Source organism: Prevotella sp. C0026C3 (assembly GCF_056590795.1).
On sequence record NZ_JBWPWW010000019.1, the window covers coordinates 1 to 42,995 of the forward strand.

Here is a 42,995-nt window from a genome sequence, read left to right on the forward strand (position 1 = left end):
TCAAACTCTACATTGTAAAATTTTGATTTGCTTCTAAAATAGAAGCTTTATATCCTTTGCTCGTACGATAAACTTATTAATGTCTAAAGAACACCTATTTCGAATCTTATTTCGACGGTTCGTTTCTTTTACCCAACTCTATTACCTGTATAAAACAAGCAAAGAGTCGACTCTTGTACTACTTATCTGTTTATGTAAATCTTTTCAAAGAACGATTTCTTATGTACTCTCAAGAACTTGCCGTAAGCGTTGTTCTCGTAAGCGGATGCAAAAGTAATAAGATTTAGAATACCAACCAAATGTTTTGAAGAAAAAGTTTAGAAATTAATATCATTTTTCTAGCTTTTTGACAAAACCAACAAAGTGACTTTATTTTCACCTTATTATATATATAACATTTCTATTTCTCTTGCTTATCAAGTATCAATTTCATACCTCACTACAGCAAACTACGTTTTACTTCACATGGATTTCCTACAGCCAACGAGTCGTCCGGAATATCGTGCACAACTACCGAACCGGCTCCGATAATACATCTTTTACCTATCTTCACACCGGGTAGAACTATCACTCCACCCCCTAACCAAGTATCTTCACCTATTACAATGGGATGAGATGTCTCTTGCGACTTCCTACGAGCCACATAATCCATCGGGTGTTGCGGCGTGTAGAACTGGCAAGCAGGCCCAACTTTCACATGGTCTTCAAATGTCACAGTGGCTCCATCGAGTACCACACAATTGTAATTAACAAACACATGATGCCCCATCCGTATGCCGTTGCCATGGTCACAGTGGAATGGCGGGCATACGGTAGAGTCATTCGGAATTCCGGGAATCAGGTCTTGAATCAGATCACGATACTCTTCACTATCAAGAGTCAGCGTCTGCAATCGAGCGCATATCTCTTTCGCATGCGTCAAACTAGCCAATATCTCTGTATCGGAAAAGTCGTATAACTGCTCCGACCGCATCTTCTGGAATTCCGTCATATTTACATTATTTTGTTTCCCCAGCCTTCAGATAGCCTACTTTCAGATTGGTTATCACACTCTTGAACTGTCCGGCTTTCTGTAATGGGAATACAAGCGTACGCAGATAGTACATATCTCCACGCTTACCGAAGTTGACTTTCTTCACATCCAAGCTACTTACTTTCTTGCCATTCAGGTAGAGTACTGTATTTTCAGACGTACCTTCGATGGCTACATGAGCTTTCTCACCGGGATAAAGGTTCACACCAAAGTTATACAGATAACCGTCGCGACTGAATCCAAGGAACCCACTAGCAGGATCAGCCAGATAGAATTTTGCCTCAGGAGACTCAAACAATACTGTTCCGGGAGCCTCCGGACAAGCATCTATATCGAATTCCACACGGTAATTCCATCCCATTTGCTCAACACCTGTTTCCTGTCCGGGTGTCACTTGAGCCAACTGCAATGCGAAATCTGCACCATGCTTACCAAGCACATTCTGCCCCACTGCCTCACTCAATCCTTGGCATTTATCCTTAAACTCGGCATAAGAGAATGTCGGTTTCGCCCCCGTCCACATTTTGGTAGCTAGTGCTTGCATAGAAGGCAATACACGATGATAAACATCTTGCAATCCTACACCATTGCCAACAATATCATTCCATACGGCAAACATACCACCTTTAATCTGCGGATAGCGTTCCGGGAACACCGCTCCATTGATATTGGCCGGCGTCCATTCTTTATAGAGTCGCTCATTCTCTAGGTAATCATAATAGTAACCAGCCTTCGGAACTATGTAAACATCTCTATCAGGAATACTGATAATATCATAACCTAACTTCATCATCTCGTCAGGTTTTGCATAATCATTAGACCACGACTGCATCATCACATCTTTTACCTTGATTGGAGTCTTCCCATAAGCGTGGGTTTGTTGTCCCCAAACCATAGCCTTCTTACCGAAACTCTCTACATAACGGATATATCTATCGGTGAAATAGCGGAATTTCTCGCGCAGTTCGGCAGTCTTGTTAGAATACTCATCGGTACCGATGTGCACCCATTTGCTGCGAAACACAGGATTTGGCCCCTCTATATATTCCTTGAACAGAGCATCCAAGAATGTATAAGTATCAGGGTTGAACAAATCAAGATGATCCATACCATACTCTTTGCTAGCCAAATCGGGACGATATTTCGTGATAGCCAATGAGTGAGCCGGCACGTCGATTTCCGGGATTATCTCCACACCTAGACTGTCGGCATACTTCTGCAACTCTATAAACTCTTTCTTAGTATAGAATCCATCACGCGCTGTCAGTCCGGGATATGTATCGCACTCCAATCTGAAAGCAGCCTGTGTCTTCATCCAATCATTATCAAAAAACTGCTTAAAACCACAGTCCGTCAAATGTATATGGAAAGTATTCATCTTATAGTATGACATCAATCGCACATACTGCCGCAACGAACGCATGGGGAAGAACTTACGACCGCAGTCAAGCATAAAGCCACGAACTGCGTAATCAGGACTATCCATCAACGCACCACAAGGCAATGTATGCGCCACACTTTGTTCCGCAATTTGCAGAATCGTACGTGTCGCCCAAAACAATCCTTTATTAGAAGGAGCCACTACCTTAGCCGACTCACCGATAGTCATGGTATAACTCTCCACATTGGCGCCTTTCTTGGCTTTCACCGCGAACGCAATATCGCCTTTCTTGGCTTTCCCTTTCACGATAGGCAAGTGCTGTCCAAACATCGTAGCATAATCATCGGCAAAGCGTTGTAGCGTTTCAAGCATCATGGCATCACCTTTCTCATACGTAATACGTGTAGGAGTAAACACCCCTTCAGTACCTTTCCACGTCTTCAATTCGGGTACGGTAAACGGTTTTTCATTCACAGCCTGCATCAATATTGGCATGCAGAACAACAGACTAAATACAAAAGTCTTTTTCCAAAAGTTCATGATAATAGAAATTTGATATATTTTCTACCGGCAAAGTTAATCAATTTTCTGAAACAACATACATTTGATAACAAAATAAAAACTGGAAAAATGAAAGAAGAATATTTCTCCGGCTAAAAATAACATCCCCTTTCTTTGCAGCTCAAAATAGTACCTTATACGTATGTACGAATTCTATTCGCCTACATAGTACATTACTTTACAAGAAAAAGTGTATCTTTGGCCTATCAACCAAAGTATACTACATGCGAAAAATCGCTTTTATCATACTTCTTTTTGCCACAATGCTGCCGGCACTCTGCCAAATTCGTGGCTACAAAACCGACTTTCAACTGTCGAAAAAAGATTTCTGCGACACCATCGATATAGAATATAAGGATGGGCAAGTGTACGTTCCCGTCATGATGAATGGCCAACGTAGATGGTTCAACCTAGACACAGGAAGCGGCCAAGGCATAGTGTATCCTGAATCACCTATAGATTATTGGCGAGAATTAGGAAACGTGGTGTCGCGCGATGCCAACGGTATAGCCGACACAGTCAAAGTGATTCAGCTGCCCGACTTCCGTCTTGGCCAGCTTACAGTGTCGGGTTATGTGGCCTCGATGATTGCCAACCGCCCCGTCAAAGCCAACTACGATACCATACTAGGGTTCGACTTATTCAGCAAAGGCATTTGTGCCAAGATAGACGTGCGGCACAAACAACTTATTATAACCGACAATCGCCATGCCTTCGAGCGCGAGCCGGGATACCGAATGAAGTACAAATTAAAATGGTTTGTGCCCTACGTTCTCATCAGTCCGTTTATACGCCATGTGGACGAAGTGCTATTCGACACTGGCGCTAAACCACTCTACACCATGAACAAAGAAAGTTTCGACCGACATGCTTATAAGAGTAAGAACGTAGAATCACAGGTAGAAGGACGCACACAAGGCCGACAAAGTATCGGAATACATGGTACGGAGAAGTTTGACGAAGTGGCATTTCTGCATCTCGACCGCTTGAAATGGGACGAGTTTGCATTTACCGACGTGCGAGCCATTACCATCCAAGGGGCTTCGCGCATCGGTGGGAGTATCTTGAAATATGGTTCCATCATTATCAATCCGTACAAGTAAAGCCTCATATTCAGCCCTTATAACAAGAAAGATAACGTGCACGTGGGCAACAAACCTATGGGTGTGGCCTTCGTTCCGCTACAGGGGAGAGCCTGTGTGGGACTCATCTTCGAGAAAAGTGCAGCCTATCAAGCCGGTCTGCACGAAGGAGACATCATCTTAAAGATTGACGGTCGTACCATTCCTACCTTCCAAGACTTCTTGAATTACAAGCTTGCGGAAAATCAACGTCACACCTTTACTGTGTTTGGAAAAAATGGAAAAACTCGGGAAGTGATGGTACCAGCCATACAATAGTTCCCAAATCGCCCATCCTCTTTCAACATTTCTATGTCTTTACTCCACTAGAGCAGAAACTATCTTCACGTCCTTTATCAAATATTTTGCAGCATCAGTAGCCTCATCACAGCCATCAAGAGGAGGGCATTTGTCTTGATTGGGGGTATGTCGATTAGGTAGATTACGCCACTTTCCGGTACGTAGGCTGAGTCGCTCGACCGCTTCTACGGCATGAAGATTGGCATATTGCGTCCCACCTATTATATATGTCCCGGTGCCAAGAGCCGATACCGTGACCGAGAAATGCTCCCATGTCTGTGGACGATAGTGCCCAACGACTTCGCCACCCATCCGTATTTCCCCCCGATGGAATGAGAAGCTAACGGCACGATCGCCATGCCTATCGGTCACATCCACCTCAAACGGGTCGTCATTTTCTGCTTGTACCATGTAATCGAAAGCTATCTTGACACGCTTTGTAGCTTCAAACACGCGGATAGCACGTGCATAATCATAGCGGTCGGAATCGACCATACAGAGTTGATGAGCCTCATCTATGTACACATCTGCCCATTTCGGGCGATAAATATTCCAATTCTTGATGGGCGCACTCGGTGCTGTTTGGGCAAAATCATCGCCTACTGGTCCTTGCCAACACGTACGTGCGGGCAACTGAATACGGCTCACCCAAATGTCTTCTTTGTTCACACTGTAGGTCAACCACGCACAACTATCATTGGGATTTTGCTCACCCTCGGTGATTCCTCGCACATAACAAGGCCCGAAATCCTTGTTCTCGGCGTCGGCCCTACTCCCGAAGGACTTATCCAACCCGAAGCTGTAGAACGATTGCACAAGATTGGCAACTGGATGCGTGCCAACGGAAAAGCTATCTACAACACCGTCACCACGCCCAACTACCACGATGGCAACGTATGGTTTACCGCCAATAAGGACGGGCGCACGCTTTATGCAATCTATACGTTGGCCGATGGTGAGACGCTTCCGTCTCAAATCCACTGGAAAGGTAACTTACCGAAAGGCAAAGTCGTACTGCTTTCCAACGGCAAAACATTGAAAACAAAGGTCAAAAATGGCGAAGTAACCGTAACATTACCCACCAGTATGAAGTCGGAATCATTTGCTATGGCATTCGTTCTTCAAAAGAAGAGCGTTTGATGAAGAATAAGGGCTACGAGATTATGGCTTATCGGCATAATTCCCATTAACTCCCCCTAACTTCCTTTTAACACCTTCATCCCCTTCTCTCGGTACAAACGAGGGAAGGGGATGAACTGTTTTACTTCGGTAATGTCACCGGATAATCCTCACTATCCACGTGCTCGGAGAGGATAATACGCTTCATCTGATCCACAATATCGGGATGCTCTGCTGCCACATCATGGTCTTCGTGAATATCGGCAGACAAGTTATAAAGATGAGGAACACCCTTGATAACTACCATTTTCCACTCTCCCATGCGCAGAGCCATTTGGTTGGTCTCCGAAAACTCCCAATATAAATAGGAGTGTCTTAGCTTCTGTTCGCCACCCAAGAGCGTAGGCAAGAACGAGATACCATCAAAGTAATCCGTCTTCTTTGCACGATTGGCATATCGACGCTTATAATCTTTTACGCCGGCCAAGTCGCAAAACGTAGGCATCAAGTCGTAGAACGCTATCATTGCATCGCTCACTTCCCCGGCTTTTACATGTCCCGGCCATCGCACGATAAACGGAATCCGAATGCCACCCTCGTAACATTGCCGTTTCAGTCCGCGCAATTTGCCATCCCGACCAAAGAATGTTGGGTCGGCACCACCCTCTTCATGAGGGCCGTTATCAGAAGTAAAGATAACGATGGTATTATCTTCGAGTCCTTTCTCCTTCAACTTTGCCAATACTTCTCCCACATATTTGTCGAGTCGACTAATCATGGCTGCAAACTGAGCATGCGTGTGTTCGGTAGCATTATAGCGCGAACCGCGATTCCCGCCCCATGTCTTATCTGTGAAAAACTTCTTCTCATAACGCTCTAAAAGCGAATCGTCGGGTTGTACCAACTCGGCATGAGGCAGTGTGTAAGTCAATATACCACAGAAAGGACGCCCTTTCTGCTGCTTATCGAGCCACGCCATAGCCTCTTGATGTATCAAGTCGGCCGAGTATTGTGGGCGTTTCCGATAGTCGCGACCATACATCGGATACTGTATATTATCCTCTAATACCACACGCGACACAGCCGTATCGCCCGCCTCCCTGCTATACTTATTCAGGAAATTGGGGAAATACAGATGTGCTTGGAACTGGCAGATATAGCCGAAAAACTCGTCCACACCGCGCTTATCGGGCGTAGAAACCGATCCTTCATAGCCTCCGGCCCATTTTCCAAACATTCCCGTGGTATAACCGTTGGCTCGAAGTATCTCCGGAATAATCACATGGTCGGGATCGTAAGGTTGCTGCCCCACGACACTGTAATCCTCATTTTGCCCATACATCACCCTTGCACTCTCCGCCCAATACTCCTTATTGCCACGTACAAGGGTATGTCCGGCATGCTGTCCGGTCATAAAACAGGCCCTCGAAGGTGCGCTCACCGGCGCCCCGGCATACGCTTGTGTGAATCGCATACCGTCGCGTGCCATACCATCTATGTTCGGTGTGGCGATGTAAGGTTGTCCATAACATCCCAAATCACCATACCCCATATCATCGCACATGATGTAGATAATATTCGGTTTCTGTACCTTCCGAGCATAAGAAGGAACCACAGCTGCCAGCGACAAAGTCCCGACGGCCAGCGTCATTTTATTCATTTCCATCATTTTATATATTTTCATGCTTCTGCAAAAATACTGTTTTTTATTGAATTGAGTCCCAAAACCTCCCCATACCTATCTATCAGGCGAATGCAATTCTCCCCTACAAACAGACATAAGTACTTATGGTAGGCACGAAGAGACGGTGTATATACACCGTCTCCCTATGCTTGTCTCGTTTACAAACAATACTGTTTGCCCTTAATTCCCCCATCCTTCGTTCTGCTTCAAGTTTGGATTGAGCACGATTTCCGTGGTTGGAATCTGGTACAGATAGTACTTTTCGAGCCATCCCTTACCCTCTTTCACTGGGTCATTGAATAGGAATACATTACCCTCAGTCATACTTCCGTTAGTTCCATCCGACAATCCTGTCGTGGGATTATACAACGTCAGGTGAGCAGCAGCGGCCTCTTTCTTCGTCGCCCATACACCCAGCGTCGGACGATTGAGGAACCATGGAGCCATACGCCAGCGACGAACATCGTAGAATCCGAATCCTTCGCCCATCAATTCAACGATACGTTCACGGCGAATCTCCCACAATACGGGATCTACCAATACACCTGTTGCATTGCCTTTCGGATAATAGCGGCCGCGATTAGGGTCGAAGCTGTCATTGATATCAGCTACGGTCATAGCTGCAACACCCGCTCTCTTCCTCAACAGATTGACGGTTTTGTCGGCTACCTCTTGGGTGAATGTTCCCAATTCAAACTTCGCCTCAGCCTCGTTCAGCAACACTTCTTCTATCTTGAAGATTGGTTTATCGGCCACATTGAGACTTCCTTGGTTGAAGTTCTGTTCCCAGTTATCGGTGTTCTTCCACACATAATAACCCGAACGACAGGTTACAAACGAGCCGGTACCAAGTCGTGGAATCTGCGGAACAAGGCTTGCACTCCAGTTTTGGTCGGGCAATCGCTTCATACCTGTGCCCGGATTGCTACACGTTGCATTGATTCCCATGATGTCGATATACTCCCTATCGGCCGCATTACCGGTGAAATGCCAAGTACGATAACCTTCCGTTCCCTTGCCGGCAGCTACCTTATAAGGTGGAATCACAGTATGATACAAGCGCGGATCGCGGTCGCGGAACTCGGCATACATCGTCTTATTGCCATGGAAACCGGATGTCGCATTGGCTATAGGTTTGCCATTCTTCATCAGATAGAGTCCCACCGTGTTGGCATTCATCTCCACATAGTGAGATGATGTACGCTCGATGTAACACATATTATGAGGATTCATGTCCGGCATATACGACTTGTAGAAGATGATTCCGGGCACTCCTTTCAGGTCGTCAGTGGTCCACATCTCACCATAACCGGCTGCCGGCTGTCCATCGACACCCGTATATAGCGTGGGATAATCTTTCATCAAGAGTTCGGAAGCACGAACACTCTCTTTCAGGTAAGATTCGTACTCGCCCAGTTCATGGTATTTTCGCCATGTTCCTTCACGTAAACCGAAACGCGAGATAGCCGCACGAACACAATTCTGATCAATGGTATTATCACCGTCACGCCCTTTGAAGGAGCCTATATGCTGCTCCGCCCACTTCAAACGGTTCATCACCGAGTCGGCCACCGCCTTTCTATTCATACGCTCACCCATCACTTCGGAGTCGCCGGAAGATAACACTTTCGTCACCCAAGGCACATCACCGAAACGGTCTATCAACTCCATATACCAGAAAGAATGGAAAAAATAGCCCACAGCACGCCAATGGTCTTTCTCTGCTTGCGTCATCTTTGTATCGCCAAGATGTGACAACATGATATTGATACGGCGTATATAGGAACTGAAATCCCAGCCATTTCCCGAAGCCACAGAGGCTATATTCTGGAACGCATAGCTATTGAATCCGCTCTCATACTTACGCTCCATGTAGCCGGCATTCATGTCACTGCGGTATTGACCGTTCTCTCCCCACACGGCAAGCGACGTTCCTATCGTATTATCGGTGAACATATTGTAGCACGGCCACATAAATGCTTTGAAGTTATCGTACGACTGTAGTGCATTCTCCTCTGTCAAATCGGTCTTCGGCGTCTTCTCTAAAAAGTCGTCGTTGCAACTTGTACAGAGCAATGCTGCGCACAAACTGGTATATAATAGAATATTTTTCATGATTTAATCTTTTTATCGTTAAATACTATAAGGTAACGTTCACACCGAAAGATATGGTACGGAAAGCTGGATAATTCCACGAGAGTGTCTCCGGATCGATACCTTTTACAAGACCGGTAAACGTGGCTAGATTCTCTATACTCACAAAAGCTTTGAGCTGAGAGAGGGCCAATTGCTGTACCAGCGTACGTGGGAAAGTGTACGAAAGCGTCACGTTCTTGATACGTAAATAAGCCGCATTGGAGAGGAACTTATCTTGTATGCGGTAGTTAGAGCTTTGATTGCCGTAGTTACCATATATTCTTGCAAACTTAGCATTGGCATTTACAGGTGTATAATCGCCTCCGGCAGCATCTGTCGGCTTCCAATAATCGGCCAAACCTTCGTATAATGGTACGAATTTATAGTCGGCATACAATGGAATATTCAGCGTATTGGCCAACCAAGCATCGCGCTTAGCCGTACCCTGCAAGAACACACTGAGGTCGAATCCCTTGTAATTGGCACCCAGACTCATACCGAATACATAGCGTGGAGTGTCGTTTCCGATGACCTTTCTATCGCCGGGATTGGCGTAAGTCTGCTCACCCGATGTTATCACATTGGTGGTTTGATTGTCGTCCATCAGGTTTTTAAACTTGAAATCTCCCGGTCGTGGGTTGTATCCATCTATCTTAGTAACGCCCTCTTTCAATGCAAACGTCTTAGTATCTACGAAATCATCGGCAGTATAGAAGCCATCGTTCACATATCCCCAAATCTCTCCGAGCTGTTGACCTTCATAATAACTCGACAGCAACTTGGCCTCATTGGAGTTATACTTCACGATGACAGAGTTGTAATCAGACAGACTGAAGCCCACACGATAGCCGAATTGGCCAATCTTGTCGCGCCAATTGAGCGACAAATCCCAACCACGTGTACGCATATCAGCGGTATTTTCGTAAGGAGCTTTGGCTCCAACAACGGCGGGCAATTGCATTCCCGGCGCAAGCATACCGTCGGTATTGCGCTGATACCAGTCGAAAGTAGCAGTCAGACGGTTGTTCAACATCGTAACATCCACACCGAAATCGAGCGTCTTAGCTTTCTCCCAAGTGAAGTTAGCACTTACCAATGAGGGAATATCCGTGATGGCACTGGTGTAGTTTCCGCCCACCAACCATCCGTTATATTTATTATTCATCGGCATGGTAGGAATGAACGCGTAGGTAGAAATATTCTGATTACCAATCATACCATATGATGCACGGAGCTTCAAACCGTCTAGCCAACTGCGCGTAGGAGCCATAAACTCCTCTTCAGCAACATTCCATCCGGCAGAGACAGAGGGGAAGAAGCTGAATCTAGAAGACTTCGGGAACTTGGAAGAACCATCGTATCGACCATTAGCCTCGAAGAGATAACGATTCTTATAGTCGTAGTTCGCACGGAAGAAACCGCCTCGTACCGAGTATTCATCGTATCCGTCCTTCATCTTCAAAGTCGATGTTCCACCACCAAGTGAGGGAACTTCGGGCACAGCCTGACCATACGAGTGAGATGTCATATAGTTATAACTACTCGATTCCTGATTGAATCCGGCCATGAACTTGAAATGATGGTCGGTCAACTTCAACGTGTATGTACCGTAAATATTCAACGCATTATAGCTCGTCGTACTCTTCTGCTTCTCCAAATAGTCGTTGGTAGGTGTCGTGTCTACCCCACCTTGTATGGTCGTATAGCTATTCTTACCGGTGTAATAGTAATAATCATAGTCTCTACGATCGTAGGTATACTCTACATTAACTTCAAAGTTCTTCAACGGACGGAGTATCGAATGCAAGAATATTCGGGGATTACTGTTCTCCGTATTCGACGCATTAGACCAACGAATTTGGTTAGCCGGTGTGAAGAAAGGTGCTCCTGCGCTGATATCTTCTATCTCTGCGGGCATATTACCTTCTGGATAAAACGACGACAGACGGGTAGAATAAATAGCTCCTAATGCCGATTGAGGCAAAGAATTATTGCTGCGTGCATAGCTGAAATTAGCCTCTTGAGTGAACCATTTGGTCACATCTGCCGACACAAAAGCACTGATATTCTTACGCACGAACTTATCCTTGTTGGTTATCAACACACCATCTTGAGAAGTAAAGCCCGATGACAAGCGATAGCGCACGGCCTTTGTACCACCCGATACCGACAGATTATGCGTGTGTTGGAAGCTTGTCTCCAGCATATTCTTCACCAAATCTTTCTCGTTCAAGAAATAGATAGCACCGTTTTCGTCCTTATACATGCCGTCTCCATAGGTTTGTAGAGAAGACGGATTGGCCTTATACTGCTTCAAAAGTTCCTGCCAACGACTCACACTGGGGGCTCCCAACGACCAATATTGGTCGCCGGCTGCATCGGCATAGGTCTGCAAATAGTCGGCCAAAGGGGCTTGCCGAGGTAGGTTGATGGCGTTGCTGAAAGCCACATTGTTATTATAGTTCACTTGGAAACGAGTGTCAGACTTTGGACGTTTGGTCGTTACGAGGATAACACCACCGGCTGCACGAGCACCATAGATGGCTGCCGAAGCGGCATCCTTAAGTACTGTCACCGACTCAATATCTTCGGGATTGAGCATATCGATAGAACCTTCCACGTTGTCTATCAGCACCAATGGGGCAATGGTAGAGCCGGAACCGATGGAGTAAGCACCACGAATTTGGAACGAACGGCTCTTTCCCGGAGCATTACCGGCACTCGAAGCCATCAGTCCGGGCACCGCTCCTACAAGCGCATCAGAGGCTTTTGTCAACGGCCTACTGCCCAAGGCGTCGTCCATTTTAACCGTTGCCACAGCACCGGTAAGGTCTTTCTTGGTAGCCGTACCGTAACCTACGACCACCACTTCATCTAGTACTTTGTGGTCTTCCTGCAATGTAACACTGTAAGTGTTTTTCGTTCCCACACGAACGGTGGCCGGTGAAAAACCTACATAAGAATATTTCAAAGTGGCATTGGCCGGCACCTCCAATTGATAGTGCCCGTCTATATCGGTTATCGTGGCCTGTGTTGTACCATCGACTGCCACGGTTACGCCAATCAGCGGTTCGCCTTTGCTATCGACCACCGTACCCGTTATTTTCTTACCTCTACTAGGTTGCGTGCTTGGATGGGCACGTCTAGTCAACACAATTTGTTTGCTCGACTCCATACGATACACGATGTCCGTGCCTTTCAAAAGTCGGTTGAGTACGGTTTCAATCTTGTCGTTACTCGCCGAAACCGATACTGTCTTGTTTAAATCGGGCATCTGCTCACTATAGAAGATGTTGTAGCCCGATTCACGCTCTAACTGCTGAAGCACTTGCTGGATAGTCTTATCCTGCGCTTTGAATGTAATTTGGGCATGGCCTAACTGTACTGACAGTGCCAACAAGCCCATCGCACTCATTCGGATTAGGTTATTAATTCTTTGATTCATATCACTAAGGTTAAAAAATGATTCAAGTTTTCATGTATATATTGCCGATTTGCCTGTGGGGCGAACAATTATCCGGACGTTATTCTCTTCTTTCTTCTCATGGTATTCCTACGTTTTAGACATTTAGACTATATAGCTTCATCTCTTCGTTTACTCAACACGACCGTATTTCCTTGCCGTTCATAGTTCAAAGGATAAGTGGCAGCGATGACATGGAGTACACTGTCGAGACCGTTATTACTGATGCTTCCGGCAAACGTAACACTCCGAAGACTATTCGATTTGAACACCACTTTCACACCATATTGCCGTTCCAATGTTTTCGCGAGTTCTGCCAAAGTCACCGAACGGAAGTATAGATTATCGCCACGACGGAAGTCTACGTTGCGCACATCGTCTATCTGCTGTTTCAGGAATGCGTGTGTGCGATGATTGTAGCTTACTTGTTGGTTGGGCATCAATATCAAAGAGGCACTCTTGTCAGACACTTTCACCTTACCTTCTACCAACGATGCCGTTACGGTAGAGTCGCCATGATAGCCCTTCACGTTGAAGATAGTACCCAAGGCCTCCACATTCACACCGTTACAAGATACCACAAAACGTTTGGCAGCATTCTTTGCCACTTCAAAATAGGCCTCACCATTGAGCTTCACGATTCGTTCGGCCACATTGTAATCGGCATTGTACGTGAGTCGTGAACCCGAATTGAGCCACACCTTCGTACCATCGGGCAGCACCATCCGAGCCTTTTGTCCGTTGTCGACCACCATCTCGGCCACCTCACCATGCCTGTCGGGCGTAGCCGAACGTACACCATATATATATGTTGCCAATCCAACGCCCACCAGAAGCAGTATTGATGCCGCTATCTTACCTAGCGTAAAGAGGATGTTACGGCGCGGTTTGTCAACCTCATCCATATCGTTTTGGATGGCAGCCCACACATCCCGACTGCATTGCTCGTCCATATCGTGCGATACAGAAGCCCACAATCGGCGGTCAGCCTCATCGGTTTCCTCCTGCCTTTCATCATTATCGAGCCATTCTTCCAGCCTGTCTCGTTCTTCCTGTGAGGCTTCATGCCTCACTAGTTTTTCTAATAATATATTGTATATGTGTCTATTTGCCATACGTATAGGGTGTCAATACATCTATATATAGTACCGACATGAAGAAAAGGATTACAAAAAATAGAAAAAAAATCACTTGAGTTTTGATTGCAAAAAGTGCAATACCCGACGCACCTGCGTGGCCACCGTCTTCTCCGAGATAGACAGAAGTGCAGCTATCTCTCGATAAGTCATGTCCGATTTCCAATAGAGCATGAAGACTTGTCTGCGTGCTTCGGGCAATTCAGTAGTTAACTTTAATATCTGTTCCTCCACAAGATGACGGTCTATGTCGCGCTCTATATAGGCCGCATGCCCTTGCCGTTCTAGCTTCAGACGATTCATAATATTCTGTCGAAGCAGCTCCCGATGCAGATAATGGTACACCGCATGCCGGGCAACACTGAAGAGATAGCCCTCAAAATTCCCGTCGACATCTATGTTCATACGCTTGTTCCATATATGCAGAAACACATCGTGCGTAATATCCTGAGCCGTAGACGAGTCTTTGACAAGTGAGAATACGAAGTTATACACCCATCCGTTATACGCATCGTACACGGTTTTAAGGGCATACATCTTGCCTTTTCGAAGATTTTCCAGAACAGCTTGGTCTATGGTTTCCATCCTATCTCACCCTCTTCTAACTCTATGTTTTCCAGTCTGATTATAATCTTTGATACTGCAAAGATATAAAAATTGAAGCGGAATCCAATTATCTTGCTTGAGAAACAATACTATGATACCACATCACATGAGTCTGCTTGTCAACTCGAAAAAACCTCTCTTCCTTTGGAAGGGAAGAGCTTATCACCTCAAAGACTTACAAACTTAAATTCTTGCAGAGCCTTGGCAATGTTACTGCATAGTCGCTTCAGCACTGCTGAAAAAGCGCGGCAGCAAGGTTGCTTAGCCGTTGCAGCAACTTAAGTTTGTAAGTCTTTAGGTTGATAAGTTGCTGAGTGAGTTCTTAAATTCATAAGTTTTACCTAGCAAATAAGACACCAACAAGACCACAAAGACCACTTACAAACTACCAGTTTGGTATATAACACTTATAAAAAAGACTATTATTAAAATAGGTATACAATTATTTAAGATAAATTTGGAAGTAATATAAAAAAGTATTACTTTTGCCACCAACAACCAAAACAAAATACAAGTAAAACATAATTATTTACAAAAATTACTTTAAAAAGTAAATTTTCTATAACATCTATATCTAATATCTTTTATTATGGCATTAAAAACAAAGCGAAATCTTTCGCATTTCGGGAAAGGATGTTTTGCAGTTAATCTCGCTGTAGGACTATTCACACTCACTCCCATCAACGTGTTTGCCACAACAAATGCTGCCACTGTGACCAGTGTACAGCAACAGAAGCACCAAATCTCAGGTACAATTACCGATGTAGCTGGTGAACCTATTGTTGGAGCATCAATCACTCAACTGAATGGTGGAGGCATCGGAACGGTTACCGACATCGACGGTAAGTTCACAATCAACGCTGCCCCCGGTACCGTTTTGAAGATTACGTACGTGGGATTCTCACAACAGGCCATCACGGTAAAGGACGGTGTGAAGACTTACAACATCCAGCTGCGTGAAGACCAGCAGTCACTCAACGAAGTGGTTGTCGTGGGTTACGGCGTACAGAAGAAGGCCAACCTGACCGGTTCGGTTACTTCTATCAACTCAGAGGCCTTGGCCAGCCGCCCGGTAACAAGCGTATCGTCGGCCTTGGCAGGTACGATGTCGGGTGTAACGGCCATCCAACGTTCCGGAGAACCGGGATCGCAGAACGGAAGTATCACCATTCGAGGAAAGAACTCCATCAATGCTGCCAGCCCATTGGTTATCGTCGATGGTGTTCCGGGGTCTATGGACAACATCGATCCGCAGGATATCGAGTCGGTATCTGTATTGAAAGACGCCGCATCGGCTGCCATCTATGGTGTGCAAGCTGCCAACGGTGTCATCGTGATTACAACCAAAAAGGGACAGAACGGACAAAAAACTCGCGTGGATTACTCTGGTATGGTGTCGTTCACATCGCCTACAGACCACTTCAAGTTCTTGGGGGCGGCCGACTATGCCATGCTGTATAACGAGGCTACACTCAACGAAAATCCGGGAGCTACAATTCCATTCTCCAAAGAAGATATACAGAAGTTCCGCGACGGAAGCGACCCTATCGGGCATCCAAACACCGACTGGTACAAGGAAACCTTCAAGAGTAGTGCCATGGAGACACAACATAATATGGCAATCTCCGGTGGAACTCAGAACACCACATATATGGGTTCGCTGGGCTACACCTACCAGAACGGTATGACACACAGCCGCAGCTACAACCGTTACAACGGTCGTATGAACATCAATTCTAAGCTGAACAACTGGCTGTCTATCGGTTTGAACGCATCGGCTTACCGCGGAATCACGAAAGACGCATACAAGAGTGCGGCTTCACTGGTTCAGAACGTAAACCGTATACCGCCCACCTTCCCCATTTACAACGAAGACGGTACGTACCACTATGCCGGAATGGACAACCCAGTAGCCCTCAACGGCGACCAGACGGGCTCGATGAAGAGCTACAACTCACAGTTCTTCGGAACCGCTTACGTGGAAATCACCCCCATAACAGGGCTTAGCCTCAAGGCATTGTACAACATCCGCCACGACAACCAAGACTATCGTAACTTCAAGAAGTATTATGAATATGGCCAGCCGGGCAAGATGGAGAAGTCCGGAGTGCGCGAAGGCGAGCATAATTACTACAACTGGAACTGGTATACCACACAGTTGTTGGCCAACTACATGAAGACTTTTGCAAAGCATCACACCGTGAATACATTGCTCGGCTACGAGCAGGTAGACTACAACTATCGCTATACAAAGGCTAGCCGACAAGGCGGTGGCAGCAACGACCTGCACGAATCGTTGAACACACTCGACTCCGACGGACAGAAGAACAGCGACGGTGGATACGACACCGGCCGTCGTTCATACTTCGGTCGTGTACAGTACGACTACGACAGCAAGTACCTGTTCGAGTTCAATATGCGTGCAGACGGTTCTTCTATCTTTGCTAAAGAAAACCGCTGGGGCTACTTCCCCGCTGTATCTGCAGCTTGGAGACTCTCCGAGGAGCAGTTCGTCAAGAACAGCGCACCTTGGATTAGCAACTTGAAAGTGCGCCTCGGATGGGGTAAGACCGGTAACGAGGAGTTGAAAGCTGGAGACGTTTACCCGGCTATCCCGACTTACTCTTACGGCACAACCGTATTGGGTAGCGCCTTGACAACCACAACCTACGAGTCACGCTATGTAAACAAAAATTTGAAATGGGCTACTGTAACCAACTACGAGTTGGGTATCGAAGCTGGATTCTTGGACAACAAGTTCGGATTTGAGCTCGACCTCTATAAGAAGAAGACCAACGACATGTTGCTGAAACTCCCGATTCAAGGTGTCATCGGTATGGATGCTCCTTATCAGAATGCCGGTAGTGTGGAGAATACCGGTTTTGATCTGAACCTCTTCCACAACAACCGTATCGGCAAAGACTTCCGTTACTCTGTCAATATGAACATCTCTTATGTTCGAAACAAGATTGTCGACATGAGCGGAACAGAAGGTCCTTCAAGCAATGACAAGATATGGTATCTCGAAGGACAGCCCATCGGAGCTTTCTACGGATACGTAGCTGACGGGTTCTTCAATACGGAAGAAGAGCTGAAAGCAGGTCCGAAACGTACCGGACGAGAGAAACTTGGCGACATTAGATACAAAGATTTCAACGGCGATGGTAAGATTACGGCTGCCGACCGCAAGGTTATCGGTAAGAACTTTCCAAGCTGGACAGGCGGTTTGAACCTCAATCTGTACTACAAGGACTTCGACTTGATGATGTTATGGCAGGGTGCTTTCGACGTAGATGCATACTTCACGGGTGAGGCAGCCTATGCTTTCTTTAACAGCGGAAAGGTATTGAAGCGTCATCTCGACCGTTGGACACCGGATCATCACAATGCTTCTTACCCACGTATTACACGTAACGATCAAACCAACTTCGCCGTTTCATCATTCTGGCTGCAAGATGCATCTTACGTAAGATTGAAGAATATCACGCTCGGTTACAGTCTTCCAAAGAACCTTATCAACAAGTTGGGCATAAGCAATGCCAAGGTATTCGTATCAGGCGAGAACCTTTTGACATTCGATCATCTTGAGGGTATCGACCCAGAGGCTCCTTACGATGGCCGCGGTGCATTCTATTCTAACGTGAAGAAGATTTCTTTTGGACTGAAAGTTTCATTCTAACATAAAACATGATACACATGAAGACGAAAAAAATATATATTGTAGGTGCGCTCCTTGTGCTTGGTTTAGCTTCGTGCACAGACTTGGATAGATCACCTATTGAACAGCTTTCAGATGCCAGCTACTGGAAATCAAACGACGATGCAGTCAAAGCTGTTAACGATTTATACAATTGCGCTCCTGAATGGAACGGAGATGCCATCATCGGTTTGACCGATGCAGCTATCAATTCAGACGATGCCGTACACGGAATCAAATGGTCTGAGGGTAACATATCAAAAGGTATATACGATCCACAAGACTTCGATTGGGCCGGAAACTATGGTACTATTCGCCAGACAAACATCATCTTGAAGTACGTTCCTACTGTAGCAAGCATGTCGGATACAGAAAAAGCACAGGCTATGGCGCAAGCTAGATTCTTCCGTGCTTATCAATATTTCCAGTTGATTCGCCAGTTTGGTGACGTTCCTTACACAGAATCGCCCCTCACTTTGGAAGAACAAAAAGACGTAAAGCGTGCACCAAAGGCTGAAGTTTACAAGCATATCCTTGAAGATTTCGACTATGCTGCAACCAATCTTCCCAAAACATGGGACGGAGCTGACGATGCTCGTATCACCAAGGGTGGTGCTTTGGCCATGAAAGCTCGTGCAGCTTTGAGCCAAAACGACTGGAAAATAGCTCGCGATGCAGCCAAGGCCGTAATGGATTTGGGCGTATACGAACTCTACGATCAGGGCAATACTGGTAAATATAAGGAATTGTTCTGGACCGCAACTGATAATGGTTGTAAAGAAACTGTCATTAAAAAGCAATTCATTGCATACAAAAACGACTGGTATCTCATTGGTTGGGAAGCATTCCCAACGATCGGTTGGGGTGGTTTGAACCCCACACAGAGCTTGGTTGACGCTTTCGAAGACAAAGACGGAGCTCCGATTGCGAAGTCAAGCACTTACGATCCGACCAAACCTTTCGAGAATCGTGACCCTCGTTTAGAGACTGTTGTATTGCATGATGGCGAATCCATGTACGGTGCTACGGTGAAAGTTGCTCCTTTAAAGTCTTGCGCTCCTACCGGCATCGGTACACATGGCGACGCAACTGCGACCGGCTATAACCAGCAGAAGTGGCTTGATCCGACCGTAGATCCTAAGACCGACGGTTGGCATATGGACATGGACTACAAGATTTTGCGCTATGCTGAGGTGCTATTGACCTATGCCGAGGCTCAGAACGAGCTGCAACCGCTCGACCAGTCAGCCTTCGATGCAGTCAACAAAGTACGTGCTCGCGTTGGAATGCCGGCTCTCCAGAAGACCGATTCCAGCAAGCCTACCTACTGTGGAACACAAGATGAGCTTCGCAAGCGCATTTGGAATGAGTGGCGTGTAGAGTTTGCTTTGGAGGGTGGACACCGTCAATGGGACATCCGTCGTTGGGGTATTGCCAAGCAAGTATTGAATGCTCCGTTCTATGGATTGACTTATAAGCTTGTCGATTCTAAGGACGCTGATGCTAAAGATGGTGGTAAGATCTGCATACTTTACTCTCAAGACAAGGACGCAAAACGCGTAGAAGTGAGAAAAGGACACTACGAAGACCACAACATCTTGTATCCTATACCACAGAAGGAAATCGATTTGAACCCGAACTTGACACAGAATGCGGGCTATTCTAAATAACGATTCTAACGTATAATATCTATATAAGTGACGGCAGGAAGTCTCCAAAAGGCTCCTACCGTCACTTTCTCATCAAATCATGTTGCTTATGAAACGTCTTCATTATGTAGTGATGCTGATATTGTTCATCATCTTTTATTATGTTTATCAACATACGTTGGCCGACGTACTGTGCTACCATGAGCAACATCATCTATTCCTTTACACGGCCAACTACTTCAACCATGCCCTTGCAAGCCATGGTTTTATCTCTTATCTGACAGACTTTGTCATCCAATTCTTTTATTATCCGTGGCTGGGCACACTGGTTATGGCAACGATCTTAACCGCTATTTATGCCCTCACCGAGCGTATTCTCACACTCATCGCACCACGGTTAACTCTTTTACAGCTATCGGTTATCCCCTCGATACTGCTCCTTATCTATTCCGAAACCACCTCACACAATCTCGATCTCATCATTTTGACCTTCCTAATATTGTGTGCTATCTGTCCCATCTTACAGATAACGCAGTGGATTCGCCCCATTTTCCCCATCTATCGCGCCCCGCTTCCCAGCAAAAGAATATGGTTGTTGTTACCAGTCGGCTGCTTGATGGGCTTTTCAATCATAGCATATACCACCTTTGTACGCCAATATAATCCCAAAGAAGGAATCATGCTCAAGACCGAACACTACGCCCAGAAAGGTGAATGGGAGAAGGTCTTGGACTACAGCAACCGCTATCTACAACAAGGAAAGAACAATCAATTCTTCTCGTACTTCCGCAATATGGCTCTTTATCATCTAGGTTTGCTACCCCAACATCTCTTCGACTATCCCCCGATTGGCGGAGTCAAAGAGCTATATTTGCCTTGGAGCGGCAACGGTAGAGAAAGCGAATACGGCCATTATCTATACGAACAACTCGGATATTTGAACGAAGCACAACGCTGGGAGTTCGAGTCGATGGTGGTATGGGGTGAAACTGCCCCCCATCTTCGCAATCTTGCACGCTATAATATCGCCATAGGCCGACCACGAGTTGCCCAAATGTTTATCAACAAATTGGCTCAATCACTCTTCTATCAGGACGAAGCACGGCAATTAGAAGCACTCCGTGACGGTGGCGTCGTGCCCGGTTTGCACAATGCTTTGAAGCATGTAACCGACCATCCAGCTCGCTTCTCCAACGTATTAAACATAGGTCCGGAACTGGAATATCTGCTCCAACATGATCCCAAGAACCGTATGGCCTTCGAATATCTCATGTGTCAGCTGCTATTAAGCAATCATGTGGTACGTTTTGCCGAAGATTTGAAGTTGATGAAGAACTTCTCTTATCCCGCCATGCCACCTATCTTCGAAGAAGCCTTGATGGTTTACAAGACCGGAGTCGACGATGCAACCTTCGCAAAGGTGGGCTACGACGTATCCATGGAGACTCAACAGCGCTTCGGACGGTTCTACCAACTCGTTCAGCAACGCGACATGGCATCGCTACAAAGCGAGTTCAGTCATACCTATTGGTTCTATTTGCAATTCATCAGTCCTTATGGCAGCTCCGTCATCCAAGACAAAGGGCAGACTACAGAGTTGAAAGGAGTCAAACAATTATAATCATGAAACATCTCACATCCATCATATCGCTGGCCCTGCTATTCTTTTCGGCCTGCACATCTTATCATCAACCCGATGCCGTATCAAACGAAAAGCCAGCCATCTATCCCGATTATACCGACATAACCATGCCGGTAAACATCGCTCCCATGAACTTTGAGATTCAAAAGAAAGGCGATGCTTACCAAACGGAGATTGGCATTGTGGGGCAAGAGGCTGCCATCTTGGTGCAAGACAACAAACCTACAGTCGACATTCCATTAGACGAATGGAAAGAACTTTTGGTACAAGCAGCCGGCAAACAAGTCTATTTCCGCATCAGCATAGAACAACAAGGCAAATGGACTCGCTACCGCGACCTCATCAACACGGTATCTACCGATTCCATCGACAGTTATTTGGTCTACCGACTGCTCTACCCCGGTTACGAACTTTGGAACGAAATGGGTATCTATCAACGCGACTTGACTAGCTTCGAGCAGTCTGCCGTCATGGAAAACTCAAACTTCGACCACCAATGTATCAACTGTCATTCCTTCAGTCAGCATTCATCCGACAATATGATGGTACATATCCGAGGCAAACAGGGAGGCACAATTATCTACCACAACGGCCATATCGAGAAAATAGAACCGAAGCCCGAAGGCTTCAAACGCGGTGCCACCTACCCTGCTTGGCATCCTCATGGCCGATACATAGCATTCTCTTCCAACGAGATACAACAGTTCTTCCACTCGGCAGGAACAAAGCCTATAGAAGTTTCAGACCTTGCTGCCGACCTCATGGTATACGATGTTGAGAAGCATCAGACATTCACCGACTCCATCGTTTACAACGATACCTACTACGAAACATTCCCATTTTGGGCTCCCGATGGCAAGACCTTGTACTTTTGCAGAGCCAAAGCCATGGATCAACACCACCGTCTCGACAGCATTCGCTACGACCTTTGCAGCGTCCGATTCAACGAGCAGACAGGTCATTTAGACTCCTTGAAAATTATTTTCCCAGCTTCCGAGCACGGCAAGTCGGTCTCGTTCCCCGTGGTATCACCCGACGGTCGCTATCTCATGTTCACCCTCTCGGCCTATGGCAACTTCTCCATTTGGCATCCGGAGAGCGACCTTTGGTTACTCGATATGACTACCGGAGCAGTACGTGCACTCTCCGAGGTCAACAGCAACAACGTAGATAGTTGGCATTGTTGGTCGTCTAACGGCCGATGGTTCACCTTCAGTAGCAAGCGCGGCGACGGTTTGTGGACGCGTCCCTACTTCGCTCACTTCGACTCGAAGACTAGTCGGGCAACCAAGCCATTCGTTCTACCGCAGCGCGATCCACACTATTACGCATCGTTCATGTACACCTACAACCGCCCGGAGCTCATTCAAACGAAAATAGACTACGGTAAAATGATGGAGAAAGCAGTAGCTGGCGAAGCCATACAAGCCGAACAACGGTAGTTTTTAGTCCATCAAGTCTGTTTTTTTTAATTTTTAGTTGTTACTTTGCAAAGTAAAATAAAGAGATAGGAGTTTCGCATGGATGCTCTACTCCGGAGTTATCGGGAGTTAAAGGAGTTAGGAGGAGTTATCAGACAAATGTCCGTTATATTCCGTTTACTCCCAGTATCTCCTGTTTACTTCTATCTATACATAGACTTGCAACGTAAAATAAAGAGTTATAAAAGATGACACTAGACGAGGTTTTCCAAAAGAATGTGAAGTTGTTGACACAAGTTTCCGACGACGAACAGCAGATGTTACCTGCCAAAGAAGTACTGTTGCCGTCGGTAGATGCCGTTCGCGAGATAATAACATTGGTCAAGAAGATTGTCTTCCCCGGCTTCTTCGACAAGCGACAGAGCGATGACAATCTCCGCTCATACCACATTGGTGTCAACATGGAACAATTGGTAAAGCTGCTGCGTAAACAGATAGCTCTCGCACTACAGTACGATGACTGTTGCGACGACAACTGCCTGTCCATGCGTTCCAAGCAGTTAGCCTACCACTTCATCGACCATCTGCCCCAAATCAAGCACATGCTCTACACCGATGTCAAAGCTATCTATGCCAACGACCCGGCTGTCAACACCTATAGCGAAGTCATTTTCTGTTACCCAGTCATCGAAGCCATGGTGCATTATCGCGTGGCTCACGACCTATTACGAATGGGCGTACCCGTCATTCCGCGCATCATGGCCGAGCAAGCCCATGCAGCTACCGGCATCGACATCCATCCCGGAGCCCAGATTGGAGAGTATTTCTCCATCGACCACGGTACAGGTGTGGTCATCGGAGCAACTTGTATCATCGGCAACCACGTCATGTTGTATCAAGGTGTAACGCTTGGTTCTAAGAATTTTAAACTCGATGGCAAAGGCTTTTCGCAGCATGTAGACACACCACGCCATCCCATTTTGGAAGACAACGTGACCATTTACTCTAATTCCACCTTATTAGGGCACATCACGATTGGCCACGATACCATCATCGGTGGTAACATTTGGGTGACCAATAGTGTGCCTCCCCACTCCAAACTATTGCAGAGTAAGGCACTCGACGTGTCGTTCTCAGACGGATTGGGAATTTAGAATGCGCGGAGAATAAAATAGGTTCATCCGACAAATCGTATGATATTGCCATTGCTGATAGTCCGGAGGACTACCCTTTTTCATAGCCGTGGCTCTTTAAGCCTACGGTAGTGTGCGAAAGAGAGTATCCAGTCTGAAAGACTGCCCAACAATCTTATAACCGAAAGGGGGAGTCTGTCAGACTCAAATACCTTTGTTCTTGTTTCCGTAGGTTTCCGCTTCGCTCCAACACTACGGCTATTAATAGGGCTGCCCTTCGGGCAGTCATTGCCGGTTCACTCGATTCCTCGGATGAACCATAAAATAACTATTGAGAGAATCAGAGATACGAAAACGAGGGAAACCAATCGGTTTCCCTCGTTTTATTACGGCTTCAATACCTTCTTACCATTGATGATATAGACACCACGCTTCGTGGGTTTTACAACCCTACTGCCGTTGATGTGGTAATACACATCTGCTTTCTTATTACCACCTTGTATCGTTGTAATACTTGTTGCCACTTTTTTGCCAACGAATTTAGTATGTACATCTTTCCCCTGTGAAATCTTTAAGCCCACAGTCAATTCGTCTCCTTTTACCCCATTCGTCTCTCCTTCGAGCGATAAAGTTAGGTTTGCATCAAGTTTCTGTCCTCTTCTTGTAACTGTCGTATAGCAAGGAACTCCTTCCAACTTACCAAAAACGAAACCACTTGCACTTTGAGTAACTGGAACTTTATCAAGTGTAATATCCCCATAGGGACTTCCTCCTACTTCATAGCTCTTGAGTACCAACTTGATAGTACCCTCACTCGCACCCTTAGAAATAACGTAATTCACCTTCTTTGGCAATGGAGAAACGTCTAGTTCTATCTTTCCAGTATACTCTCCAAAAATAGGTGACACATCAATTTGGGCACTGCAAATCAATGAAATGTAGAATGCCAGCGCACAAAGTAAAGTTCTTTTCATACTGAATTTGAGTTAGTTAATAGCGCAAAGATGCAGAAAAAGAAATCAATCAAATATTTTTTAGGACAAAATATTATGACATACAAGTTTAACAACTTATCATTCCTAGCTCATAACTCCTCACTTTTCATTCCTAACTCAAAACTCATAGCCTCAAGAACTCACAAACTCAAATAACTGCAACGAGCATTCAGCATTGCTGCATGGACTTCCCAAGAACGCTGAAAAGGCTAGGCAGCAAGATTGTCAAGCCGCTGCAGCAGTTTTAGTTTATGAGTTTTGAGGTTTATAAGCCTATGAATTGCGTTGCAAATTTGTAAGTTTATAAATTCATGGATTATGAAACCATGGAATAAAAGTATTATATCGGCAATAAACACGGGCTATATGAAGAAGAGAAAAAATCCTCATCGCAAGACGATACGTATGGAAAAATGGCGAGATTACACATTTTTCATATGAATAACGTGGGATTTCGCCACTTTTTGGTACTTATACTTGTTTTTAACATAATTCCATATTGTTTCATATCTTCGCATATCTTACAATAAAATAGATAGACTAGTGAACTATTTCTAGTACGCCAAGCTGCCAAAAAGAGGTGATTCCAGAACTTTTTTGTATCTTTGCGAATATGAAGAAGATACTGTTTATCTGTCTCGGCAACATTTGTCGAAGCCCCGCAGCCGATGGAGTGATGACTCATTTGGTGAAAGAAGCGAAACGTGAGAAAGATATTTTGATTGACTCTGCCGGCATTGGCGACTGGCATATTGGGCAACTGCCCGACGCTCGCATGCGCCAGACCGGTATGAAACGAGGCTATCAATTCGACCACAAAGCACGCCAATTCCAAACATCCGACTTCTCTCGGTTCGACCATATCTATGTGATGGACAACGAGAACTATCGTATCATCACCCAAATGGCACGCACCGATGCTGATAAGAATAAGGTAGAGATGTTGGCCGACTGCCTACGTGAGCATCAATCCGCCACTATTCCCGATCCTTATTATGGGACAATGGACGACTTCGATTATGCACTCGACTTAATAGAAGATGCTTGCTCACATCTACTAGAAGAATTATAAGCAACGATTTGTCTAATAGTTTAAAAACCAGTGCTTTCAGGTTAAAAGAATCTAAAAGCCACCGATGTTTCCCCCACATTGCAAGAGTAAGTAATATATTTGTACACTATAAACAACTAAAACTTAGATAGATTATGAAAAAGAACGGATTAATACTTATGATGTTTGCTGCCGGACTGTTGGTAACTAGCTGTGCCAGCAAAAAGGAATTGCTAAATTGTCAGAACGAGAATCGCGAACTTACAACCAATTATCAGAATACAAAGGAACAATTGGCAGCTGCAAATGCACGCGTCAGTACATTGCAAGACCAACTAAACCAACAACGTAAAGCGAATGCCGACCTGCAATCATCACTCGACAAAAGTTTGACCAATGCCAACTCTAACAATATCAACATCTCAAAATTGGTAGACCAAATCAACGAAAGTAATCAATACATCCGTCACTTGGTAGAGGTGAAGAGCAAGAGCGACTCGTTGAACATGGTGTTGACCAACAATTTGACTCGCTCACTGAGCAAGGAAGAGCTGAAAGAGGTTGACGTACAGGTACTGAAAGGTGTGGTATACATCTCTTTGGCCGACAACATGCTCTACAAGAGTGGTAGCTACGAAATCAACGACCGCGCTGCTGAGACACTCAGTAAGATTGCTAAAATCATCATGGACTACAAGGATTACGACGTATTGATTGAGGGTAACACCGACAATGTGCCTGTAAATACCGATTCTCCACAGATGAAAAACATCCGCAACAACTGGGACTTGAGTGCCTTGCGCGCCTCTTCGGTGGTGCAATATCTGCAAAACCACTACGGAGTTCAGCCTAAGCGTCTCACCGCTGGTGGCCGTGGCGAATACAATCCTGTGGCAAGTAACGATACAGAGTTGGGCAAACAGCGCAATCGTCGCACCCAGATTATCATCACTCCGAAGCTCGATCAATTCATGGACTTGATTGATAAGGCACCGGAGAAAGAGTAACAAGGAGAGTAAAAAAGAGTGCTTGGTAGAAGCAATAACACTAAGAATAATCTAAAATAGCCTAAGAAGCTACCCATTCATAGCCGGAGACTGTCGAGCAAAAGCAAAGATGGTCTCCGGTTTTGCGTATGAATAAAGAGTCATTCCACCAAGTATTTTACGAAATTCCATCACGCCCAAGATTTTTTCTATAACTTTGCGTTCGGTAAGCACAGTGAGGTTTGCCCCTCATTGATTGTACCATACAAGTCGATATACAACTAATATTTTACCGACTATCCATTTGTCAAACACCTATCAATTATAGAACTAACACCTAGTCATGAAAAAACTGTTACTTTCCATCTCACTGTTGCTGGCCTCAGCCGGTACACTATCGGCCTCAACCCAAGTCAACACAGACGTAAAAACGGTCACGCTGCTTAATCCTACGACTGCCGAAATCATCTATACCAGTGGCGAGCGAATGACCGTAGACTTTTATTCCGATAACATTTTCCGCCTGTTTCAAGACAATCACGGTGGGATTCTCCGTGCACCGGAAGCCAACCCACCTGCTCAAATACTCGTGTCGAACGCACGAAAGAATATCAAGCCTCTCAGCATTGCGACCCAAAACGATGCATTCACCATCTCTACCAATCGTGTAAGTGTCCGTGTTGACAAGCAGACCGGCTTACTTAAAGTAACCGACTTGGCTAAAAACAACATTGTTATGGAACAAGCTGCACCCGTAGACTTCAAACATAGCAAGTACATCATGACATTGAAAGGAAAGCCCAACGAATATTTCTACGGCGGTGGTGTGCAGAATGGACGTTTCTCTCATCGTGGGCAGCAGATTGAAATCGTCAATACCAACAGTTGGACAGACGGTGGCGTGGCTTCACCTGCCCCTTTCTATTGGTCGACAGGTGGCTACGGCGTGATGTGCTACACCTTTGCTCCGGGACTATATGATTTCGGTTCAAAAAAGAAAGATGAGGTCTCCATATCGCACGATGCCAATTATCTCGATCTATTCGTGATGGTAGACGACAAACCCACAGCCCTTTTAGACGATTATTACCAACTTACGGGCTACCCGGTGTTGCTCCCTAAGTTCGCATTCTACGAAGGGCACCTCAATGCCTACAATCGCGACTTCTGGAAAGAGACCACCGATAAGAAGAAAGGTATCCTCTTTGAAGATGGGAAATACTATACCGAGAGCCAAAAAGACAATGGAGGCATCAAAGAAAGTCTGAATGGTGAGCTGAACAACTACCAATTCTCGGCTCGCGCAGTGATAGACCGCTACAAGAAATATGATATGCCCTTAGGATGGATTCTACCCAATGACGGGTACGGTGCAGGCTACGGACAGACAGAAACACTTGATGGTAACATCGCCAACTTACGCCAATTTGGAGACTATGCACGCAAAAATGGCGTCGAGATAGGCCTTTGGACACAGTCGCAATTGCATCCCGACCCGAAAGTAAGCGCTCTCTTGCAGCGCGACATCGTCAAAGAGGTGCGCGATGCAGGCGTTCGCGTGCTCAAGACCGATGTTGCTTGGGTGGGCGACGGCTATTCGTTCGGTCTTAACGGTGTCACCGATGTGGGGCAGATTATGCCTTACTATGGCAACAATGCACGTCCGTTCATCATCACACTCGACGGTTGGGCCGGCACACAACGCTATGCCGGAGTGTGGTCGGGCGACCAAACAGGTGGTAAATGGGAGTATATACGCTTCCATATTCCCACTTATATCGGTGCAGGATTGTCGGGTATGCCCAACATTACCTCCGATATGGACGGTATCTTTGGTGGTAAAGACTTAGCCGTCAACGTACGCGATTTCCAATGGAAGACCTTTACACCCATGCAGTTGAACATGGATGGATGGGGCTCTAACCCCAAATATCCGCAAGCATTGGGCGATACAGCCATAGCGCTCAACCGCTATTACCTGAAGTTGAAGTCGGCATTACTCCCCTATACCTACACCATCAGTCATGAAGCAGTAACAGGTAAGCCCATCATGCGTGCCATGTTCCTCGACGACGAAAATGCTTTCACGCTCGGAAGCATGACACAATATCAATATATGTATGGACCATCGCTGCTCGTAGCACCTATCTACCAAGCTACCAAAGCCGACAAAGAGGGCAACGACATGCGCAATGGTATCTATCTTCCAAAGGGTAAATGGATAGATTACTTCACCGGCGATGTGTACGAGGGAGGAAAATTGCTTAACAACTTCGATGCACCACTATGGAAGTTACCTGTGTTTGTGAAGGCAGGAGCCATCATCCCCATGACAATGACAAGCAATAACCCCTCGGAGATAGACAAGCAGTTGCGCATAATAAGCCTCTATCCCGAAGGCAAGACATCGTTTACTCTATACGATGACGACGGAACGACCGAGGCATATAGGCACGGTGAAGGTGCCACCACACTCATAGAATCGCAACTTTCGGGCAAGGGAGAACTAAAAGTAACGGTGAATCCCACCAAAGGAGAGTTCAAAGGGCAACAAAAAGACAAACAAACCATCTTCGTAGTAAATCTGACAGCGGAACCAAAAGCCGTCAAAGCTTTCATCGGCAAGGACGGGAAGCAGACTGTGAAGTTGCAAGCCGTGCATTCAAAAGCCGATTTCGACGCAGCCAAGAATGCTTATTGGATGAACGAGGCTCCCACCTTAGCAGATTTCGGATTGAAAGACGACGCGCTTGCTAAGCACACCAAAGGGCGCAATCCACAGATGTGGGTGAAGATAGAAAGCGTGAATACGGCCGACAATACCGTAGCATTGCTCATGAAAGGCTACACCTATGATCGCCCCAACCTACTCGCTCAAAAGACCGGAGCATTGCAAGCACCGGTCGATGTTGCCGTAACAGAGGCTAACACAACAGCCTATACGCTGACACCGACATGGAAAGCAGTGCCTAATGCCGACTACTATGAAGTGGAATACGATGGTATGATCTACTCTACCATCCGTGAACCGCAATTGCTTTTCAGCGATTTGAAGCCACTCACCCAATATAACTTCAAGGTAAGAGCGGTGAACAAAGACGGTGTATCAGACTGGACTGCCTTCCAAGCAACAACAAAATCCAACCCGTTGGAGTTTGCTATCCATGGACTGACAGGTAAGACATCAAGCGGAACATCGGCTGAAGACCACGAGGTTTCACGTCTTTTCGACTTCTCAGACAAGGGCGATATCTGGTTTGATTACATGGATAAGAACGGCAAACCGTTTGAACTGGTCATCGACCTACATAGCACCAACACCCTCGACAAGCTACAGTATCTGCCTCGCAACGGTGGTATCTCTGGCCGATTCCTCAAGGGAAATGTATCGGTAAGTGCCGATGAGAAGACATGGAGCGAACCAATTGCATTCAATTGGGCTAATGATGAGAAAACCAAAGAAATAGTTTTTGCCAACAATCCGGAAGTACGCTATGTGAAATTCGTCATCAACGAGGCTGTAAACAAATACCTGTCCGGCCGTGAAATCTACGTATTCAAGGTCCCGGGAACCAAAACCTATATCCCCGGAGACTTAAACCAAGATGGCAAGATAGACAGCAACGACCTCACATCTTACCTCAACTACACTGGATTACGCAAGGGAGACTCCGACTTCGAAGGCTACATCAGCAAGGGAGACCTAAACAGTAACGGTCTCATCGATGCGCAAGACATATCCGAAGTAGCTACCAAACTTGACGGCGGAGCCCGCGCAAGCAGTGAAAAGGTGGACGGAAGCGTATCCATAGCGTTCGACAAAGCCACCTATAGTACCGATGATGATGTGAAAATCGTGGTATCGGGTAAGGATTTGAAGGCTGTGAATGCCATCGGGCTGAACTTCCCTTACAACGAAGCCGAGCTGAAGTTTATGAAGATAGAGCCGTTGGCAGTCAAGAATATGATGAACATGACCAATGACAGACTGCATAAGAATGGCGAGAAAGTGCTCTACCCCACCTTCGTCAACATTGGAGACCAAGCCATTTTGAGCGGTAGTCAGGAGCTGTTCGTCATCCACTTCAAGGCTTTACGCAACATAAAACCAATGACAACCAAAGCTGGTGGCATGCTTGTCTCAACATCGTTGGACTGCAAGCCATTTGAAATCAAGAAATAATAGCAACGTCGCAAGTATCATTTGAGGAATACAAAGGAAAGAAAATTGATTTTCCTTTGTATTCCTCTTATTTTCAACTATCTTTGCAACTAGAATAAATCACCTATATATAATATACTGATAGTATGATTCTTTTTTTCAGAACTCCTTCTAAGAGTGTAATCGCCACAGAGATAGACCACCAACCTTCTCAAGGCGAAGTAGATGCACTGTGCTGGCTCTATGGCGATGCCAGTTTGGTAGAAACCCAACATTTGGACGGTTTCTTTGTCGGACCGCGCCGTGAAATGATTACCCCTTGGAGTACGAATGCCGTTGAGATTACCCAGAATATGAGTCTTAACGGCATTTCGCGTATTGAGGAATACTTCCCTGTAGATACAGAAGAGGCCGAACACGACCCTATGTTGCAGCGCATGTACAAGGGAATCGGGCAGGATGTGTTCACTGTGAGCCATCAACCGGAGCCTATCAAGCGAGTAGAAGACCTCGAAGCATTCAACGAAAGCGAAGGTCTGGCGCTCTCAAAAGAGGAGATGGAATATCTACACACGATTGAGAAGCAGAATGGACGTCCTCTTACAGACTCTGAAATATTCGGTTTTGCACAGATAAATTCCGAGCATTGCCGTCATAAGATATTCGGTGGAACTTTCATTATCGACGGGAAAGAGATGGAATCGTCGCTCTTTGCCATGATTAAGAAGACCACGCAGGAAAATCCGAACAAGATTCTATCAGCTTATAAAGATAATGTAGCCTTCTCACAAGGCCCTACCATTGAGCAGTTTGCACCTGCCGACCAGTCTACAAGCGACTATTTCCGCGTATCGGATATAGAGAGTGTCATCTCATTAAAGGCCGAAACACACAACTTCCCCACCACAGTAGAACCTTTCAACGGTGCTGCTACAGGTACCGGAGGAGAAATTCGAGACCGTATGGGAGGCGGTACCGGCTCATGGCCTATTGCAGGAACAGCCGTCTACATGACTGCTTATCCACGCTTGAAGGACGACAATGGACAAGCTGAAGTGCAACGCGACTGGGAAGATATACTTCCTGTTAGACAGTGGTTGTACCAGACTCCGGAGCAAATCTTGATTAAAGCGAGTAACGGAGCAAGCGATTTTGGAAATAAATTCGGTCAACCTTTGATTACCGGATCGCTCTTAACGTTCGAACATCAAGAGAATAATGAGAAGTATGCATACGATAAAGTGATTATGTTGGCAGGCGGTGTGGGCTACGGAAAGAAGCGCGACTGTCTGAAGAGAGAGCCACAACCGGGCAACAAGGTAGTTGTGGTTGGTGGCGATAACTACCGTATCGGGCTCGGTGGAGGCTCGGTATCGTCGGTTGACACCGGCCGTTACAGCAATGGTATTGAGTTGAATGCCGTGCAGCGTGCGAACCCGGAGATGCAGAAACGTGCCTATAATCTAGTGCGTGCATTGGTAGAAGAAGATACCAACCCAGTGGTTAGTATCCACGACCACGGCTCTGCCGGTCACTTAAACTGCTTATCTGAGCTTGTAGAAGAGTGCGGTGGAGAGATTGATATGACCAAACTTCCCATCGGAGACAAGACACTGAGTGCAAAGGAAATCATTGCCAATGAGAGCCAAGAGCGCATGGGATTGCTCATCGACGAGGCTCATTTGGAACACGTACAGAATATTGCTGAGCGCGAACGTGCACCGATGTACGTTGTCGGAGAGACCACCGGCGATGCTCACTTCTCCTTCAAACAGGGCGACGGAGTAAAGCCTTTCGACCTCGATGTGGCTCAAATGTTCGGTCATTCACCCAAGACTATCATGAAAGATAGCACCAAGGAGCGCCACTACAGCAACGTAGAATATGATAAAGCAGACCACATCGACGACTATCTGAACCGTGTACTACAGCTAGAAGCCGTTGCTTGCAAGGACTGGTTGACCAATAAGGTAGACCGTTCGGTCACAGGAAAGATTGCACGACAGCAATGTCAAGGTCAAATACAATTACCTTTGTCCGATTGTGGAGTCGTAGCGCTCGACTATCGTGGCCAAAAAGGTATCGCAACCGCATTGGGACACGCCCCTCAAGCAGGCTTGGCCAATCCCGAAGCAGGCAGTATATTGGCCGTGGCTGAATCGCTTACCAACATTGTTTGGGCACCATTAGCCGATGGAATGGATAGTTTGAGCCTGTCAGCTAACTGGATGTGGCCTTGTCGTTCGCAAGAAGGAGAAGACGCGCGACTCTATTCTGCCGTGAAAGCATTAAGCAATTTCTGCTGCGAACTGCATATTAATGTACCTACCGGGAAGGATTCCCTCTCGCTAACACAGCAATATCCCAACGGCGAAAAGATTATCTCACCGGGTACTGTCATCGTTTCCAGTGGCGGAGAAGTCAGCGATATACGCAAAGTGGTAAGTCCTGTGCTGGTTAACGACAAGAATTCAAGCCTCTATCACGTCGACTTCAGCTTCGACGAACAACGACTTGGTGGTAGCGCCTTTGCTCAAAGCCTCAACAAGATAGGCGATGATGTGCCCACAGTCAAAAACGCTGAGTACTTCACCGACTGCTTCAATGCCATCCAAGAACTCATTCGTCGTGGCTGGATTATGGCAGGTCACGACATCTCTGCAGGTGGTTTGATTACTACTTTGCTTGAAATGACATTCGCAAATACCCATGGTGGTATGCGTATCAACCTCTATAATCTAGGCGGTGACGACGTAGTGAAGAACTTGTTTGCCGAGAATCCCGGTGTCGTGATTCAGGTTTCAGACGAGCATAAAGCCGACTTCATGGCCTTTATGGACGACATGGGCGTGGCATTTGCGAAGATTGGATACCCCACACCCAACGAACGTACACTTGTAGTGAAGAAGAATGAGTGGGAACATACATTCGATATAGATGCCCTACGCGACACTTGGTACAAGACATCTTACCTCCTCGACCGCAAACAAAGCATGAACGGAATGGCTAAGAAACGCTATACCAACTACAAGAAACAGCCTGTTGAGGTGCGATTCCCGGCCAACTTCCAAGGCACATTGGCTCAATACGGCCTCAATGCTGACCGCCGTAAGCCGTCAGGAATCAAAGCAGCTATCATCCGAGAAAAAGGAACGAACGGCGAACGCGAGATGGCTTATTCGATGTACTTGGCCGGTTTTGATGTTAAGGACGTAATGATGACCGACCTCATCAGCGGTCGCGAGACCCTCGAAGACATCAACTTGATAGTCTTCTGTGGCGGTTTCTCCAACTCCGATGTACTCGGTAGCGCCAAGGGATGGGCCGGCGCGTTCCTCTACAACCCCAAAGCTAAAGAGGCACTCGACAAGTTCTATGCTCGCAAAGACACCCTTTCACTAGGTATCTGTAACGGTTGCCAACTCATGGTCGAACTCAATCTTATCAATCCTGAGCACGAACACCGCTCACATCTTTGCCATAATACGTCAAAGAAGTTTGAAAGTTCATTCCTCGGTTTGACCATTCCACAGAACGAGAGTGTCATGTTCGGTTCGCTCAGCGGTTCTAAACTGGGTCTGTGGGTGGCTCACGGAGAAGGTCGTTTCTATCTGCCTGAACCCGAAGACCACTACAATATCATTGCCAAATACAACTATGCAGAGTATCCGGGCAACCCCAATGGCTCCGATTACAACGTAGCTGGTATCTGTAGCAACGATGGTCGCCATCTCGCAATGATGCCTCATTTGGAGCGAGCTATCTTCCCTTGGCAGAACGCTTGGTATCCTGAAGACCGCAAAAACGACGAAGTGACTCCATGGATTGAAGCATTCGTTAATGCGAGAAAATGGATAGAACAAGCCTAACAGCTTCTTCCTGTCCCCCTCCATAGAGGAGAGAGGATGCCAAACATTTACAAATGATCATGAAATAAACAAACCCTTACCTTTCAAAGTTTCCCTCCCCCTCCACAGGGAGGGAAGGGGTGGGGCTTTCATCTGATGTATACAACACTATTCAAGACATTTTTCAAGATTGGACTCGTCACCTTTGGCGGTGGCTATGCCATGATTCCGATGATTGAAGCCGACGTCGTCGACAGACACAAATGGGTGAACAAGGAAGAGTTTCTCGACTTGATAGCCATTGCACAGAGTTGTCCCGGCGTCTTCGCTATCAACATCAGCATCTTCATCGGCTACAAATTGCGCAAGACCAGAGGAGCTATCTGTACCGCATTCGGGACAGCTCTCCCCTCTTTCTTGATTATCTTGCTCATCGCGATGTTCTTCCATCAATTCCAAGATAATCCTGTCATCGCCGCCATGTTTGCCGGAATCCGTCCTGCAGTCGTTGCCTTGATAGCGGTACCCACTTTCAATTTGGCCAAGAGTGCGCATATTACGCTCACCAATTGTTGGATTCCAATTCTCGGCGCATTGGCCATTTGGCTGCTCAACGTGAACCCTATCTACATTATTATAGCCGCCGGACTGGGCGGATATATCTATGGTAAATTCCTTAAAACCACTGAATAAATGATTTTCCTATTCCTTTTCATCACGTTTTTCGAGATAGGTCTCTTCGGATTCGGTGGCGGTTATGCCATGATTTCACTCATCCAAGGACAAGTAGTAACCAAATGGCACTGGATGACGATGGGCGAATTTACCAACGTGATAGCCATCAGTCAGATGACACCGGGACCGGTTGGCATCAACTCGGCTACCTATTGCGGTTACACAGCCGTACATAATGCTGGCTATGGCATGCTTATGTCTAGTCTAGGTTCGGCCACAGCCACCTTCGCCCTCGTACTTCCTTCGTTCATCATCATGCTTCTTATCAGCAAGATGTTCATGAAGTACATGCACACACCGACCGTACAAAGCGTGTTCACGGGGCTGCGTCCGGCTGTCGTAGGACTCCTTGCTGCTGCCACTCTACTGCTCATGACGCCGGAAAACTTCTATACGCCGGCCAATCCTTGGAAGTTTTGGATTTGTGTGATGCTCTTCGTAGCATCGTTTATAGGAACAAAAATCATCAAAATCAATCCCATCCACATGATTGGTTATGCCGCTTTTGCGGGATTGATGCTACTATATTAGGCTTATTAGAACAATAGATCTAATAAGCCTAATTAGTTTAATACCCAGCCTTTATCGAAATGGCATAACCGCCACCCGATACAGCCCGTAGCTTCAACAAACTCTTATGATTCACCTTTACTTTCTTAATGGTATAATCAGTAGGATTTGTTTTCCAATCAGCCTTCTTCCCATCGCAATAGATCGTAGCTTCGTATTGCTTGCCGGGAGTCAGGAAATCCAACTTCAACTTCGATTCATGGGCATGGTTCCCAGCCACACTACCTACAAACCATTCCTCACTTCCCTTCGCCTTTCGGGCCACCGTGATATACTCTCCCGGCTCGGCTTCCAAGTAACGTGAATCGTCCCAGTCCACCGCCACATCTTCTATGAACTTGAATGCATCTAAATGTTTTTCGTAATTCTCCGGTAAATCGGCCGCCATCTGTAGCGGACTGTATAGCGTTACGTACAATGCCAACTGGTTACAGATGGTTGCCATGACCCTCGCATAGTTATCCGGATTCACCTTATTCACATCCATTTCGAAGATACCGGGCGTATAATCCATCGGTCCACCTTGTAAACGAGTGAACGGAAGTATCGTCACATGCTTGAGAGTACACCCTTCCGACGCCTGAAACTCTGTTCCACGAGCCGACTCATTGCCTATCATATTCGGATAAGTACGGCATAATCCCGTCGGCCGGACAGCCTCATGGGCATTCACCATAATATGGTGTCGAGCCGCTTCCTTCACACAATAGAGGTAATGGTCTATCATCCATTGGTCGAAATGATGCCCACCATTCGGGAAGATATTACCTACATAGCCACTCTTCACTACGTCGTAACCATTGTCGTTCATAAATTGATAGGCTGCATCCAACTGCCGTTCGTAGTTCACTACACTCGAAGATGTCTCATGATGCATCATTAATTTCATGCCGCGGGCGTTGGCATAAGCTTGTAACATAGGCACGTCGAAGTCCGGATACGACTTCGTAAAGCTGTAGTTATATTGCTTCTGCCACGTATCTTCCCATCCTTGGTTCCAGCCTTCGACCAGTAATTGCGAGAATCCATGCTTACTGGCAAAGTCGATATACTCCTTCACACGAACATTATTGGGTGCATGCCGCCCCGTAGGCTTTAATTTCGTATAGTCGGTCTCCCCAAGTTTGATAGCTTGATAGTCAGCATAGTTCCACGTACTCTTGCCCGTTATCATCTCCCACCACACTCCCATGTACTTCACAGGGTGAATCCACGACGTATCAGTCAATTTACATGGTTCATTCAAATTCAGTATCAAGTGAGAAGCCAAGATGTTACGTGCATCATCGCTCACCATCACCGTACGCCAAGGCGACGTTGCCGGGCAGCGCAAGTAGCCTTTCCTGCCTTTCGAGTCGGGCGTCAAACACGATTCAAAGGTCATCGTCTTATCGTCCAACACCAAGTGCATGGCCGAATAATCCACCAATGCCGCCTCGTGAATATTGATATATAACTCCTTATCAGTCTTCAATTGCAACGATGTCTGAACCGCTGTCGGACCGATAGGTGTCTGCGTTGCATTCGGTGTAATGGCTTGCTTCATGAGTCCGCGAATCTCCGAAAGCTTAGAAATATGATATTCATATTCGTCGGTATCGTAGTCGCCGGGAATCCAATAAGCCGTATGGTCGCCCGTCATGGCAAACTGCGAGTGTTCTTCTTTCACGATGATATTGTCCATTCCCTCCTGTCTGGGAAATTCATAGCGGAATCCCATGCCATCATCATACACACGGAAGCGTATCACCAGTCGCCGTTTAGTATCGGTCTGTAGCAGCGTTACGGCCATCTCATTATAGTGATTACGAATCTGTGACACCTCTCCCCACACGGGTTTCCATGTCTCATCGAAAGTAGACTGCTCTGTCTTGTCTATCATAAAATGCTCCATCAAACTAGGATAATTGATCAATTCCAAGCCTAGATACGAGGGGCGCACCACCGTTTGTCCTTTATAAGACATCTCATAACAAGGGCGACCGCCGTCTACCCCTACCTTTACCACGATATTCTTATCGGGCGAAGTAATCGTTTGAGCCACAGCCAACAATGGCAGTAGCAGCATTGCTAATACAATCTTCATTTTCATAGAATACAACTTTTTCCTTATGAGCGGATATTAATACCGTCCGCTCTTCTTGATTAACTCTTTCAAATTCTCCATGAAGTCTACATTGGCCGTGAGATCTTCTATATTCACGTGCATTCTGTAGCGCCAATAATGATGCGGATTGGCCGGAATATTAATACGTTCGGCATTGGCATCGGCCAGTCGCAACTTCTCGTCAATAGCCAGCCAGTCTTGTATTGACACCACGCAAAGCATCGACGGGCATACCAAGTGGCACTCTATAATCTCTCGTGCCAACCATCCGGGCAACGGATGCGGTGCACTTCCACCACGATAGAGCATTGTATTGTAATACAGTTGCGTGCGGTCAGCATCCTCATCCCACCACTGTCGCAACGTAGGCATATCGTGACTGGAGATGGTACATACCGAACGGTACGGATTCCGACTTAAATAACTGAACCTAACAAAGGCCTCTTTCGGCATACTCTGTATTTCCAAACTCAATATTTTGAGTTCGTTCATCACCCAAGACACACAATCGGGCACCATACCCAAGTCTTCGGCGCACGTCATCATACGCGTAGCTTGTATCAGCCGGGGCAACTTCTTCATCGCCTCTCGATACCAAAACTGATTGTTCCGACGGTAGAAATAGTCGTCATAAATACGGTTGAATGCCATTTGATCAGCTTCATCCAATGCCTTATAAGTGTAGTCGTGTTGGACAGAGATACGTGGATGAAACAAGTCGGGATTCTTTCTGTCGCGCACAAACAGCACATCGCTGATAAGCGCATAGAGGCCTTCGCGCAATTTCTCGTCGCTCTCACCCGTCCGAGTGGCAAAGATAGCCTCCACTTTTCGCTGTGTATCGTATTCAGAGCGCATCTCGTAGACTCCTTTCTGCAACTCTTTCAAATACATCTGCTTCACTTCCGCACCTCTTTCTCCAAACAGTCGAGTAACCACCTCGTCTGTTATATAAGGTCGTAAGAACCGTTCTTCGCGGAAATGAAGGCCGTATGCCTCAATTTCTTCGCGATTCAAGCCGATGGCCGGAGCAAACTGCCCAAGCAAACCATGCACCGACTCAATGGGAATCTCCCATATTCGGAAGAATCCCAACACATGATCAATGCGATAAGCATCGAAGAATTGCTGCATATTGCTGAACCGGCGTTTCCACCAAGCACATCCGTCTTTCAACATTTCCTCCCAGTTGTAAGTGGGAAATCCCCAATTCTGTCCGTTTACGGAGAAGTCGTCGGGAGGCGCACCGGCCTGTCCGCTGAGATTGAAGTAGCGTGGTTCCATCCACACATCACAACCGTAGCGACTCACCCCGATAGGTATATCGCCCTTCAAGATAACGCCTTTGCTACGTGCATAGCCATGTACGCCAACCATCTGCGTATAGAGGATATACTGTACATAATAATAGAAAGCCACACCGGCAAATGCTTGATTGGCAGGATTGCTCAATTGTTTGCGCTCATGCTCATCCCATACGCGATGGTCGAGCCACTGCGAGAAATCACCAGTGCCATAATCGTCGCGCAATTGGCAATATCGGGCATAGGGCACAAGCCACTGTTCGGCCTCGGTAAAGAACTTCTTGAAATCGGCCGATGCCAATACCTGTGTACCCTCTTGGGCAAACAACTCTTTCAAATAAGCTGTCTTGACCTCGTTTACCTGTTCATAATCCAGCTGTGACAAACTGTTCAACTCTCTCCGTTTCTCTTCAAATGCCTTCCGAAGTTTCACACTCTTGAGCTTTGGCAACCGAGTAAAATCGGCGTATTGCGGATGGAGGGCAAACACACTGATACAGCTATAAGGATAAGAGTCGGTCCACGTGTGCGTAATAGTGGTATCGTTAATGGGCAACACCTGCAGCACACGCTGTCCAGTGGTACTCACCCAGTCTATCATTTTCTTTAAATCTCCGAAATCGCCCACACCAAAACTATCCTTAGAGCGTAGCGAGAACACGGGAACTAAGGTTCCAGCCAATCGTCGGTTGCTGATTTCAAAGAACGACTGGTTGAGCAAATAAACAGCCACATCGCCTTCTTTCATATCCGCCAACTCAATAGTACGGTTATAACCGACCTCCCACAGGGGCTCTTCAGCAACGCCCTCGGCCACGAACTTAAACTCCATGCGATTGCCTACAAGGCTGTCGGCATGCAAATCTATCGTCCACTCGTTGCGTGCATGTTCGTACATGGGCAGAGCTTTTGCCGTATTCCACGAGCCTAAGGCATCCGTCCGCCCTACCAAGGCCAACCGCTCATGGGCACGCAATTGCGGAGCTCGCACCATCACACGCACCGTTTTACTGAATGCTGTAGGCTGTTGTACGACTGTTCGACGACGATTCACACACTCCGTGAAAGCCGAACTATACAGATAAGTGTCTTCCGGCATCTCCAGCCATCGGTCGTAAATAGTGTAATTTGTCCCTTTCACGGCATTCAGTTCTAGCCGGTGAATCTCGGTCGACCACTCCTGTCGTCGACTGGCTCCCTCACAATCCACGCTATAGAAATAACTGATAACCGTGTTCTGTGCACTCTTCGCCTTCGTCATCTGGTACGTCCAATGCTGTCCATCGACCGTCGACATACGATATTGAGATACCTTTTTCTCACCGTCTTTACCTGTTACAACATCGTTGAGCAACAATTCTTCACCGAAAACGGTATGGTACTCGATATTGAATATTAACTTCATACTTCTATGGTTAGTATCTTTTCTGACTGTAAAGATAATCATTTATAAATAGGTGTACACCCTGTTGGATAGAAAAATTGAATCATCGGCATGAAATAAAAGGTACAAAAGTCCCATCTCGGCCTTCCTCGAAGAGCGAAAGAAGCTTTGCTGAGGGAACGTTAGAGACGAATAGCACTCACCCAAATCGTCCCATCTATCCGAAAGATAACCCTTTTCAATAACCATAGACCTTTGGCTAAACGGTAAAAGGCGACGCAACTTGTCCGAAGGAAAATCCTTGCCAAGAGCCGTAACCCCTCGCCCAAATAGTGAAAGACAACACTGCCTTTCAGGCAGGAAACTCATCAATTCCTACTCTTACCCTATCACTATAATAGCAAGCCACAACGTGGCTACCCTCTGTGTTAGCCGCTTGCCGGCGTGAAACAACGGCTGGCGGAGTGATAAAGATATGAGATTTGAGTGCCTTTAGGTACCCCCCGAAACGCAAAACTGCTATTGGGCGAATGCAATTCGCCCCTACTCACCACTCATAATTCATCACTTCTCACTCTAATCTCGTCTACTTATCCACTTAAAACCATCTCCCTCCCCTTTTGGGGAACCATCGGTCATCGACCGAGTAGTCGCTGTCGGCTCAGCCGGTACGACGGTAAACGAGAGAGGTAATGGCTGGGGTGGGCTGTTGCAGCAGCTTCCCAGCATCGCTGCCTCGACTTTTCAGCATTTCTGAATAGGCTATGCAGTAAAACTGCGGAGTCCTTGCAGTCTGATAGTGAACAAGGCTACGAGTGGACAAGTAGCCGAGTTGGGAGATTAGTATTTGAGTTTTGATTGAAAAAAAAGGAGCATAAAGAGAGGCAGTAGAAGCATGGTAAAGATAAAACAACCCATTCCTCATTCCTCACTATTCACCCTATTAGACTCCTTATTCTTAACTTCTCACTCCTAACTTTACCATTGTGTGTCCGCGCACAATCCTTGATTTACATCAAGAAAGATATTAAAAATATGCTAAAGAACATACAAACTCTTGTTCGATTCAAAAAGCCGATGTATCTTTGCAACGTCAAAAAGACAACAGGATTAGTTTTCTAAGGTAAGAAAAAAAAGATTGTTTAGGGATTAAACAAATAGGTTTAGTTAAGGTAAAAAAAGATTGTTATAAAGGAATATACTAAATAGGTTTAGATTAGATTAGAGAAGTTATAAAGACAGTAGGTTTAGTTAAGGTAAGAAAGAAGATTGGTACTCAGGTATAACACTATTTTTAAGGTTTTTAGTTATTTAGGTTTAGGTATTTAGATTGTCAATTTAAGAAGGTTAAATTGAAGAGGTGGAGCCGAAAGGCGGCCCACCGCGTCGGAGGGGAGAAATCCTTTTCCGATTTTTTTATTCTATCTAATACCCTCATCAATCTATTTGAGTTTTTTACCATTCAGTAAAAAAGGCCATAAAGAATTATACAATGAAAAAAAACGCTTTATTAAAGAGATAATTTCTTTCTTTTTTTTAAATCTTTGTACTACGAATTAGAAACCTTAATAATAGAGTTATAACAATCTATAAAGAACAAAAGCATCATGAAATTGAAGAATATAATATTCTAATACAATCTAAATATGGAAAAGCCACACTAATTTGCCCCACGCTGGTAAGTATTTTAGACTCAGTAAGGTTAAAATAATGAGACCCACCTCGCCAAAATAAGAATGACCCTTTGAAACGCTAGTTTTTTAGGGTCATT

The 42,995-nt window shown here is 46.1% G+C and carries 25 protein-coding genes; 14 read left to right on the top strand and 11 right to left on the bottom strand.

Annotated elements, in window-relative coordinates; translation table 11 throughout:
• Positions 1–439: 439 nt before the first annotated feature.
• Together AC1EK4_RS10235 and AC1EK4_RS10240 are read right to left on the bottom strand one after the other, a co-directional pair.
• Positions 440–991 (bottom strand): sugar O-acetyltransferase, encoded by a 552-nt coding sequence (locus AC1EK4_RS10235; RefSeq protein WP_480358168.1) that lies wholly within the window; start codon positions 989–991, stop codon positions 440–442.
• 7 nt (positions 992–998) lie between these two features.
• Positions 999–2,954, bottom strand: a complete 1,956-nt coding sequence (locus tag AC1EK4_RS10240; RefSeq protein ID WP_082721752.1) for a family 20 glycosylhydrolase — start codon at positions 2,952–2,954, stop codon at positions 999–1,001.
• A 245-nt stretch (positions 2,955–3,199) separates the two neighbouring features.
• Here AC1EK4_RS10240 and AC1EK4_RS10245 point away from each other — a divergent pair, with 245 nt between their 5' ends.
• Together AC1EK4_RS10245 and AC1EK4_RS10250 are read left to right on the top strand one after the other, a co-directional pair.
• Complete coding sequence (locus AC1EK4_RS10245; RefSeq protein WP_156431089.1) at positions 3,200–4,078, top strand: retropepsin-like aspartic protease; 879 nt, start codon at positions 3,200–3,202, stop codon at positions 4,076–4,078.
• Positions 4,079–4,120: 42 nt separating this feature from the next.
• Positions 4,121–4,375 carry a PDZ domain-containing protein gene (locus tag AC1EK4_RS10250; protein WP_156431090.1) on the top strand — a complete coding sequence of 85 codons (255 nt, stop codon included), beginning with the start codon at positions 4,121–4,123 and terminating at the stop codon, positions 4,373–4,375.
• 39 nt (positions 4,376–4,414) lie between these two features.
• Here the strand turns inward: AC1EK4_RS10250 and AC1EK4_RS10255 are convergent, their stop codons facing one another.
• Positions 4,415–5,065 carry a Kelch repeat-containing protein gene (locus AC1EK4_RS10255; protein WP_480358170.1) on the bottom strand — a complete coding sequence of 217 codons (651 nt, stop codon included), beginning with the start codon at positions 5,063–5,065 and terminating at the stop codon, positions 4,415–4,417.
• A 36-nt stretch (positions 5,066–5,101) separates the two neighbouring features.
• Here AC1EK4_RS10255 and AC1EK4_RS10260 point away from each other — a divergent pair, with 36 nt between their 5' ends.
• On the top strand, positions 5,102–5,536 hold the full coding sequence (locus AC1EK4_RS10260) for an alpha-L-fucosidase (RefSeq protein ID WP_480358172.1): 435 nt from the start codon (positions 5,102–5,104) through the stop codon (positions 5,534–5,536).
• Positions 5,537–5,657: 121 nt separating this feature from the next.
• Here AC1EK4_RS10260 and AC1EK4_RS10265 read toward each other — a convergent pair whose 3' ends face one another.
• The 5 genes from AC1EK4_RS10265 to AC1EK4_RS10285 form a co-directional block, all read right to left on the bottom strand.
• Positions 5,658–7,175: an arylsulfatase gene (locus AC1EK4_RS10265; RefSeq protein ID WP_062435030.1), complete on the bottom strand. Its 1,518-nt coding sequence runs from the start codon at positions 7,173–7,175 to the stop codon at positions 5,658–5,660.
• A gap of 204 nt (positions 7,176–7,379) precedes the next feature.
• A complete protein-coding gene (locus AC1EK4_RS10270) occupies positions 7,380–9,314 on the bottom strand; it encodes a RagB/SusD family nutrient uptake outer membrane protein (protein ID WP_062434995.1) in 1,935 nt (644 codons plus the stop codon).
• A gap of 25 nt (positions 9,315–9,339) precedes the next feature.
• Positions 9,340–12,780, bottom strand: a complete 3,441-nt coding sequence (locus tag AC1EK4_RS10275) for a TonB-dependent receptor (protein ID WP_480358174.1) — start codon at positions 12,778–12,780, stop codon at positions 9,340–9,342.
• 128 nt (positions 12,781–12,908) lie between these two features.
• Positions 12,909–13,913, bottom strand: coding sequence for a FecR family protein (locus tag AC1EK4_RS10280; protein ID WP_480358176.1), 1,005 nt, complete (start codon positions 13,911–13,913; stop codon positions 12,909–12,911).
• A gap of 72 nt (positions 13,914–13,985) precedes the next feature.
• Positions 13,986–14,519, bottom strand: a complete 534-nt coding sequence (locus AC1EK4_RS10285; RefSeq protein WP_036900388.1) for an RNA polymerase sigma factor — start codon at positions 14,517–14,519, stop codon at positions 13,986–13,988.
• Positions 14,520–15,129: 610 nt separating this feature from the next.
• Here AC1EK4_RS10285 and AC1EK4_RS10290 point away from each other — a divergent pair.
• The 5 genes from AC1EK4_RS10290 to AC1EK4_RS10310 all read left to right on the top strand — a co-directional run bounded on the left by AC1EK4_RS10290 (position 15,130) and on the right by AC1EK4_RS10310 (position 24,103).
• The gene (locus AC1EK4_RS10290) at positions 15,130–18,219 is read left to right on the top strand and encodes a SusC/RagA family TonB-linked outer membrane protein (RefSeq protein WP_480358178.1); all 3,090 of its coding nucleotides are present in this window, start codon (positions 15,130–15,132) and stop codon (positions 18,217–18,219) included.
• A 17-nt stretch (positions 18,220–18,236) separates the two neighbouring features.
• Positions 18,237–19,907 carry a RagB/SusD family nutrient uptake outer membrane protein gene (locus AC1EK4_RS10295; protein ID WP_480358180.1) on the top strand — a complete coding sequence of 557 codons (1,671 nt, stop codon included), beginning with the start codon at positions 18,237–18,239 and terminating at the stop codon, positions 19,905–19,907.
• 88 nt (positions 19,908–19,995) lie between these two features.
• The gene (locus AC1EK4_RS10300) at positions 19,996–21,507 is read left to right on the top strand and encodes a DUF6057 family protein (RefSeq protein ID WP_036900398.1); all 1,512 of its coding nucleotides are present in this window, start codon (positions 19,996–19,998) and stop codon (positions 21,505–21,507) included.
• Between the two features lie 2 nt (positions 21,508–21,509).
• Positions 21,510–22,970 carry a TolB family protein gene (locus AC1EK4_RS10305; protein WP_480358182.1) on the top strand — a complete coding sequence of 487 codons (1,461 nt, stop codon included), beginning with the start codon at positions 21,510–21,512 and terminating at the stop codon, positions 22,968–22,970.
• A gap of 227 nt (positions 22,971–23,197) precedes the next feature.
• A complete protein-coding gene (locus AC1EK4_RS10310) occupies positions 23,198–24,103 on the top strand; it encodes a serine O-acetyltransferase (RefSeq protein ID WP_036900378.1) in 906 nt (301 codons plus the stop codon).
• A 365-nt stretch (positions 24,104–24,468) separates the two neighbouring features.
• On the opposite strand, the gene AC1EK4_RS10315 is transcribed toward AC1EK4_RS10310, so the two are convergent.
• On the bottom strand, positions 24,469–25,056 hold the full coding sequence (locus tag AC1EK4_RS10315) for a calycin-like domain-containing protein (RefSeq protein WP_036896614.1): 588 nt from the start codon (positions 25,054–25,056) through the stop codon (positions 24,469–24,471).
• 634 nt (positions 25,057–25,690) lie between these two features.
• On the opposite strand from AC1EK4_RS10315, the gene AC1EK4_RS10320 reads away from it, so the two are divergent.
• The 6 genes from AC1EK4_RS10320 to AC1EK4_RS10345 all read left to right on the top strand — a co-directional run bounded on the left by AC1EK4_RS10320 (position 25,691) and on the right by AC1EK4_RS10345 (position 36,390).
• Positions 25,691–26,149, top strand: a complete 459-nt coding sequence (locus AC1EK4_RS10320) for a low molecular weight protein-tyrosine-phosphatase (RefSeq protein ID WP_036896615.1) — start codon at positions 25,691–25,693, stop codon at positions 26,147–26,149.
• Positions 26,150–26,283: 134 nt separating this feature from the next.
• On the top strand, positions 26,284–27,135 hold the full coding sequence (locus AC1EK4_RS10325; RefSeq protein ID WP_036896616.1) for an OmpA/MotB family protein: 852 nt from the start codon (positions 26,284–26,286) through the stop codon (positions 27,133–27,135).
• A gap of 322 nt (positions 27,136–27,457) precedes the next feature.
• Positions 27,458–31,297, top strand: coding sequence for a TIM-barrel domain-containing protein (locus AC1EK4_RS10330; protein ID WP_480358185.1), 3,840 nt, complete (start codon positions 27,458–27,460; stop codon positions 31,295–31,297).
• A gap of 125 nt (positions 31,298–31,422) precedes the next feature.
• Positions 31,423–35,145 (top strand): phosphoribosylformylglycinamidine synthase, encoded by a 3,723-nt coding sequence (gene purL, locus AC1EK4_RS10335; RefSeq protein WP_062435013.1) that lies wholly within the window; start codon positions 31,423–31,425, stop codon positions 35,143–35,145.
• Between the two features lie 135 nt (positions 35,146–35,280).
• Complete coding sequence (locus AC1EK4_RS10340) at positions 35,281–35,817, top strand: chromate transporter (protein ID WP_062435017.1); 537 nt, start codon at positions 35,281–35,283, stop codon at positions 35,815–35,817.
• The gene (locus tag AC1EK4_RS10345; RefSeq protein ID WP_036896620.1) at positions 35,818–36,390 is read left to right on the top strand and encodes a chromate transporter; all 573 of its coding nucleotides are present in this window, start codon (positions 35,818–35,820) and stop codon (positions 36,388–36,390) included.
• A gap of 37 nt (positions 36,391–36,427) precedes the next feature.
• Here the strand turns inward: AC1EK4_RS10345 and AC1EK4_RS10350 are convergent, their stop codons facing one another.
• Both AC1EK4_RS10350 and AC1EK4_RS10355 read right to left on the bottom strand, forming a co-directional pair.
• The gene (locus tag AC1EK4_RS10350; RefSeq protein ID WP_480358188.1) at positions 36,428–38,521 is read right to left on the bottom strand and encodes a glycoside hydrolase family 97 protein; all 2,094 of its coding nucleotides are present in this window, start codon (positions 38,519–38,521) and stop codon (positions 36,428–36,430) included.
• Between the two features lie 30 nt (positions 38,522–38,551).
• Positions 38,552–41,245 carry a 4-alpha-glucanotransferase gene (locus AC1EK4_RS10355; protein WP_480358190.1) on the bottom strand — a complete coding sequence of 898 codons (2,694 nt, stop codon included), beginning with the start codon at positions 41,243–41,245 and terminating at the stop codon, positions 38,552–38,554.
• Positions 41,246–42,995 lie beyond the last annotated feature (1,750 nt).

What these genes read in the sequence shown, in the direction of transcription:
- AC1EK4_RS10310 (WP_036900378.1), top strand. Translation starts at nt 23,198, where the DNA reads ATGACACTAGACGAGGTTTTCCAAAAGAATGTGAAGTTGTTGACACAA.
- AC1EK4_RS10290 (WP_480358178.1), top strand. Translation starts at nt 15,130, where the DNA reads ATGGCATTAAAAACAAAGCGAAATCTTTCGCATTTCGGGAAAGGATGT.
- AC1EK4_RS10340 (WP_062435017.1), top strand. Translation starts at nt 35,281, where the DNA reads ATGTATACAACACTATTCAAGACATTTTTCAAGATTGGACTCGTCACC.
- AC1EK4_RS10350 (WP_480358188.1), bottom strand. Translation starts at nt 38,521, where the DNA reads ATGAAAATGAAGATTGTATTAGCAATGCTGCTACTGCCATTGTTGGCT.
- AC1EK4_RS10355 (WP_480358190.1), bottom strand. Translation starts at nt 41,245, where the DNA reads ATGAAGTTAATATTCAATATCGAGTACCATACCGTTTTCGGTGAAGAA.
- AC1EK4_RS10235 (WP_480358168.1), bottom strand. Translation starts at nt 991, where the DNA reads ATGACGGAATTCCAGAAGATGCGGTCGGAGCAGTTATACGACTTTTCC.
- AC1EK4_RS10265 (WP_062435030.1), bottom strand. Translation starts at nt 7,175, where the DNA reads ATGAATAAAATGACGCTGGCCGTCGGGACTTTGTCGCTGGCAGCTGTG.
- AC1EK4_RS10295 (WP_480358180.1), top strand. Translation starts at nt 18,237, where the DNA reads ATGAAGACGAAAAAAATATATATTGTAGGTGCGCTCCTTGTGCTTGGT.
- purL (WP_062435013.1), top strand. Translation starts at nt 31,423, where the DNA reads ATGATTCTTTTTTTCAGAACTCCTTCTAAGAGTGTAATCGCCACAGAG.
- AC1EK4_RS10275 (WP_480358174.1), bottom strand. Translation starts at nt 12,780, where the DNA reads ATGAATCAAAGAATTAATAACCTAATCCGAATGAGTGCGATGGGCTTG.
- AC1EK4_RS10330 (WP_480358185.1), top strand. Translation starts at nt 27,458, where the DNA reads ATGAAAAAACTGTTACTTTCCATCTCACTGTTGCTGGCCTCAGCCGGT.
- AC1EK4_RS10305 (WP_480358182.1), top strand. Translation starts at nt 21,510, where the DNA reads ATGAAACATCTCACATCCATCATATCGCTGGCCCTGCTATTCTTTTCG.
- AC1EK4_RS10315 (WP_036896614.1), bottom strand. Translation starts at nt 25,056, where the DNA reads ATGAAAAGAACTTTACTTTGTGCGCTGGCATTCTACATTTCATTGATT.
- AC1EK4_RS10320 (WP_036896615.1), top strand. Translation starts at nt 25,691, where the DNA reads ATGAAGAAGATACTGTTTATCTGTCTCGGCAACATTTGTCGAAGCCCC.
- AC1EK4_RS10300 (WP_036900398.1), top strand. Translation starts at nt 19,996, where the DNA reads ATGAAACGTCTTCATTATGTAGTGATGCTGATATTGTTCATCATCTTT.
- AC1EK4_RS10245 (WP_156431089.1), top strand. Translation starts at nt 3,200, where the DNA reads ATGCGAAAAATCGCTTTTATCATACTTCTTTTTGCCACAATGCTGCCG.
- AC1EK4_RS10285 (WP_036900388.1), bottom strand. Translation starts at nt 14,519, where the DNA reads ATGGAAACCATAGACCAAGCTGTTCTGGAAAATCTTCGAAAAGGCAAG.
- AC1EK4_RS10270 (WP_062434995.1), bottom strand. Translation starts at nt 9,314, where the DNA reads ATGAAAAATATTCTATTATATACCAGTTTGTGCGCAGCATTGCTCTGT.
- AC1EK4_RS10325 (WP_036896616.1), top strand. Translation starts at nt 26,284, where the DNA reads ATGAAAAAGAACGGATTAATACTTATGATGTTTGCTGCCGGACTGTTG.
- AC1EK4_RS10345 (WP_036896620.1), top strand. Translation starts at nt 35,818, where the DNA reads ATGATTTTCCTATTCCTTTTCATCACGTTTTTCGAGATAGGTCTCTTC.
- AC1EK4_RS10240 (WP_082721752.1), bottom strand. Translation starts at nt 2,954, where the DNA reads ATGAACTTTTGGAAAAAGACTTTTGTATTTAGTCTGTTGTTCTGCATG.
- AC1EK4_RS10280 (WP_480358176.1), bottom strand. Translation starts at nt 13,913, where the DNA reads ATGGCAAATAGACACATATACAATATATTATTAGAAAAACTAGTGAGG.